Annotated in this window: 48 protein-coding genes; 21 read left to right on the top strand and 27 right to left on the bottom strand. The window is 38.8% G+C overall.

Annotation, left to right across the window (positions count from 1 at the left end; genetic code table 11):
* Positions 1–88: 88 nt before the first annotated feature.
* The 3 genes from ACQ96U_RS16650 to ACQ96U_RS16660 all read right to left on the bottom strand — a co-directional run bounded on the left by ACQ96U_RS16650 (position 89) and on the right by ACQ96U_RS16660 (position 3,815).
* Positions 89–778: a hypothetical protein gene (locus ACQ96U_RS16650; RefSeq protein ID WP_431722387.1), complete on the bottom strand. Its 690-nt coding sequence runs from the start codon at positions 776–778 to the stop codon at positions 89–91.
* A 139-nt stretch (positions 779–917) separates the two neighbouring features.
* Complete coding sequence (locus ACQ96U_RS16655; RefSeq protein ID WP_431722388.1) at positions 918–1,532, bottom strand: TetR/AcrR family transcriptional regulator; 615 nt, start codon at positions 1,530–1,532, stop codon at positions 918–920.
* Positions 1,533–1,787: 255 nt separating this feature from the next.
* The gene (locus ACQ96U_RS16660) at positions 1,788–3,815 is read right to left on the bottom strand and encodes a methyl-accepting chemotaxis protein (RefSeq protein WP_431722389.1); all 2,028 of its coding nucleotides are present in this window, start codon (positions 3,813–3,815) and stop codon (positions 1,788–1,790) included.
* A 393-nt stretch (positions 3,816–4,208) separates the two neighbouring features.
* On the opposite strand from ACQ96U_RS16660, the gene ACQ96U_RS16665 reads away from it, so the two are divergent.
* A complete protein-coding gene (locus ACQ96U_RS16665) occupies positions 4,209–5,378 on the top strand; it encodes an AAA family ATPase (protein WP_431722390.1) in 1,170 nt (389 codons plus the stop codon).
* A 16-nt stretch (positions 5,379–5,394) separates the two neighbouring features.
* On the opposite strand, the gene ACQ96U_RS16670 is transcribed toward ACQ96U_RS16665, so the two are convergent.
* Complete coding sequence (locus tag ACQ96U_RS16670; RefSeq protein WP_431722391.1) at positions 5,395–6,240, bottom strand: substrate-binding periplasmic protein; 846 nt, start codon at positions 6,238–6,240, stop codon at positions 5,395–5,397.
* Positions 6,241–6,562: 322 nt separating this feature from the next.
* Between ACQ96U_RS16670 and ACQ96U_RS16675 the strand changes: the two genes are divergently transcribed.
* The 3 genes from ACQ96U_RS16675 (at position 6,563) to ACQ96U_RS16685 (ending at position 10,405) form a co-directional block, all read left to right on the top strand.
* Entirely contained in the window at positions 6,563–8,047 is a 1,485-nt protein-coding gene (locus ACQ96U_RS16675; RefSeq protein WP_431722392.1) for a SulP family inorganic anion transporter, read from the top strand.
* A gap of 4 nt (positions 8,048–8,051) precedes the next feature.
* Entirely contained in the window at positions 8,052–8,918 is an 867-nt protein-coding gene (locus tag ACQ96U_RS16680) for a universal stress protein (protein ID WP_431722393.1), read from the top strand.
* 254 nt (positions 8,919–9,172) lie between these two features.
* Positions 9,173–10,405, top strand: a complete 1,233-nt coding sequence (locus ACQ96U_RS16685; RefSeq protein ID WP_431722394.1) for an ABC transporter substrate-binding protein — start codon at positions 9,173–9,175, stop codon at positions 10,403–10,405.
* 95 nt (positions 10,406–10,500) lie between these two features.
* On the opposite strand, the gene ACQ96U_RS16690 is transcribed toward ACQ96U_RS16685, so the two are convergent.
* Positions 10,501–11,706 (bottom strand): aminotransferase class I/II-fold pyridoxal phosphate-dependent enzyme, encoded by a 1,206-nt coding sequence (locus tag ACQ96U_RS16690; protein ID WP_431722395.1) that lies wholly within the window; start codon positions 11,704–11,706, stop codon positions 10,501–10,503.
* 707 nt (positions 11,707–12,413) lie between these two features.
* Here ACQ96U_RS16690 and ACQ96U_RS16695 point away from each other — a divergent pair.
* Complete coding sequence (locus ACQ96U_RS16695; RefSeq protein WP_431722396.1) at positions 12,414–13,250, top strand: SDR family NAD(P)-dependent oxidoreductase; 837 nt, start codon at positions 12,414–12,416, stop codon at positions 13,248–13,250.
* 67 nt (positions 13,251–13,317) lie between these two features.
* Here ACQ96U_RS16695 and ACQ96U_RS16700 read toward each other — a convergent pair whose 3' ends face one another.
* Together ACQ96U_RS16700 and ACQ96U_RS16705 are read right to left on the bottom strand one after the other, a co-directional pair.
* Positions 13,318–14,598 carry an aminotransferase class I/II-fold pyridoxal phosphate-dependent enzyme gene (locus ACQ96U_RS16700; protein ID WP_431722397.1) on the bottom strand — a complete coding sequence of 427 codons (1,281 nt, stop codon included), beginning with the start codon at positions 14,596–14,598 and terminating at the stop codon, positions 13,318–13,320.
* A 283-nt stretch (positions 14,599–14,881) separates the two neighbouring features.
* Positions 14,882–15,031, bottom strand: a complete 150-nt coding sequence (locus tag ACQ96U_RS16705) for a hypothetical protein (protein WP_431722398.1) — start codon at positions 15,029–15,031, stop codon at positions 14,882–14,884.
* A gap of 211 nt (positions 15,032–15,242) precedes the next feature.
* Here ACQ96U_RS16705 and ACQ96U_RS16710 point away from each other — a divergent pair, with 211 nt between their 5' ends.
* Positions 15,243–15,467, top strand: a complete 225-nt coding sequence (locus tag ACQ96U_RS16710; protein ID WP_431722399.1) for a hypothetical protein — start codon at positions 15,243–15,245, stop codon at positions 15,465–15,467.
* A 4-nt stretch (positions 15,468–15,471) separates the two neighbouring features.
* On the top strand, positions 15,472–15,741 hold the full coding sequence (locus ACQ96U_RS16715; protein ID WP_431722400.1) for a hypothetical protein: 270 nt from the start codon (positions 15,472–15,474) through the stop codon (positions 15,739–15,741).
* A 52-nt stretch (positions 15,742–15,793) separates the two neighbouring features.
* Here the strand turns inward: ACQ96U_RS16715 and ACQ96U_RS16720 are convergent, their stop codons facing one another.
* Positions 15,794–16,276 carry a DUF2846 domain-containing protein gene (locus ACQ96U_RS16720; protein ID WP_431722401.1) on the bottom strand — a complete coding sequence of 161 codons (483 nt, stop codon included), beginning with the start codon at positions 16,274–16,276 and terminating at the stop codon, positions 15,794–15,796.
* Positions 16,277–16,621: 345 nt separating this feature from the next.
* Here ACQ96U_RS16720 and creD point away from each other — a divergent pair, with 345 nt between their 5' ends.
* The 7 genes from creD to ACQ96U_RS16755 all read left to right on the top strand — a co-directional run bounded on the left by creD (position 16,622) and on the right by ACQ96U_RS16755 (position 25,288).
* Entirely contained in the window at positions 16,622–17,950 is a 1,329-nt protein-coding gene (gene creD, locus ACQ96U_RS16725) for a cell envelope integrity protein CreD (protein WP_431722402.1), read from the top strand.
* Between the two features lie 395 nt (positions 17,951–18,345).
* The gene (gene tssI, locus ACQ96U_RS16730; protein WP_431722403.1) at positions 18,346–21,138 is read left to right on the top strand and encodes a type VI secretion system tip protein TssI/VgrG; all 2,793 of its coding nucleotides are present in this window, start codon (positions 18,346–18,348) and stop codon (positions 21,136–21,138) included.
* Positions 21,138–22,121: a hypothetical protein gene (locus tag ACQ96U_RS16735; RefSeq protein ID WP_431722404.1), complete on the top strand. Its 984-nt coding sequence runs from the start codon at positions 21,138–21,140 to the stop codon at positions 22,119–22,121. The genes tssI and ACQ96U_RS16735 overlap by 1 nt, the downstream gene beginning before the upstream one ends.
* A gap of 27 nt (positions 22,122–22,148) precedes the next feature.
* On the top strand, positions 22,149–23,165 hold the full coding sequence (locus tag ACQ96U_RS16740) for a hypothetical protein (RefSeq protein WP_431722405.1): 1,017 nt from the start codon (positions 22,149–22,151) through the stop codon (positions 23,163–23,165).
* Between the two features lie 82 nt (positions 23,166–23,247).
* The gene (locus ACQ96U_RS16745; protein ID WP_431722406.1) at positions 23,248–23,994 is read left to right on the top strand and encodes a hypothetical protein; all 747 of its coding nucleotides are present in this window, start codon (positions 23,248–23,250) and stop codon (positions 23,992–23,994) included.
* A 104-nt stretch (positions 23,995–24,098) separates the two neighbouring features.
* A complete protein-coding gene (locus ACQ96U_RS16750; protein WP_431722407.1) occupies positions 24,099–24,857 on the top strand; it encodes a tetratricopeptide repeat protein in 759 nt (252 codons plus the stop codon).
* A 197-nt stretch (positions 24,858–25,054) separates the two neighbouring features.
* A complete protein-coding gene (locus tag ACQ96U_RS16755; RefSeq protein ID WP_431722408.1) occupies positions 25,055–25,288 on the top strand; it encodes a hypothetical protein in 234 nt (77 codons plus the stop codon).
* 87 nt (positions 25,289–25,375) lie between these two features.
* Here ACQ96U_RS16755 and ACQ96U_RS16760 read toward each other — a convergent pair whose 3' ends face one another.
* The 9 genes from ACQ96U_RS16760 to ACQ96U_RS16800 all read right to left on the bottom strand — a co-directional run bounded on the left by ACQ96U_RS16760 (position 25,376) and on the right by ACQ96U_RS16800 (position 37,101).
* On the bottom strand, positions 25,376–25,687 hold the full coding sequence (locus ACQ96U_RS16760) for a hypothetical protein (RefSeq protein WP_431722409.1): 312 nt from the start codon (positions 25,685–25,687) through the stop codon (positions 25,376–25,378).
* 408 nt (positions 25,688–26,095) lie between these two features.
* Positions 26,096–27,454, bottom strand: a complete 1,359-nt coding sequence (locus ACQ96U_RS16765; RefSeq protein ID WP_431722410.1) for a leucine-rich repeat domain-containing protein — start codon at positions 27,452–27,454, stop codon at positions 26,096–26,098.
* Between the two features lie 4 nt (positions 27,455–27,458).
* Positions 27,459–27,938 carry a hypothetical protein gene (locus tag ACQ96U_RS16770; RefSeq protein WP_431722411.1) on the bottom strand — a complete coding sequence of 160 codons (480 nt, stop codon included), beginning with the start codon at positions 27,936–27,938 and terminating at the stop codon, positions 27,459–27,461.
* A 494-nt stretch (positions 27,939–28,432) separates the two neighbouring features.
* A complete protein-coding gene (locus ACQ96U_RS16775) occupies positions 28,433–29,785 on the bottom strand; it encodes a leucine-rich repeat domain-containing protein (RefSeq protein WP_431722412.1) in 1,353 nt (450 codons plus the stop codon).
* Positions 29,786–29,789: 4 nt separating this feature from the next.
* Complete coding sequence (locus ACQ96U_RS16780; protein WP_431722413.1) at positions 29,790–30,269, bottom strand: hypothetical protein; 480 nt, start codon at positions 30,267–30,269, stop codon at positions 29,790–29,792.
* A gap of 111 nt (positions 30,270–30,380) precedes the next feature.
* Positions 30,381–33,629, bottom strand: coding sequence for a hypothetical protein (locus ACQ96U_RS16785; protein ID WP_431722414.1), 3,249 nt, complete (start codon positions 33,627–33,629; stop codon positions 30,381–30,383).
* A gap of 22 nt (positions 33,630–33,651) precedes the next feature.
* Complete coding sequence (locus ACQ96U_RS16790; RefSeq protein ID WP_431722415.1) at positions 33,652–34,356, bottom strand: hypothetical protein; 705 nt, start codon at positions 34,354–34,356, stop codon at positions 33,652–33,654.
* Between the two features lie 45 nt (positions 34,357–34,401).
* A complete protein-coding gene (locus ACQ96U_RS16795) occupies positions 34,402–35,790 on the bottom strand; it encodes a hypothetical protein (protein ID WP_431722416.1) in 1,389 nt (462 codons plus the stop codon).
* Positions 35,791–36,252: 462 nt separating this feature from the next.
* Complete coding sequence (locus ACQ96U_RS16800; protein ID WP_431722417.1) at positions 36,253–37,101, bottom strand: hypothetical protein; 849 nt, start codon at positions 37,099–37,101, stop codon at positions 36,253–36,255.
* Positions 37,102–37,948: 847 nt separating this feature from the next.
* Here ACQ96U_RS16800 and ACQ96U_RS16805 point away from each other — a divergent pair.
* Positions 37,949–38,707, top strand: a complete 759-nt coding sequence (locus ACQ96U_RS16805) for a substrate-binding periplasmic protein (protein WP_431722418.1) — start codon at positions 37,949–37,951, stop codon at positions 38,705–38,707.
* 53 nt (positions 38,708–38,760) lie between these two features.
* On the opposite strand, the gene ACQ96U_RS16810 is transcribed toward ACQ96U_RS16805, so the two are convergent.
* Together ACQ96U_RS16810 and ACQ96U_RS16815 are read right to left on the bottom strand one after the other, a co-directional pair.
* Positions 38,761–39,747: a homoserine kinase gene (locus ACQ96U_RS16810; protein WP_431722419.1), complete on the bottom strand. Its 987-nt coding sequence runs from the start codon at positions 39,745–39,747 to the stop codon at positions 38,761–38,763.
* A 23-nt stretch (positions 39,748–39,770) separates the two neighbouring features.
* Complete coding sequence (locus ACQ96U_RS16815; RefSeq protein WP_431722420.1) at positions 39,771–40,061, bottom strand: DUF2782 domain-containing protein; 291 nt, start codon at positions 40,059–40,061, stop codon at positions 39,771–39,773.
* A gap of 634 nt (positions 40,062–40,695) precedes the next feature.
* On the opposite strand from ACQ96U_RS16815, the gene polA reads away from it, so the two are divergent.
* On the top strand, positions 40,696–43,422 hold the full coding sequence (gene polA / locus ACQ96U_RS16820; protein ID WP_431722421.1) for a DNA polymerase I: 2,727 nt from the start codon (positions 40,696–40,698) through the stop codon (positions 43,420–43,422).
* Between the two features lie 259 nt (positions 43,423–43,681).
* Here the strand turns inward: polA and yihA are convergent, their stop codons facing one another.
* On the bottom strand, positions 43,682–44,311 hold the full coding sequence (yihA, locus tag ACQ96U_RS16825) for a ribosome biogenesis GTP-binding protein YihA/YsxC (protein ID WP_431722422.1): 630 nt from the start codon (positions 44,309–44,311) through the stop codon (positions 43,682–43,684).
* Between the two features lie 449 nt (positions 44,312–44,760).
* Between yihA and ACQ96U_RS16830 the strand changes: the two genes are divergently transcribed.
* Positions 44,761–45,372 carry a c-type cytochrome gene (locus ACQ96U_RS16830; RefSeq protein WP_431722423.1) on the top strand — a complete coding sequence of 204 codons (612 nt, stop codon included), beginning with the start codon at positions 44,761–44,763 and terminating at the stop codon, positions 45,370–45,372.
* A gap of 93 nt (positions 45,373–45,465) precedes the next feature.
* Here the strand turns inward: ACQ96U_RS16830 and aguB are convergent, their stop codons facing one another.
* The 4 genes from aguB to speD form a co-directional block, all read right to left on the bottom strand.
* Entirely contained in the window at positions 45,466–46,335 is an 870-nt protein-coding gene (aguB, locus tag ACQ96U_RS16835) for an N-carbamoylputrescine amidase (RefSeq protein ID WP_431722424.1), read from the bottom strand.
* A gap of 7 nt (positions 46,336–46,342) precedes the next feature.
* Positions 46,343–48,247: a biosynthetic arginine decarboxylase gene (gene speA, locus ACQ96U_RS16840; RefSeq protein ID WP_431722425.1), complete on the bottom strand. Its 1,905-nt coding sequence runs from the start codon at positions 48,245–48,247 to the stop codon at positions 46,343–46,345.
* A gap of 106 nt (positions 48,248–48,353) precedes the next feature.
* Positions 48,354–49,235: a polyamine aminopropyltransferase gene (speE, locus tag ACQ96U_RS16845; RefSeq protein ID WP_431722426.1), complete on the bottom strand. Its 882-nt coding sequence runs from the start codon at positions 49,233–49,235 to the stop codon at positions 48,354–48,356.
* A gap of 22 nt (positions 49,236–49,257) precedes the next feature.
* Positions 49,258–49,725, bottom strand: a complete 468-nt coding sequence (gene speD / locus ACQ96U_RS16850; RefSeq protein WP_431722427.1) for an adenosylmethionine decarboxylase — start codon at positions 49,723–49,725, stop codon at positions 49,258–49,260.
* A gap of 877 nt (positions 49,726–50,602) precedes the next feature.
* On the opposite strand from speD, the gene ACQ96U_RS16855 reads away from it, so the two are divergent.
* The 3 genes from ACQ96U_RS16855 to ACQ96U_RS16865 all read left to right on the top strand — a co-directional run bounded on the left by ACQ96U_RS16855 (position 50,603) and on the right by ACQ96U_RS16865 (position 54,305).
* A complete protein-coding gene (locus tag ACQ96U_RS16855) occupies positions 50,603–51,319 on the top strand; it encodes a thiol:disulfide interchange protein DsbA/DsbL (RefSeq protein WP_431722428.1) in 717 nt (238 codons plus the stop codon).
* Between the two features lie 80 nt (positions 51,320–51,399).
* A complete protein-coding gene (locus tag ACQ96U_RS16860) occupies positions 51,400–52,275 on the top strand; it encodes an endonuclease/exonuclease/phosphatase family protein (protein ID WP_431722429.1) in 876 nt (291 codons plus the stop codon).
* Between the two features lie 170 nt (positions 52,276–52,445).
* Positions 52,446–54,305, top strand: a complete 1,860-nt coding sequence (locus tag ACQ96U_RS16865; RefSeq protein ID WP_431722430.1) for a GGDEF domain-containing protein — start codon at positions 52,446–52,448, stop codon at positions 54,303–54,305.
* A 1-nt stretch (position 54,306) separates the two neighbouring features.
* On the opposite strand, the gene ACQ96U_RS16870 is transcribed toward ACQ96U_RS16865, so the two are convergent.
* The 3 genes from ACQ96U_RS16870 to ACQ96U_RS16880 form a co-directional block, all read right to left on the bottom strand.
* Complete coding sequence (locus tag ACQ96U_RS16870; protein ID WP_431722431.1) at positions 54,307–54,861, bottom strand: hypothetical protein; 555 nt, start codon at positions 54,859–54,861, stop codon at positions 54,307–54,309.
* A 45-nt stretch (positions 54,862–54,906) separates the two neighbouring features.
* Positions 54,907–55,521 carry an NUDIX domain-containing protein gene (locus tag ACQ96U_RS16875; protein WP_431722432.1) on the bottom strand — a complete coding sequence of 205 codons (615 nt, stop codon included), beginning with the start codon at positions 55,519–55,521 and terminating at the stop codon, positions 54,907–54,909.
* 136 nt (positions 55,522–55,657) lie between these two features.
* Positions 55,658–56,242 (bottom strand): adenylyltransferase/cytidyltransferase family protein, encoded by a 585-nt coding sequence (locus ACQ96U_RS16880; RefSeq protein ID WP_431722433.1) that lies wholly within the window; start codon positions 56,240–56,242, stop codon positions 55,658–55,660.
* Between the two features lie 451 nt (positions 56,243–56,693).
* Here ACQ96U_RS16880 and ACQ96U_RS16885 point away from each other — a divergent pair, with 451 nt between their 5' ends.
* Positions 56,694–57,470: an EAL domain-containing protein gene (locus ACQ96U_RS16885; RefSeq protein ID WP_431722434.1), complete on the top strand. Its 777-nt coding sequence runs from the start codon at positions 56,694–56,696 to the stop codon at positions 57,468–57,470.
* Positions 57,471–57,671 lie beyond the last annotated feature (201 nt).

Below are 57,671 nucleotides of genomic sequence, written 5' to 3' on the forward strand. Positions count from 1 at the left end.
ATCAACATTTAATGAGAAAACTTTTTGACAAGTTAGGGTTAAGCTTAAGCATTCAAAAAGTCGCTCAAGTGTATGAACAGCTGAGCGACTATGGGGCTATGGCTGGGTAAAAGTGTCTACAGTATTGTAAAAGAAAGCGAGCACGATTTTCGATAGAACCACCGTATTCATCTGCACGTTGATTACTATTTTTTGCTAAAAACTGATCAGGTAAATAACCATTAGCAGCATGAACTTCAATCATATCAAATCCAGCTTCCAACGCATTTTTTGCTGCATTGACATAATCAGACTGGATTACTTTTATTTCCTCAACAGTTAAGGCTTTAGGTAGATCAGCACTTATGCGCGTCAATTGACCATTTATGAGATTGTAGCTTCGCGCACCTTCTGCTTTAATTGCGGACGGTGCGACTGGCGCCTGCTTTCCAGGTTGTAATTCACGGTTAGAAATACGACCGACATGCCAAAGCTGTAAAGCTATTCTTCCTCCCGCCTGATGCACAGCTTCCGTCACAGTTTTCCAGCCTTGCACTTGTTCATCATTATAAATTCCTGGTGTACACGCGTACCCCTTGCCTTGTGGGGATATTTGACTCGCCTCAGTAATAATTAAGCCAGATGATGCCCGCTGACGATAGTACTCAACCATCAACGAATTCGGAACATCACCTGGTTGTGAGGCTCTCGAACGCGTTAAAGGTGCCATTATGACTCGGTTAGGTAAAGTAATATCAGATAACTGAAACGGTGTTAGTAAGCTACTTTTTGTCATCATGCACTTCCTTTGAAAACCATTTAGTAGACCAGTCGTCTATAATGCATTTAAAAAAATGAGACCATTAAGAGTTAATTAACAGCCTCATTGAGGTCACACATTCAATTAAATTCTATTTAATCCTAACAATAACTTTGGATTAGGTTTCTTTTTTAAGCACCCAATCTGAAGTCAGCAATAACTCCGTCATCATCATTGCCGTTTTTATTGCTGAGTCATCATGTCGTACTTTAGTCATCAGACTTGCACCCATCCACTGTTGATATAGTACAACTGATGTAAGTCTTGCATCTAAGTTTGCTGGCAAAGAACCATCACTTATTCCAAGAAGTACACATTCTTCTATTCGACTAATGATCGCATCAATACCAGACTTCAGCATTAATCGCATATCATCAGATAAGTCAGATACTTCTGCAGAAAGCTTTACAGCCAAACATTGCTTATCGCAACATTCATCCGTTTGTTTTTCAAACCAGTGCTGCCAATACGACATCAATTTATCCTTGCCACTTTTTGCAGGTAAATTGAACAGTTCATCGAGAACTTGCTCATAATGGCTGAAATAACGTCGGAGTAACTCAACACCAAATAACTCTTTGGATTTAAAATAATGGTAAAAAGACCCCTTTGGCACCTTTGCCTGTGCTAATATCTGGGCTAACCCCACAGCTGAAAACCCTTTACTGAGAATCAACTGCTCACCTGCACTCAGGATGGTTTCTCGGGTATCTTGATGCTCACTACGATTCATGATGATAATACTAGCAGCTAATTAGACCGGTCGTCTAGTGAATTGTTTGTGGGTTATTATAACAATATCAAGCATGTTTATTGAATTTAGCTATATCATCGCGGCAGCACAGCCTGAATCGTTGAATTTAACTACTCCCACAGCGCAGGGTATAAGGGTATAAGGGTATAAGGGTATATAAGGCTAAAATACCATCATAAGCGCTCACAATCGGAGAGTTAGACGATAGCCGTCGTAAAGATGTTAGAAACACTATCAGTCAAACTTAAAGCCAGAAACAATATTTTCTATGCTTGTACTCCTTGTATGCACCGAATTGGCATTTTCAGCAACACGTTCAGCACTGGAAACTAAATCAGACGCAGAGTTATCCACAGAATCTATACGAGAATTAATATCCCCAGCCGTTGACGCTTGAACATTGGCGGCTTCAGATACTTTTTGAAATGCCTCAGCCACTTGGTTTGTCGCTTCAGTGACTTTTTGTAGTGCTTCTCCAGTACTGCGTGTTCTTTCTTCGCTATTTGCCGCCTCGCGTGACGACTCTTCCATCACCTTAACAGCCTCTTCAGCCACTTGCTGTAAGTTCAATATTGAATTACTGATTTCATTGGTAGCCTCTTGCGTACGTGTGGCTAGTGTACGTACTTCATCCGCAACAACAGCAAACCCCCTTCCCTGCTCACCCGCTCTTGCCGCTTCGATTGCGGCATTTAATGCCAGTAAATTAGTCTGCTCAGCGACCGCTTTAATGACATCAATGACATTACTTATATTATTTGCACTCTCAGCTAATTTTGTAATTTGCTGTGCCGCATCATTAATTTGCTCTGCTAATTGATGACTGGAATCAGCAGTTTTTATCGACTGTTGCGAACTCTCTTGGGCTGAGTTGTACACCTCCTGAATATGTAAAGAGGCCTCTTCAGAAAGCTCAAGCATGGATTGAGCAGAGTCAGTACTATTTCGAACAAGCTCAACAATATGACTGATCTGTTGTTTTTGATCATTACCAGATTGCTGATTCGTTTTTGATTCACTATCAAGTTCCTGAGCAGTCTGATTAAGTGCACTTGCTTCTTGTGCCAGCACTTTTACTTTTTGTCGAAGTAAATTCATAGCACGACCCGTCGCATTTATGGCTTCGGATAACTCATCTTGCCCTTTTGTCTCAAGGTGAATATTTAAGTGGCCTGACTCAAGTGACTGTGCCGCATAAAGTAAACTATTTATCGCCAAGCGAGTATTAATTTGATAACAAACCAATAAATATAATGCTGATAACATCGTCAGCGAAAAAACAGCAACAACAAGATTCCGTTTATGTATAGTTTCACTTAAGTGTTTTTTTGCCCCTTCAATAAATAGATTTTCAATAAAGTGATAAAAATCCATTTGGGCACTTATCGTTGTACTCCCTTTTTCAAAAAATTGTTCAGCGGATACTGATAACGTTTGTGAACCCAGTAAATCACGCTTACTTGTTGAAACCAGGTCATTAACTGTTTGAGTAAGCTTCTTGGCATAAGGTGCTACTCGACTACGATAATCTGCAGAATAATCATTTAATGCTGTAATTTGAGTTTCAACTTTAGCCTGCACTTCTTCAACTATTTCGGTTAATCTAGTCACTTCAATAAATAATTCAGGGGTAAATTGCCCCTGTGCTGCAACCAAGCTGCCTTTACCACGAAGTTTTCCCGTTGTTTCTGACAATAAAGGTAACTGATAAACAAACATATCCATTGTTAAGAACGTATTCAGTTTGGGATCTAGAATTAGCCCACTGTTAGTCGCAATAGTGTCAACAATAATTGATATACGATTGATCCATTCTGTATGCAATGAAAATGCAGTATTGACTGGAACACCTGTTGATAACTTATCAGTCAATGACTGCCAATCATCTGCCAAAGCATGAATTGACTTTACTACATCTGTAAAACCCATTTGTTTTGCAGTGTTAGTTGCTTTGCTTAATGCTTGTTCTAGTTTTGACCGAATTTCTGGGAGATCGTTATAAGCAGACTGACTTCCACCTAACCACGCGGCTGTTTTACCTCGATGTTGAGCTGCTAGAATTCGAAGCGGATGCACGACAGCTATCAGCTGCTGACCAGCTAGCTCATTTTCCCAAACATGAATATCCTGATTATGCGTTGTCACAATTTGCCATAACGCATACACAATAGGCAAAAGCAGTAAGCTTAAAATGAGAATAAATTTTTGTGTCAAACGCAAGTTACCAACTAGCTTCCGTCCAAAATACCAAAAATTAATCATGGGAGGCATCCTTGTCAGTCTGGTATTTAGGCTTTTATCACTACTCATGTCCACTTACCGTGCACATTTGAAGCACACCCCTCTCTAGAGCTACATAACCAGAACATTAACAATCAATTTATCATGCACTTTAACTTGTTGTACTTTCGTTTCATAATAGCATAGCGTTACAACTCTTTTGCTAATCATTTCCATGCATACAGATGTTTAAAATTTATATCCATAGTAATGTATATTAAGCTCAGCGCATGAAGCTATTTATTAGTCTTAAGCATACGGAACAATTGAATTAATATGACAATAAAATGTCTTATCAGGACACCTTGTTTGTTAATTGCTGTAATAACCCTTAATACATTATTTCTCAATTAATTTTCTCTTACCTGTTAGTCCATGATTACAACATTAGCCATTAATAATTACCGCTCTATTCTACAAATCACGACTCCACTTGGCGCTTTAAATGTAATTACAGGGCCTAATGGCAGTGGAAAGTCAAACCTGTACAGGGCATTACGTTTATTAGCAGAAACAGCGCAAGGAGGGGTCATTAATTCTCTGGCCGCAGAAGGTGGTCTTGATTCCACTTTTTGGGCTGGGCCTGCCAATATCACCCCTCAAATGCGTAAAGGAGAAGTACCTATCCAAGGTACTGTTCGTAAGGAAGCTGTCCGTCTGCGCTTGGGGTTTTCCACCGATATTTTAAGTTACTCTATATCACTAGGGCTTCCCAAACCTTCCAATTCATTTTTCTCTCTCGACCCTGAAATTAAGCGTGAGTGTATCTGGGCTGGCCCCACCTATCGCCCTGCTAGTTTACTGGTTGATAGACAAGGAGCCGTTGTTAAAGTACGTCCACGTAACAAGTGGGAAATTGCTACTCAAACACTCAGTCTCTTCAACAGCATGTTTGATGAAATTATCGACCCCAGCTCAATGCCAGAACTTTATTCCATGCGAGAGTCTATAAGAAGCTGGCGATTTTATGACCATTTTCGGACTGATAAAAACTCACCCATACGCCAGCCTCAGCTTGGTACACGAACCCCTGTGCTACACCATGATGGCCGAGACTTGGCTGCAGCACTGCAGACTATTCGTGAAATTGGAGATCATATTGCTTTAGATGAAGCTGTCAGTGATGCTTTTCCTGGAGCACGACTCAGTATAATTCAACATCATGATGGCCGTTTCTCATTGCAGTTCTCTCAAGAAGGCCTACTCCGACCTTTGTCTGGCGCAGAACTATCTGATGGCACATTACGGTACATTCTTTGGATTGCCGCTCTACTTACCCCTCGCCCCCCCTTACTGATGGTATTAAATGAACCTGAAACCAGTTTACATCCTGATTTACTACCCGCATTGGCTCGATTAATTCTTAAAGCCTCCAGTAAAACACAGGTTTGGGTAGTTACACATTCTAATCGATTAATTGCGGCATTAAGTGAACATCCTGACTGTAACCAAATTGCTTTGGAAAAACAGCTTGGTCAAACTGAAATAGTAGGTCAACATTGGTTGTCAGTACCCACTTGGCATTGGCCTGATAAGCGAGGGTAATATGCTTCATGCCAAACTATTGCTTTTCTATTTTTTCAGGAAAATCAAAAAAATTATGCTTTTTTCTTAATTCTTTTATTTTATTTTCTTTTTTTAAAAGACTATATCCCTCCTCAAATTCGTTATACATAGTCATACAGGACTTTAGTTTTTTAGGGAAGCCTAAATGCATCGTTAAGGTTGCAATATCGACATTTCGCTTCAAGTCACTCCAAACCACTTCGGGATGATTACGGTGTAAAAAATATTTTAACACACGCTCATCAGCCGCGATTAAATCAACTCTTCCCCCTAAAAATATTGTTAGATTTTTTTCGGTATTGACTTCTTCATGTTTCGCAATAAAAGGAGCATTGTTAAACTCACTCGAATAATAATAACCTCTGACAACACTCACTTTATAATTCAGTAAATCTTTAATTGTATTTCCATTAATACTTTTTGATTTTATACTAAACAATGCTTGCTTGGAAAATGTAATGGGCGAGGAAAACTTAAAGTATGCTTCTCGTTCAGACACGTAATAAATACCAACGACACCATCATATAGCCCCATCTTAGCTCGCTCAAACGCACGATTCCATGATGTATAAAGGATATGCACTTTCTTACCCACTCGTGCATATGACTCATAAATAACTTCTGCCATAAAACCTTCATCAACCATGGCATGTCCATAGTAGGGTGGCCATGATTCTGTAGCAAAAATATAGTCAAACTTAGATTTATCAACAGTGCCTAATTCAGGCTTATCAACAGCACATAATATAGGTGCATAAATACTTATAACAGTCATCATCAATAACTGTATAAATACTCTAAATCCTTTTTTTAGCCTTTGCTTAAAAATGTGCGCTGTCATAAAGCACTATTCACTCATTATTAAATATCTCTTTTCTAGTGAAAGAATAGACTATGCAAGAATGGTTAAAAGAATCCTGCTACAAACACATTTTTTTAACATTTATCGTCCATTTTACAGGTAGCAAAGCCCATAAAAAACTCTTATAATCCGCTCCTTTTTTGCCTGATCTCACCAGTTACCTGCCAGAGATGGTCAAGTCTCCTTTGGGATAAGTTGCAAGTGGTGTTAGAGGCAAGTCGTCTTTTTAAAGGTTAACTATATTCACAGCAAAGGGTATATAGTTGCCTTTAAAGGTTTATTTATCACTATCAGGGTTATTATGCTGTTTTACTCAAAAAAACATGACTGGCTTGGCAATATTAGAGCAGATGTGCTTGCGGGATTAGTGGTTGCGCTAGCACTTATTCCAGAAGCGATTGCTTTTTCGATCATTGCGGGTGTTGACCCTAAAGTGGGTCTTTACGCCTCATTCAGCATCGCGGTTGTCACCGCCTTTGTCGGTGGACGCCCAGGTATGATTTCTGCGGCAACCGGGGCAATGGCATTATTGATGGTCACCTTGGTAAAAGAGCATGGTCTACAGTACCTACTCGCCGCTACGTTATTAACCGGAGCACTACAAATTATTGCTGGATACTTAAAGCTTGGTGAACTGATGCGCTTTGTATCTCAGTCTGTTGTCACAGGGTTTGTTAATGCTTTAGCCATTTTAATTTTTATGGCACAACTTCCCGAACTGACCAATGTCACTTGGCACGTTTATGCAGTGACTGCAGGTGGCCTGGCCATTATTTACTTATTTCCATTACTGAATAAAACGATTCCTTCGCCTCTGGTATGCATACTGACCTTAACAGCACTTTCCCTATGGTTAGGACTCGATATTCGAACTGTAGGTGATATGGGTGAACTACCAGATACCCTACCTCTGTTCTTATGGCCTGATGTCCCCTTCAATCTTGAAACCCTTTCAATTATCTTTCCTTATTCTGCAGCCTTAGCTGTTGTTGGCTTACTTGAATCACTCATGACAGCTACGATTGTCGATGATTTAACGGACACCCCTAGTGACAAAAATCGCGAATGTAAAGGCCAGGGTCTTGCGAACATTGTAACAGGCTGTATTGGTGGCATGGCAGGCTGTGCCATGATTGGTCAATCCGTTATAAACGTAAAATCAGGAGGTAGAGGCCGCTTATCAACCTTGGTGGCGGGTGTAATGCTGCTTATCTTAGTTGTTTTCTTTAGTCAGTGGGTTGCCCAAATACCCATGGCCGCATTGGTTGCTGTTATGATCATGGTATCTATTGGTACCTTTAGTTGGCGTTCCATTCGCAATCTCAAACATTACCCTCTCTCAACCAATATCGTTATGTTAGCCACTGTTATTGTGGTGGTATGGACGCATAATTTAGCTTATGGCGTGTTAGCCGGTGTATTATTGGCCTCGCTTTTCTTTGCCAACAAAGTAAGCCACTTTATGTATATTGAATCCGAGCTGAATGAAGCCTCAGAAACAAGAACCTATCACGTAATAGGACAAGTCTTTTTTAGCTCAGCAGATAAATTTGTGGCCGCTTTTGACTTTAAAGAAGCACTTGATAAGGTAGTCATTGATTTACATCGAGCACACTTTTGGGACATCACCGCAGTCAATGCTTTGGATAAAATTGTTATTAAGTTTCGTCGTGAAGGTGCTGAAGTAGAACTAGTCGGCCTGAATGAAGCAAGTGCTACGATTGTAGACAGATTTGGGGTACACGATAAACCTGAAGAGATCGAAAAAGTACTTGGAGGCCACTAAAAAAATGAATACAACAATATCCAAGGTGCTTGCTTGTATTGATGGCTCTCGCTACAGCACAGCTGTGTGTGATTACTCTGTATGGGCCAGCCAACGCATTAATGCTCCTTTGAAACTTCTCCATAATATTGAGCACCACCAGATACCAGGCATGGTTGATTTGTCAGGTAGTATCGGCCTGGGGAGCCAAGAAAAGCTACTTGATGAACTTACAACGTTGGAGCAACAACGCAGTAAGTTGCTAGTTCAGCAAGGCAAAATTATGCTTGATGCAGCTAAATCAAGGGCTGAGCAAGCGGGTATTGAAGATATTATCGCTAAACAACGCCACGGCAGCCTGACAGAGTCTTTAATTGAGCTAGAAGATGAGATTCGAGTTTTAGTACTAGGCATTAGAGGAGAAGGCCATAAAGATGATGGAAAACACATTGGTGCTCACTTAGAAACAATCATTCGTTCATTACATAAACCAATACTTGTCGTAAATAAAGAGTTTACCGAACCCAAGCGCATCATGTTGGCTTATGATGGGAGCGAAGCCGCACAAAAAGCGCTGGATATGATCGCCAACAGGCCTTTATTTAAAGGGCTACCATGCCATGTCGTTTATGCCAATCCCAATCCAGAAAAGCACACCAGTGACTGTTTACCCAATGCAGCCCGTAAATTAGAAGAAGCGGGTATTGAAGTCATTACTACGTCACTAGAAGGAAAACCTGAAGACGTTATCTGCGCCTATCAAACAGAGCACCAAATAGACCTGACCGTTATGGGAGCCTTTGGTCATACGCGTATTAGAGAGCTATTACTGGGTAGCTTTACCGCCAAAATGTTAGCCGCCACTCAAAAACCTCTACTTTTACTTCGTTAAACCATCATGGTAAGCAAGGGGGCAAGATGCTGATTAACAGCGAATTATCCCTCTTGCTTACCATATTCTCACCTTCCTCCTTATAATCTTATCCTCAAAATCATCTACTCTTAGTCAAACAGCTTTTTTTGCTCTTAAATATGGATGTATGTCTCTCGCAAAATACATTAATCATACGCAAAAACGATACATAAATAGTTCACCAGTCCAAAGGATAAACATAGTTGGAAATGTTCTTGCTTACGATGATTAAAATGCTAACAAGACAACTAACTGTCTTTTTATTCGTCATACAAAGTTTTCAACTTTATGGAGCACAACAGCATTTTCTAGATGTTACAATCCTCACTGTTGGTACAGAACAAGGTAAAGCATATCGATATTTAGCCAGAGAATTTGAGCAACGTTATCCCTCTGTAAAAGTGCGCATTTTGCCTGAAAATGATGCAGCTTATAAAGCAAAGCTGATGACCTGGCTGACAGCGAAAGAAGGTCCTGATGTTATGTTCTGGCAAGGGGGGGAGCGACTTTTTAATCTAGTACGGCAAGATTTTATTTTGTCTATAGACGATGTATGGCAACAACAACAGTGGGAAAAAAACTTTTCTCAGGGTATCAAAAACCTGGTTAACGTCAATGGTAGCTATTATGCAGTCCCCATCAGTTACTATCATTGGGGAATTTACTATAACGAAGACGTTTTTAAAGACTATCAGTTATCCCCACCCAATAATTGGCAAGCACTCATAAAAGTATGCAACATATTATCTAAAGCAGGTAAAAAACCCATTATATTAGGCAACAAAGGTTTATGGCCAGCAATGGCCTGGTTTGATTACTTAAACCTAAGAATTAACGGAATAAATTTCCATAAGAGATTATTACAAGGAAAAGAATCTTTTTTACAACCAAAGGTAAAATCAGTTTTTACTTACTGGAAAGAGTTATTAGACCGTAATTGTCTCACCACAGATTACATTGCCGAGGAATGGTTTGATATTTTACCCGAAATAACACGAAAAAAAGCGGCCATGATACTCATTGGCCACTTTATTGTTTCCAGAGCAGACACACTAACCCAAAAACTAAAACTCTTTCGTTTCCCCATTATTAATCCTAAAATTCCTGTTTATGAAGAAGCACCAACTGACCTGTTTTTTATCCCCAAAAATACTAGAAACCTGGTTTACGCAAAACACTTTCTTGAAATGCTGGGTTCACCCAATGTTCAGCGTAATTTCAATCGTATCATGAAGAATATTCCACCTCATCTGGAATCACCTATCGAGCCAATGAGCCTCACTCAGCAAGGGAAAAAACAGCTTGATAATGCAGAAGGAATTACCCAATATTTTGATCGAGATTCTAAAAAAGAGTTTGTAGACCTGGTCTTACCAGCAATTAATAACTTCCTTGAGCATAGAGATATTAATCAAATTACTTCTGAGCTAGAAGATTTCAGGGTGAAAATCTTTTCAGCAAACTAGGGCCTGTTAACACTATTTGAATATCACTGTTATGAGTAAAAAAAGAAAACTACTTTTGAAGAATATTACGCCAGTCCTTGGCGTATACAATGCTATTAACTGTCTGACTCAGAATTCAAAACTTCATTTAATATACTGACAAACTCACTAATTTGAGCATGGGTATGACGTGCTGTGAGGGTAAACCGTAACCCTGTATGTCGTTTTGGTACGACAGGAAACATGGCAACATTACAGTAAAAACCCCGTTCCATTATTTTTCTTGAAAGTCTCACTCCATTATCAGGATCTCCGACCCCCACAAAAAATATAGGTGTTAACGGATCAGAATAAACGGGTAATCCATGTTGTTCTAACAACGCCTGACAATGTTGTATATTTGAGTTTAATCTATCTTGGAAAACGGCTAATTCATTCGACAAGTGCATATCTGCACATATAATACCGGCGCCCAATCCTGCATTGGAGATGGGTCCACCAAATACAATAGGTCCCCCCATCAGTCGAATTAACTTGCATGTTTTTTCATCTTGGCAAGTAAATACTGCACCTTCTGCTCCAAAGCCTTTTCTTAAGGAAGTTGCAACATATACCCTGGGATGGTTTTTCAGGCAACCAGATAAACTCCATCCTTCCCCTTTATCGCCAAAGCACGACATACCATGGGCATCATCAAAGTAAATATGTAGTTGTTCGTAGTTATTTAATAACTCCAGCAACTGATGGTTTGGTGCTCTATCACCAAACATACTATAAATACCATCTGCAAAATACCAAATCTTAGCGTAACTGTTTTTATGTTTATCCAACAAACTTGTTAGTTGATCCAACCGACTATGTAAAATATGTTTATTCTTTATTCCTTGTCCTGTAAGATACTCAATAACAAACTGCACACTTCGATGAACCTGCTGATCTGTAATTAATAAATCTTTTCTATTTATTAACAAAGGTAGTACAGCTATGTGTATTAAATGTGTACTTTGAGCCAGAACAACAGGTCGATTGAATATCTTAGTAAGCTTCTCTTCTAGTGACTGATATAATTCTGATGAAATATAGGCTCGTGAGCTTGATAAATGTAAGCCATGTCTATTAATAGCATTAATAGATGCTGCTTTCACTTTCGCTTCATGCTCTAACCCTAAATAGCCACAGTTTCCCATATTAACTAACGGTTTATTATCTTTATAAATGATTACACCTTCACCTTCTCCGTCATCTACTGTTAAGTAGCATATATCGGCACTGATTACTTTATCAGTATAGTTAAGTAAGCTATCTCGTAAGTTCTCGTTCATGACGCTATACCTTAGTCTGAATTGTCCGTTAATGGGCCCCTTATCCTTAAAATCATTTAACCAGTGAAAACCACATTATCCTTAGTCAAGGCTTTAATTACTTTAGCTAATACTTATTTAGCTTCAAATCGACTCTTAATATGATTAAAGTGTTAATACAAGGTATAAGCTTTCAATATTCTTTACACTTTAACTCTCAGCTTTTTATCTATGTCCTCAGTTACCTACAATTTTCCTTTAAAAATCAACACTGAATAACATACAAAAAAATATTTCTATTAAGACAAAAGCAACATATACACCATTTTTAATGACTGTCAGGTATTAATCCATAAATTGTAATAAATATGTCTTTTTTTAACAAAAATAAAAAGCGTTACTCGATGAACTCACTTATTTTTCACCAAAATAATGTGTTTACCTTTCACTGTAAGTATAAAAACACCTCTCTTAAGATCTCACCATATTCGATATATGAATATATTTATTGCCTTGCAATTATCCAGCAAATGTCATTATTACCGTAGTAATAGCTTATTTTTAGATAAACATATCGTGACAAGGATTCACATTTCCTGTATAAAATTACTTTGCATACAGTTAAATCATCCTAATGATAGTACTTACCATTAATACAGCCTTTACTGTGGGTATATATCAGATAACATAATTCATCTTTTATCCGCTCAGATATATAAGGATATATAATGAAACTAAATCAGGAGTGTTCTGCAGTTGTTACGGGAGCGTCACGCGGTATCGGTCGTCATATCGCTCATCAACTCGCAAGTCGCCAAGTAAAATTAGTTTTAGCCGCCAGAAATGAACAAGATTTAAATGATATAAAACGAGAGCTTTCCGTTTATAACAACAAGGTCTCAGTTGTTAAAACCGATGTGCTTAATAAAAGCGACTTACACAACTTATACGATAAAAGCATTGCCGCTTACGGCTCAATTGACATACTCGTTAATAATGCAGGCATTGAAGCTATACAAAACTATGATAGTTTATCTGGAAAACTCATTGAACAAATAATTTCCGTTAACTTAACAGCGCCTATGCTGTTAAGTCAGTTATTTTTAAACCATATGCAACAACAAAATTCTGGACACATTGTGAATATTGCTTCAGCAGCTGGAATGTTCCCTCCACCATTTTCAGAACCTTATGCCGCAAGTAAGGCAGGACTCATTGCATTCACACACTCACTACGAATGAGTTTAAAACAACAAAATTCTCGCGTCAGTTCATCGGCCATTACACCAGGTTTTGTTGATGGCGAAGGGATGTATGAAAATGGTAAATCGTTAGGTGGAGAAGCACCCTGGTATGTTGGCAGTATACCAATTCATAAAGTTGCTACGGCTGTCATTAATGCGATTGAAAAAGATATACCCGAACAGGTATTAGTGCCAGGTATGCCTAAAGTAGCTAAAACACTGCAACTTTTCTTTCCCAGAGGTTTTGAGACTATGAGTAAAAAACTTAACTTATTTAAAACATTAGTGGAAGTTGCTAAAACGCGTGAACAGGTCTCATAGCTCACATTAGAAATAGACTCCATAAACAAACGTGGCCAGCTTTAAAGCTGGCCACGTGTAAAGCCTGCTACTGCATTACCGTCTTTCTTTTATAAAAAGCAACTCGTTCAAATGCTGAGTCAACATCATGTATGGTCTTCTTGCTTAATGCTAATATATTAATTAGTTCATCTTTCAATGTTTCTACGAAATTTTCAATTTGTGTTGTTGTATGACGTGCTGTTAGTGTAAAACGTAATCCCGTATGCTTTTTAGATACGGCAGGAAATATAGCAATATTACAATAAAATCCACACACCATCATTCTTTGAACCAGTTTCACACCATCATCAGGATCGCCAACACCAATGAAAAATATAGGTGTTTCCGGGTCAGAGTATACTGGCAAATTATTTAGCTCTAATAGACTTTGACAGTATTTAATGTTTTCATTCAGCTTACTTTGAAAATACGCTAGCTGACCCGATAAGTGAATATCGGCAGATACATTGGCAGCACCCAATCCTCCATTTGAAATAGGTCCACCAAAAATAACAGGGCCGCCCATATGTCTAACAAGCTTACAAACGGCTTCATCCTGACAAGTAAACACCGCACCTTCTGCACCAAAACCCTTACGTAATGATGTCGCTACATATACTCGCGGGTGACCTTTCAAGCAACCAGATAGACTCCATCCTTCGCCTTTTTCTCCAAAACATGACATTCCATGTGCATCATCAAAATATATATGTAATTGTTCATTATCCTTCAGCAACTGTAATAATTGTTCATTAGGTGAACGATCACCAAACATGCTATAAATACCATCAGCAAGATACCATACCTTCTGATATTTATGTTTATGCTCATCAAGTAAAGCTGATAATTGGCCTAAATGGCTGTGTAAAATATATTCAGTTGTAACACCTCGACCACTTAAATACTCACCGATAACTTGCACACTTCTGTGCACTTGCTGATCAACAATTAATAAATCCTTTGTGTTTATAATAAGGGGAAGTACAGCTAAATGAATTAAGTGGGTTGACTGCGCTAAAACAACAGGACGACCAAAGATCTGTGTTAATTTTTCTTCTAGTGATTGGTATAGGTTTGAAGAGATGTACGCTCTTGAACTACTTAAATGTAAACCATGAGTATTAATTGCATTGATAGAACCTTCTTTAACAATCTGTTCATGCTCAAGCCCAAGATATCCACAGTTCCCCATGTTAATAAGCTGTCGCTCGTCTTTACGAATAATTGTTCCATCTCCACCACTGTCATCGACAGATAAATAACATATTTGTGCACTGATTACTTTATCTGCATAATCCAGTAAACTTTCTTTTAAAAGTTCATTCATAATATTTGCCTGCCATATAATAATTAAGCGTATGAATTAGTTTGATAAAGATTAAACCGTCAAAATGACAGTTTTGTTTTTATTTTTTTATATGCACAGTAATTTTTAATAGACATATGTATTATTGACTTTTAAAAAAAATTATGTGCACAGGTTGTCGGACAGGTAAACAATTACATAAAAATACGTATTTTATTATTGAGTGGATTATCAAGATAAAGGGAGAAGTATGTATGTATAAAAGAGAATACTTTTGCACTACTTAGTTATCAGTTGACGACATTTAAGTGATAGCACGTTGGCTTAATAATAAAATGATCACCCACGCAACAAGCAATGGAACGGCTATCACGAGAATAACATCACTCACTACTTTAAACAGCCAACGCATAAAACCGTGATATTTAATATAACGTCGTCGATAAGAATACATAACTTTTACCAATTCAATATCATATATATATTCTGCAATATATAAGCCAGATCAATATATAATCAGCAATTCTATCAATCAAAAACACTCAAACACTCTTTTTTGTAAGACAATTGCATCTTTCTTTAAGTAAATAAATCATGTAGCTTGACAAAAAAACAGTCAATCCACATAAATATAAATATCGGGAACAAGGCGATGAGGCATACACATGAGTCAGAGTATTCGTAAAGTCACTATGGGACTGTCAGAGTTTGATATACGTAATGTAGAAGAAATTCAACGCTTCACACATGCACGCACTAAAGCAAGTGCGGTATCATACTCATTAGCGCTATCAGCTCAACTAGCTGACATGATAGAGAAAGGCTCTGAGATTCTTATTAAAGATGCTCATGGAGAAACACACAAACTGGTTTTATCTAATGTAAGCTAACAGGATGGATGAGAACAAGGATTTTGAAGACTGGGGAGAAACGGAGTCAGGAGATGAAAGGAACCTACCACTCAGGCCACTGCCAGAACCACTTGAAAACGATAGGCATGTATACAGAACAGCAGTATATGCACTCACTGGTGGAATTTTAATCAGTTTACTTGGAGGAATCTGGCTAGCCTCAAATGATAAAGATATTCCACAAATGCTTGTTGCCGTCGCTTCAGCGTGTGCAGGTGCATTAGGTGCTTTAATAGCCCCCAACCGAGGATAATAACAAACATCACTTATCGCTGTTTAAAACATTGATGTAAAAAAAGCTAACACTACATTTTCTGTGGGGATACATATTGTGAAGCGACCTGATATCGGCAGTTTGCCATAGCAGGTTTAGCTTCCTTAGCAGCTTGACGATTAATTTCCGTTTGTAAAGTAAGCCAGCTCCCATCTAAGAATGTACTATTGTCCATACGGATATAATTCACTTGGTTTGCTTCAACACTCACAGTCATTGACAACTCATCCTGCATATCTGGACTATCCATAAACCAATGAGGCCAACGATGACTGACCGTATGCTGCCCAGGTTTCGTAGTGAACACCGTGTAATGCCCTGCAGCAAGCTCTGCTACTGGCTTATCGTCCCACATAAATATGGCTGAACGTTCTGGCATGGCATCCGTCATTGGACGATATAATACCACCATCGCAGGCTCATCATGACGATGGGCAGAATCATGAAAAACAGTTGTACATCCAGATAAGAATAAGACACTACAAAGCAAACCTTTAATCACGCACTTCATCATATATTCCGCTTGAATCAGCCAGATTGGATTTAATGAATCAAAGCCACAAGCGGATATATGACACAACTCACAGAAATATTCAACATATTTCACATTATTAATGTGTGATGACTTACAACTACAATCGTTCTAATTATCTTATTGCATACATAGCAACATATTTCATTAATTAACAATTTCTACCTGCCACAAAAATGACACTTTTTATCTTCATTTTTGCATTTTTTTAACGTAAATTTTCACTTTTACCAAATACAATTATCAAGTATTAAGTGCTCTATTAATATATCTACTACATGTACATTTAGGGCCTGTTAACACATGTTTTAATGGAATAATTATCTTATGCCAACAACCTTTCAACAGTGGTTAAAACAGTCACAGCTTTTAAGGATCTTTATCCTTAGTATTTTAGTACTGCTTTTACAGATTCCGTTATTTCAAATCAGTGATTTAGTTTATGAACGCGAAACTAGAAAAGCACAAACAGCAGCAGAAATTGCAAGCAAATGGGGCAATAGCCAGATTTTATTTGGTCCAAGCATTTATGTTCCTTATACCACACACCATGTTAATAATGAGAATGGCAAGGTAATTAGTGAACATCATTGGTACGTTATATTGCCCCAATCTATGTCTACAATAGCTAATTTATCGATAGAAAAGCGATATAGAAGTTTATATGAAATTCCTGTTTATCAAGCCGATGTTTCTATCAAGGGGCACTTTCAACTTCCTGAAACGACACCTGATGGCTTACAGTGGGATAAAGCAATTGTTGCTATTAAACTCAATGACAGTAAAGCACTTATTTCAGGTAAACTACAGTGGAATAACCACCCAATAGATTTACAACCTGGTAGTCCACATCTTCCTGGGGATATTCAGTACTTACACAGCTCGCTGCAACTTGATAACGCGGCTACAAACTATACGTATAATATTCAACTCAAATTCAACGGAACCAATGAGCTTTATATTGCGCCTGTAGGGAATGAATCAACCATATCGATAGGTGGTAACTGGGCTGATCCAAGTTTTCAAGGAAACTGGCTACCCCGACAACGCAATATCATTGATACTGAATTCCAGTCACAATGGCAGGTACCGTTCTTAAGTAGAAACATTCCTCAATATTGGAATGATGCCAATGATTTCACTGAAGCACTTTCCAATAGTATTGTGGGTGTAAAACTAACAACCCCAACAGACGTGTATCGTCAAATTCATCGAGCCATCAAATATGACTTACTTTTCATTGCACTCACCTTCATCGTTATTTGGTTATGGGAAGCAATGGGTCGATTAACCGTCCATTATATTCAGTACTTACTCATTGGTGCTGGTTTGTGTATGTTTTATCTGTTAACACTCGCCCTTGCCGAACATATTGGCTTTATCGCTGCTTACATACTCGCCAGTAGTAGTGTTATATTGATGATTACCAGCTATGCCTGGTCTGTATTAAAAACCCCATTCCGAGCGCTCTTATTGGGTGTTATTCTTGTTTGCCTCTACGGCTTCTTATATACACTGCTTCAAGAACGTGATTATTCTCTATTACTCGGATCAGTCGGCTTATTTCTCGCATTATCAACAGTCATGTACTGTACTAGAAAAATAGACTGGAATAACAAAGGCAACCAATTACTTAACAGTAAAATACAGAAATAGCGCTTAAACCAAATAACGGCAAACATCTAAATTTTTCTTTACATGTTTGCCATTTCCTTTTTATTTCACTGAATTTACATTGATATCACTTAGAGGTACTTCTCAACATAAAATAGCAGTCCAACACTGAGTAAGTGATACTTTTATGGTCCAGTATCATGTTATTAACAGCTTTTAACCTATTATTAATAATTCCCTTCTTCAGTTTTTATTGCAGCCTGCCCTCATGAGTTCACCACCATTGCCGTTCAAATTTCCCATTCCAACATGAAGGTTTTCTCATAATTACATAAAAATAACTTGCGATTGCATATCTACCACAGTTGCCGCTTTGGTATTGATCATTCTATTCGCATAATAGCGTTCCTGTCGGTTTTTTACAGTAAGGGAGTAGCATGGGTCTTGGAAACTCAAGTTTGTTTATGTTTTCAGTCGAAGGCTGTAATGATGAGTTTCGCGTCGTTGAGTTTAAAGGAAGAGAGCAAATTTCATCTCCGTTTTATTTTACGGTGGCGGTAGCCTGTCCGAATTTTGAACTATCGATGAGTTCCCTGGTAAACAAGCCTGCCTGCCTCACCTTTAGCGCAGAAGAAGCTCCTCGGTATGTACACGGTTTAATTGTCAATATTGAACTTATTAATACTGGACGTCGCTTTGCCAGCTATAGCATAACGCTGGCGCCTAAACTCTGGTGGCTGGAACAACGTTCTCAAATGAAGATATTTCAACAACAGGATGCTTCACAGATCATAAAAACGTTGTTAACCGATGCAGGGTTACAAGAAGGCAATGATTTTAAAATAGAAATTTCTGGCTCGCTACCACAGCGTACGTACACAACACAGTACCTTGAAACTGATCTTGAGTTTTTCAACCGAATTTTGGCTGAAGACGGACTTCATTATCACTTTACATTCGAGCAAGACCGACATCTATTAATCATCAGTGATACACAGTATATTTTTAAACGCCTCCCTATTACACCTGAAATACCTTATATTCGGCATACAGGATTAATTAAACGCGATTACACAATTTATGATTTCAGCCTTAGCAGCAAAGTTCAACCCAATAAAATTACTGTTCGTGATTATAATTTTACGAAACCGAGCCTTAAACTTGAAATCAGTGAACAAACAAATGAAGGTGATTTCGAGGTTTATCACCATGGTGGTTTATTCCAAAAACCCGATTTAGGACAAAAACAAGCACAAACGCAACTTAAAGCTTTTCAAGCACTAAAGGAAACTGGGGAAGGACAAAGCAACTGTGTTTATTTAACTGCAGGTAAGCTTTTTAAACTCACTGAGCACAATAACCCCGTATTCAATCAAGAATACTTAATCTATGCCGTCAACCATTCTGGTGCTCAACCCCAATCGTTAGAAGAAGGCGCAAATGGTGGCCCAAGTGGTTACTCATCAAACTTTATATGTATTCCTAACAATGTTGAGTTCAAAGCACGTACCCCCAAGCCAACCATCAACAAGCGTAATCGTTTTCATGGCATACAAACCGCCACTGTAACGGGACCCGCAGGCGAAGAAATTTACACTGACCAATATAGCCGTATTAAAGTACAGTTTAATTGGGATAAAGATGGTAAATCTAACGAGAAATCCTCCTGTTGGATACGCGTAGCACAACCATGGACTGGCACCTCTTGGGGAGCCATTCAGATTCCACGAATTGGTCAGGAAATTCTAATAAGCTTCGTCAATGGAGACCCAGACCGTCCTTTAATTAAAGGTGTACTGTACAACGGTCGTAACAAACCACCCTATAAACTACCTGATCAAAAAACTAAAACCGTAGTGAAAACATGCAGTACGCCAGGTGGTCAGGGCTTTAATGAGTTACGTTTTGAAGATAAAAAATCAAAAGAACAAATTTTTATTCATGGTGAACGCGACCAGGATATAAAAATTGAAAACGATAAAGATCTCAGAGTGTTGCGAGATAGACACCTGGTTGTGGATAAACAAAACCATATTCATATAAAACAACTTCTCAGCGAGAGTATAAATGGAACCTGGAAAGAAGACTTGTGGAATGATCAATACATTACCGTAAAACAGAATTATACAGAAAAATCAGCAAATAATTATAACCGAGAAGCCGGAAAAGAAATTCATATAAAATCAGCAGGTAAAATTGTATTTGATGCTGGTATGCGAATATCAGTATCTGGTTCAACTAGCTACTTCACACTCGATCCCTCTGGCGTGAAAATTAACGGACCAACAGTGCGTATGAATACAGGAGGTAGTGCCACTAAAACAACAAGTTCTAAAGAAAAAGCGCCAGAACAAGCTGATGAAGCAAATGACAAAGTTGTTATTGCTCCTGCTGGTCAAGGTAAAAAGAAAGGGAAAAATAAACCAAATCAACAGCCTAAAGGTTCAGGAAAAAGTCCAAATACACAAACAGATCAAAATAATACTGACTCTACTACATCGAATACATCAAAGACCACAAGTACATCTTCTCAAACACCTGCTTCAGTAAACACACAACCAGGTGAATTGTCTGATACTGATCATGCAAGTAATAATGAAAAAAATTGGTTTATAGTTCCAAAAGGACAACTTACTTTCGATGCTGAGGGTACTGAAGGTGGAAGATATCATAGTCGAATACCACACTGGCCTGGTTATAACTCTGGTGTAACAATAGGTAGAGGTTTCGATCTTGCCCAAAATAGCAATACATATAATACACTTATTCATGTTGGAGTTAGTCCTGAAGTAGCAGCCTCTCTCTCTCAAGCAGAAGGGTCACGCCGTAAAAGAGCACAATCTAAGGCTTCAGAATTGAAAAATAGAGGTATCGAAATTACACCAGAACAACAATACAAATTGTTCACACAAGTTTCTTATCCAAATGAAGAAAAAGAGGTGATTAGAATAATTAATAAACCTGATTTTCGAAGAGCTTACTCACCTTTGAAAAACCTTCAATGGAATACAATAAAAAAAGTAGTTCAAGAAATTTTAGTCGATTTAAAGTATAGAGGTGACTTTTCACCTTCAACACGACAGCTTTTGCTAAAATCAGCATTATCTTCAGAAACCATCAATGACATCAGCGTTTGGCAAGAAGTAATTTCTGATGAAAGATGGAAAACAGTCTTCAATGTTCCTTCCGCTAGGTTTAATGCAAGAGTTAATCATTTGAGGAATTATTAATGAGAGCTATTTTATTACTTATAATTGCACCATTTTTCTCCTATGCAAGTTCATTTAATATAGAAACTATACCTAATAAGTACTTCCAACTTGATTCAGAAGGAATGGGGATCATAGAACAAAAGCAACTAGCAAATAAACTAGAAACAGACTCATGGAAACTCGTTAAATTTAGTGATCGCTTATACAAAATAAATAACAAGTACTCTGGTGACTCTTATAACATTCTGAGCAAACATGGAGTTATTTGTATTAACTCGATAACAGGCGCTAATAGTCGACTTTACTGCATCAATGAATCGACAAACAAACCTATTAGCAAACCTAGTATTCATATTAATGATTTTATAAAGCCAGGTTTAGAATATACAAAGTTTTATCAACATCCGATTGGGTATTCAATAAACGACGAAGAAAAAATAATAGCATTTTTTCTTCGCAATGGATATGAAAAAATACTTTCTGGTAGAGTTCAAACAAAAAATATTGAAGTTAAAATAACTCCTCAACAAACGTTGTCCAAATCAGTTGTTGATATACCACATGAATCCTGGGAGACGTTCGATACTTCTTGTTTAAAAATAACAAATTTCAAACCAAATGACACGTTGAGTTTAAAAATAGTTAAATCCATAGCAAACAACATTATTTTTTGTCAGGATGATTCGACTATTAGTGACATTACCAAACTAGAACAAAACCAAATAAAAACTGACAAATTATCAACTTTAAAAATAAACAACGACACAATAAAATATGCCACATATAAACTTAAAAACAATAATTTAGTAATAACTGAAGATTTATTCAGTTTAAACGCATTTATAATAGACAAAAAAATGCCTATATTACTCAGAATAAATCTTGAAGCGATAGGTCTGTCTGGAAATAGCGAATACGAAATTGATAGTAATGGAAATATAATAAATCTCAACAACCACGACAAATACAAGTGGAGCAACGATATGTTTATTAAGCTATAAATAAAATTTAGATATTTATCTTACACGATGAAAATATTTATATTATTAATCTTTGTTTCGATTAGCATAGTTAGTCATGCTGCATGTACTAACTATGCACATGACCTTCCAATACAACTATATAGAAACAACCAAACTTCATTAGTAACACTTCTACCTTGCAATGCAAAAATAATAAATATTCATAAAAATGTTTCATTAGGAGAAGCCAAAGGGACATTAGTCTTCTTTGAATTTAATGAGAAAAACTATGCATGGTTTGAATTCAAAGCGAGTAAAGATGGGAAGTACTATGTTTCAAATTTAGATGATACTTTTTTTAATAAATTCACTTTCACAAACACAGAAGTTGACCATATTGATAATATATTATTAATTCGATTAACGTTACACTTACCAAGCAATAATACATACCCTAAAAAACGAGTTATTGCATTAAGAGGATCACCCTTATCTACAAGATGTTATTGGCATGAGGTTAATAAAAAATTAAGAAATATCGAAGACTTTCAAGAAGCAAAGAAAATAGTTAAACGTTATATGGTTAATTTACCTAGTTTTAAATATAACTCTCTTTACGAAATGATTCTAGATTTACCAGAGAACTATCTAGAAGCAGTTAGATTTGATAAACATCAGTTATGGGAATTAATCTCCCCACATAGCGAATATACTAACATCTTCGACCCTAAAAATGGTTATCTAGAAATTAACGGTGGTTGGGATGCAACTTTGTGTTATATTAAATTTGTAAAATTCAATCGTAGTAATTCATCTCCAATTCTTGCGATTGAACAAGAATTTACAATGGGTATTACTGATGTTATGTTCCTGACAAGAATTAATGGCAAATGGAAAGATATAAGTCAAGATTTAATTAATGGTTTTGATAAAAACAAATATTATTACGAATTACCTAGATATGGAACAACACTTAACGTTTATGCTTATAAAGTTAATGAATATGATGAATACGATATAGAAGTTGATAAAACTACAATTATCAAAAAACTATATTGGAATAAACATCATTTTATCGAATAAATTTAAAACAGATGATAACAATTCATAGAATCAACCCCTGATTAAATTTTAAACACAGCAAGACTTAAGTGGATTTCAAAATATGCGTTTTCAATATAAACTAGTTATTATTTTTTGGGTTACTTTATCCACATATGCTTTTGGTTACAATCCTGATGTTGCTATGTATAACAATTATGAAGGTCTTATTGATAATAAATATAAAATCACTTTATCTATATTACCTATGAAGAATGGAACCCTTACAGGAGATTATGTTTATGATAAAATCGGCAAAAAAATAAAGCTAAGTGGTAACTGGAATGATCAGCATATCCAAATAAATGAACTCAATAAAAACTCCATCAGTGCAACGTTTATTTCTTCAGATTTTAACGACAATTCTGGAGTAATAGTTGGTTATTGGCATAATTTGAAAAGTAACAGCAAGTTAGCGTTCAAGTTACGTCATATTAGTTCAACAAGCGCCATTAACAAAAAAAGATATTCGTCCACTTTATCTGACGAACAAATTGAGTCGTTTGCCAATGACATCAAGAGCGCAGTTATTCATCGAGACTATAACTGGCTTTCCAATAATTTAAGATATCCAATTCAAATAAAGAGTTTGGATATACACATTAAAAACAAGGTTGAGTTTATCAACAATGCTAAACTAATCATAACAAACGAGTTGATTTCCAATTTAAAATCAGCAAGAACTTTTTTCTTATTTTGTAATAGTGATGGAATATCGCTAAGTAACGGAGAAATATGGTTTAGCGAAATAGAAGGAAACGAACAAAAACTAAAAATACTTAAAATAGGTTCAGCTACTCCTGTATGGTAATCCATTTAATATATCGATATGGATACTAATTTTTAATTACTAATTTACCTCTGACAATATAACCTAAATTTATGTTTAAGTATAAAATCCTAGCGTTGCTATTTATGGCTGTCAGTACTCAAGGCTTAACAAATGATTTATCCATAACACAATGTAACGCGTTAGCAAGTGAAAATAAATTTCTAAATGATACTTATAAAACTTCTAAAGCATTGAATACCCGAGGTTTGAGGGAGTATAAAAAAGGTCATTTAAAAAAAGCTAGAAATTATTTCTACTGCGCGCAACTACTTTCACCCAACTATGCTCTTGCTCATTACAACTACGCAGCCACTCTTGCCTTACTCGACCAAAAGACTGTTTCTGACCCTTGTTATAATCCTACTTTAGAAGACATGGAAAAGCACCTAGTTCGATCAATTCAACTTGATTCTGGTCGAAGGCAACGTCTGAAAAATGATAGTGATTTTGATAACATAAGGGATGGCTATTTTTATAAATATGTTACTTTTGATATTAAGCAAGAAAAAATATCTGATTTATTTTACAAAGTTGGCACATGGCATGCACAAACTATAGGTGTTCTTCCTGTGGCAAAACTTATTTTTGAAAATGAAAGCAATGTATTATTAAAGACTTATAAATTTAAAGCTTCACGTCAAACTTCTGGTTGGTCAATAGGAATACCAGCTATATACTCTATTGATGGTAATACATTAAGCATAGAATTTAAAAATAATAAGCTGGACTCACTGAATGGAGAAATTAGATTCATCATCAAAAAAAATGTTTTACTTGATATAGAAATCTCTACTGATAAATTTGGTATTTTTAAAGGATATCAAGATGATTGTAACGCATAGGTATATCATTTAGTAAACAATTGATATGCATATTTAACAGCTCTGGCAATCATCGTGGTAATCACGCCAAGATATTGGAAATGCAGGAACAATCAGCTTTTACTCAATCAGCATCTATTTATAGGCTAATGCGACTCTTTGTTTGATAAATTTCCCTAATAAATATTTCAACCTGATTCAAAAAATAGGTGTCACTTGTGAATATCCAAGATTTATTTAATATGTTTTATTCTGTAATAATTACTCTTGCTGTTCATATGATAATTAAACTTCATAGCTATCTATTCACAAAACACTCATATGAGTGGCTTATCGAATATTATGAAATTGATGAAGATGCACTAAGTGAGAAGTCAGTAAAAGCATTACACTTAATAAAATCTCAAGGGAAAGTTACAAGGTTTCAATTTGAAAAATCAGTTGGTGTTTAAACTATGCTTCAAGGTAATCATCTACTACTTTTATGCCAGCCTTAGCTAATAAGGCTAGCTCTACTAAAACTGGTTTATTATTATGTGCTACCGTTTCAAACCTGCTTGACTAACAATATTTAATTTTCCATCTATAAAGTGAGCTGTTAAGCAATAAAAAGCTGGAGATCCCCAGGCATAGCTCACAAAGTTTGCACTTCTAGCAATTTCAAAACCATCTAATCCACCAACGGTAGCCACAACTTCATCATATGTCATACCCTGTTTAATTTTCAAATATTGGTCATAGGTAATGGGTGGGCAATTTATTTCACGAGCAAAAGGAGGTTTCCCATCGATAGTTTCAGCTTGTAATACTGTTGAAAAAACTAACAATAGTAAAAGAAAAAATTTCTTCATTGTAAAATCCAGACTTGAGCAACAGATAGTATTTTATACTACAAATCAATACTTATTTCTTCAGATAATCTCGTAATGTAAAAAGTTTTTAAATAATTTTCATCCCATATTGCTATTCTGCAAAGTCTGCCAAATCACTTTCGAACACGCTGTGAATCCTTCCCTGGATGCTCAACTACCGCTTCCCTGCGGTAGATGGTTCTTCAGCGATTTACCATCCTTTGCCGTTTGTAACAAATATCGTTAATACTACAAATCAGTAAAAACTGCGTTGAACCATTACCTTTCAGCAGCGAAGTGAGTGATTGTTTGTGAAACACGTGCCAGGAGCACGGTAAGTAGTAGAGGCCAAGGATAGCCTTCTGCTACGGGTGAACAAATGACGGCTGACTTCGTATGGCACTGAATCTATAATTTCTTTCTATCATATACCCAGGCATCAATCTTCCTTAACTCCTCATGGGTATAGTGATCAGGAGGATAAAACTCTTTTATGTTTGGCCATATGGTAGGGTCTTCAGGTACATCAGCATTTTCTGCATCTTCTAAATTGATTATGCGTATATTTTTTAGGTGGTACAAAGGTGAAATATCCTTAAGGGCAATACTTTCACTCAAATCCACTTCTTCCAACTGCTTTAGGTGCTTAATAGCAGAAATATCTATTAATAGCTTACAATCTCTAAGTTGAAGCTTTTTTAAGTTCGGGAAGTGCTCAATACCATCCAATGAAGATATCCGAGTATTAGAAAGTGATAACTCTTCAACTGTAGGGTAAATGTTTGGTGGGTCGATAACCTTGATAGGGTTGATCTCTAGGTCTACTTTTTTAAGCTGAGTGTTCTTTGGAAAAGCAATGTTTTCCATTCGACAGCGAGTGGCAGAAAGCTCTTGTAATGAATCAGGAATATTTAATCCTATCTCTTTACATTTAGATGATCCACCAACACTTAAAATTTTCAGTTTTTTACTTTTTCTAAGATCTAAAGTATGTGTCATATTTGTACTACCCATGCCTAAATGCATGAGATTCTCAGGTAGTTTCGCAGGCAGGCTTTTAAGGTTAGCTCCTGGTCTAAGTTCTTCAATAGAGTCAGGCAATAAACCTTCAGGTATCCTTTCTACTCCATCTGGGCCAATCTTAAGTACCTTTAGCTTTTTCATATTTTTTACCGCATCAATATTTTTTATTTTATTACCAGTAAAACGCAGAAACTCAATTTCATGGTGTCCTTTTAATACATCTAAACTTTCAATATGGCCATCGTCAAAGGCAACATACTTTAAATTAGGAATATCATTAAAAAATCTTGTATCTTCAATTTTTATGAATGCTGACATATCTAATGAAATTAAGCTATTCGGTAACTTTAAATTTGAAATACTTCCGCTTCTGGTTCGTGATTTAATTTCTAGTCTTCTTAGATGCTTTAAGCTTTTTAAGTTTAGATTGTCAATTACTTTATTTATGTAGATTGAAAGAAACACTACATTCTCATCATTTAATACAGCACAATTAGTACACTTTACACGAACTACATCATCGAGAAGGGTCACTAGTTTTTTTTCTCTAATTTTATATTCATCCAAAGTATAAAACTCAAATAAGTTATATTCATAGGGCTTTCTCTTATCAAGCTCAAATACATACCCTAGTTTCTCTAGCTGCTCAGAAATAATTTCCTTATCTGTTTGAACAGCGCCTATGCTATTGGCTGATGCCATAAAGCTCGTTAGCAATGTAAAAATAGTCAGTACTGTTTTCATTGTCCTAATCTCGCTCCAATGCTTGTTCTTGCTGAAGAACGTTGGAAGACAGACCAGTAATTTCTGCAAAGTATGTGCTCATTTTGATTTGACATTCAGATGTCCAGTGTATTTCTTTACCTAGCCAAGGAACGGTATTCTCGCCAAACTCAGCAGGGGTAAATGAGCCGTACTCCAACTGCCTACGTGCATCAAAATAACGTCGGCCTGAGGTCATACGGCGATCTTTATTATCAGGATCATTATCCAGCTCAACAATGCACTTGTAGTACTGAATGAGGTCTCCTACGGTAAATGCATCCACAGCTGTACACGGCATACCATGAGGGCCAACGCCTAAAAACTTCATTACTTTTGGCATTTCTACAAACTGGTTAATTAACCCGTTAGTAAATTTGGCATTGTGCAAAGGCACCACTGCTCGCCAGTTCAACCCCGGCCATTCCAAACCATCCAGCGCTACGCTTGACCAACCTGTAATCAATACCTCTGCGTTATGTTGTAATTGCCTGAACTCTAACTGACCACCGTAGGCTCCGTGCTCAAAATACTGTTGGTGCTGTGTCTTTTTTAAAGTATGCTTATCTATTACGTAATCCTTTTTAATATTTTAACGAAATCGTTATGCCTTAAAAAATAGCTTCAATAACAGTGCTATATAGTTGCACTTCTGCAAAGTCTGTCAAACCACTTCCGAACACGCTGTGAATCCTTCCCTGGATGCTCAACTACCGCTTCCCTGCGGTAGATGGTTCTTCAGCGATTTACCATCCTTTGCCGTTTGTAACAAATATCGTTAATACTACAAACCAGTAATAACTGCGTTGAACCATTACCTTTCAGCCAAACATTGAAGGTTGCAGCGAAGTGAGTGATTGTTTGTGAAACACGTGCCAGGAGCACGGTAAGTAGTAGAGGCCAAGGATGGCCTTCTGCTACGGGTGAACAAATGATTGCTGACTTCGTATGACACTGAATCTATAATTTCTTTCTATCATATACCCAGGCATCAATCTTCCTTAACTCCTCATGGGTATAGTGATCAGGCGGATAAAACTCTTTTATGTTTGGCCATACGGTGGGGTCTTCAGGTAGATCAGCATTTTCTGCATCTTCTAAATTGATTATGCGTATATTTTTTAGGTGGTACAAAGGTGAGATATCCTTAAGGGCAATATTTTCACTCAAATCCACTTCTTCCAACTGCTTTAGGTGCTTAATAGCAGAAATATCTATTAATAGCTTACAATCTCTAAGTTGAAGCTTTTTTAAGTTTGGGAAGTGCTCAATACCATCTAATGAGGTTATTCTTGTGTTGGAAAGCGACAGTTCTTCAATCGTAGGATGGGTCTGTGGTGGATCGATAACTTTTATAGGGTTGTTTTCCAAATCAACTTTTTTAAGCTGAGTGTTCTTTGGAAAAGCAATTTTTTCCATTCTACAACGGGTAGCAGAAATATCTTGTAATGAATCTGGAATATTTAACCCTATCTCTTTACATTTAGATGATCCGCCTGTACTTAATACTTTCAGTTTATTATTCTGTTTTAAGTTTAATGTGTGATTTAGATGACGCACACCTAAACTAAGATGAACCAGATTATTTGGTAATTTTTCAGGTAATGATGTTACTTCACTTCCAAGCAAGAGATACTCAATAGAGTCAGGTAATACATCACCTGGCACACTCTTAACCTTATTACGCATAAGGTCAAGGTATTTGAGTTTTGGCATGTTTTTTACTGAACGAACATCTTTGATTCTGTTTCCACTTAATTTTAAATATTCTAATTTATCAAGATGTTCTATAGCTTCCAAGTTCATTAAACTTCGGTCATGATAACTTAGGTATTTTAAATCATCTACATCACTTAAAAATCTTAAATCGCTAACTTCCTTACCAAAAGTAAATATACTTAAATAAATAATACTTGATGGTAATCGCAAATTAGAAATACTACCATGTCTTGATCGAGATGTTAATTCAAGCATTTTAAGCCGTTTAACTTCAGTGAGATTTAAGCTATTAATAGCATCATTTAAATAAATAGAAATCATAACAATATTATTCTTATTAAAGACTGCACAATTTTCACAGCTTACTTCCGGTCTAACCATGTTATTATTTTGCTTAAACCTATCCCGATACTCTCTTTCTGAGTAAAAATAAAATTCATTATAATCATCATTGTTATTTTTTTTATCAATCATATACCCTAGCTTTTTTAGTTGTTCTGACAATACTTTTTTTTCTAACTCAACATTTCCTGCACTATTAGCCGATGTCAAAAAGCTCGTTAACAAAGTAAAAATAGCCAATGCCTTTTTCATAGTCTTAATCTCGTTCTAGCGCACGCTCTTGTTTTTGTACTTTGGAGGACAGATCAATAATTTCCGCAAAGTATTCGCTCATTTTTATTTGACACTCAGGTATCCAGTGTATTTCTTTACCTAACCAAGGAACGGTATTCTCGCCAAACTCAGCTGGAGTAAATGAGCCGTGCTCCAATTGCCTGCGTGCATCAAAATAACGTCGGCCTGAGGTCATACGGCGATCTTTATTATCAGGATCATTATCCAGCTCAACAATGCACTTGTAGTACTGAATGAGGTCTTCCACGGTAAATGCATCCACAGCTGTACGCGACATACCATGAGGGCCATCGCCCAAAAACTTCATTACTTTTGGCATTTCTACAAACTGGTTAATTAACCCGTTAGTAAATTTGGCATTGTGCAAAGGCACCACTGCTCGCCAGTTCAACCCAATCCATTCCAAACCATCCAGCGCTACGCTTGACCAACCTGTAATCAATACCTCTGCGTTATGTTGTAACTGCCTGAACTCTAACTGACCACCGTAGGCTCCATGACTAAAATACTTTTTATGTTTCGTGTTTTTAAAGTGTTCCCACTCACTCCGCAGTCATTTAAACAGTTCAGGCTGATGTGCTCGGATCACGTCTTTAATTAAAGAAAAGACTGCCCATAATGAGCCTAGCACTAGTAAAAACCAGCCTATAGGGTTCGTGGCACTACCGAATATAAACCCTACCGCCCGACTGACTAAACCGGCAATGCCTGCAACTCCTTGGGTGCCTGGAGCGGTAATTAACCAACCCGTTAATAACGATAAATTACCTACCGTATCGACCAAGTCACCTACCCATTGACTTATGGGTTGATCATCAACAGCGCCCTCAACCATGCTAGATGCTGCTGTTACGGTAGAAACCACTAAAAAATATACGGCAATTCGATTTAATGTTGCGTTAACCAAGGCCCGTTCAGAGACTAGTCCCAACTGTACACCTGCGCTATACAGCTTTAAACTGCTATCCGTTAATGTCACCACATCATTAATTACTTGAAAGATAAACGGTATAAGCTCTTGTTCCTGTTGATTTCCCACATCATCCGTAAATACAGCACAGATATTTTGTAGGGCAAGGGTAAAGTTAAATATGGCAATGGTTGTGCGATACACCTTTACATAGGTCTTTTGCCGGGCAGCCCCCCATATCTGGTCATTAATATCCTTATCATTGTGTAGTGCTGCAGCAATATCTTTATCTGTTACAACCTTATGCCCCATATTAAAAAAAGCTGCGCCCGCTTTTTTAATCAGGAATTTCTTACTATTGTCATTTTCATATCCTTGCACACCAAAAAAACGAAATAATCCCACAAATAAGCGTAAATGATGAATATTTCTCCCTGCCCCTTGAATATTGACTTTTCTGGCAACATACGCGGAGTACACATTAAGGAAGACCATAGCAACATTAGGTGGACCAGGGATATTATGAAATAATGTGTTTGCTGTATCTTTGTAACTATCCTTGTACCATTGAAAAACCGTATCAACTGCAAAGGTTATTCTTTGTTGTTCATTTCTTTTTAAATATAACTCTTTCCCCTTTTTTAAGAACGCTCCTAATTCATCAGGCCAAATATCATACTGTTTGTCTTTTATTGAAATTACTGGATGAATTTTGGATGCATCTCCATTATTTAACTCACTACTAACCATGTTCTCCCACTCATCCAGCACTTCCCCAATACTGTCATGGTTAATAAGATACGTCAGGAAGCTATCACACTCGGTTGTTTCGATATCACCCTGTACACAGGAATCAGCCAAAATCGCATAACCTTTCGCGATGGTGTAGTAAATATGATGCCAAAAGGGTTCACTCAGTGTATAAGGTCCATGCAGGGGGCCATGTTCTTGGCAGTAATCCTGATAAAACTTTATTTCCTGAGCAAACGCTGGGTCTCGTAATTCTTTTAACAACGCTTTTGCGGCTGCATTCATTTTATCCTGAAAATACTGCAAACACGGTAAATCATCTCTTGGATTACCCTGATGATCTAAGACAGGTAATGCCCTTCCTGTTTCATAACTAAAATAAATTTGGTTTTTTACAATTTCAGCCATTTTTTTCAAACTGAAATGCAACGTGTACAAGCTGCCTAGATATTTTGGGTTATCATGTGGTTTTTTAGGAAACAGCACCTGATACTCAGCCAAACTCGACATCATATTTAAGCGCGTTGCTGATTCTATAAATGGCTTACTGTGCAAACGAAATAACTCGGCAGCATCAAAGTAATCAGCAATCTTTTGACAAATACGACGATCCCACTCAGGCAAGGTGGTATGTAATGAAATATCCGCAATTGGGCTTAGGGTATCGGCATGCACTAAATGGTCAAGAGGCTTGCCTTTCCAGGCCACTGTGTGTGGGTCACTCCCTTCTAACTGGGGCGCCTGTAATGTCGTTAAACGAGTTAAATCTCCTGTAACTAATGGTCCACGATCAATCGGATACAGCAACATGCCATAGGTTTTTTCAAGTAAAAAGTGACGTACAATAATATCGTCATTTATAGCGCGATCAGTACCACCAGCCGCTTGATTGGCTTTTTGATATTCTGCCATCATGGCGTCAATTGATGTCTCAGTAAAACCCTGTTCCATCAGGTTGGCGATGATTTGCTCTTCTGTTGATTGAATACCACATGATTGCAAATCAACATCAGAGACACAGTGTGTGGCAAGCCATTCGGAATTCTCAAACTGTTTACTAACATCTTCCAAAGAAGACATTTGCGGTTTGGCTTTAACCGTAAACTGGGGTTCGACTGACAAACTTTGCCGTTGTGCATTGATCAAACAGAAGCGCTTTTGATTATCCAACAATAGACTACTACTGATGTAACCCTCACCATCAATAATTCCAATACCAATAGGCAACATGACCTGCTGTTCTGCAAATGTATTGTCTGGATCAGGCGTTAACGCTTCTGGGTTATCATCGTCATATTGCCAGTAAATAACATAACCATGCTGGACCAGTTTATTATTATCACGATAACGTAGCCGAACACGAACCCCAGGCTCTTCGATATACACAACATCCGCTTTATTTAAGCGTTTAGGTCCATTTTTGACGTCATTTTGGCGAGCCGCAGACCAACTAATCAACGCATGCTGTTCATTAAATTCTGCAGGAATTTCACAATGAGGGTAAAGGTCGGGGGCTTTATGACAATCATTGGAGACTAACGTAAATATCCGTTCAATCTCCTGATAGGTTTCTGCTTCTTCCGTCTTGAGTCTTTCCAGATCATTATTAAAGCGCTCGATATGGCTTAAAAACACCGAAGCAACCATTGCAAAACCACGCTTATCACCTATATTCTCGGTGTTTTGTTCCTTTTGTTTCGATTCGCTGAATTGTTTGGCAGCCCACTGTATCGTACTGATTTTATCCTGATAACATTTCCACAAACGGTTATAGGCTTTCAGGGCACGATGTACCTTCTCTTCCTGACCAGGTACATGAATTTTATTTAAGCCTGCCGCACTGATAATACCTTTATTAGCAAAGTAATCCTGAATATTTTGCCAAGCTTGCCTGACTTCCTCATCATCCAGCTTCACTTTTTGGTCCAACTGATCAGCCCGTTCAGCAAAGACATTGGCATGTGCATCCAGCCGACCTTTAGCACGACGCATGGCGAGATGAGCCTGATATTTTTCCTGCTCAGTTGAATTGGGATCCTTATAAACCAGTTCATGTTGACGATACTCATGAGCAAGATCAATGATCATGCGCTCATAGTCATTCAAATGAACAGGTTTAGTGTATTGCTGAGGTGATGACATAACATACTTACCGTATCGACTGCTAGGCTGATTGAACTAACTCAGACTGCCAATTTTGAGCAGCCATCAGCTTTTGATCCCGCTTAAAGGCTTTGACAGCACTTATTTGCTGATCTGACTGTTGATAGTCAGATTTGTGAACAGGGTAACCACGGTTTTTTAACATAGCCATGTGTCCTTGCGGGGTATCATGCGGAGGCATAAAGCCAAACTTAACCACTTGGGTTAGCTGGTAACGGGGTAATGACGTATAAGGAGAAAAATAGAGTACCCCAAAGGTAGCTTGTACGGGTATTTGCTGCTCAGCAATGCCTTCATCATCAGTTTGCCCTTGCAAGATAATGGGGCGTTCAAGCTGGTTATTTTCCAGTGTCAGCTCATGCTCACCCTCTGCTAATTTCCCTGGCTTTATTTCTAAGGTATATGGCATGTTCGGTAAGACTTCCCCGTTTTGCCGCTTTAACTGAACAGACATGAATACATTGGCCCGTTTCACCACAAATGTATTCCGTTGCTCCATGACAGCCTGTTGCTTTTTATCTTGCACAGGAATAAACAGCTCATCCCCAGTCAATAATCGATTAGGGTCAGGTCGATTAGCACGCAAAGTTGCATTTTTTTCATGCTGATAAATCGGTTGCCAATGTCCCAACTTGTAGCACTTGGCTAACATAATTAAGCATTCGCCGGGTTTAACGGTATGTTTAGTTAGCGTGATCTTTGTCATAAGATTGCTTAATTTGAAATATACCTTTTACTATGCATATAAGCGTTAAGCTGGTGTTGTGTTTTTGTCAGGAGACGCGGCAGCTTGTGGTAACCACTCTTCTTCAAGCTGAGGGAAGTCAACAGATACAACATCCAGCGCTGGAATACCTTCAAGCTTGGCATACCCTTGACTATTTAATTGCCCAGAAAGCTTACGACCATCTTTTAACAACACGTCATACGTTTCGTTTGGCACTGGTGTGCCTTCCTCGTCCAGCAGCTCTAACTCAAGCCAAGTGGCGGCTTTTAAATACACGACGGGTATTTTATCGGCCCGTTTTCGGTCTAAATATTTCGCAGGAATAATCCGGGAGTCTATATAAGGAATGATGGCATCCGTGTTTTGATCCAATAATGCGGGTGCAATAGGACCAACGGGCCCTTCTGTTAAATCAAACCCTTTGCTGTTTTCATAAACCGTGACACTATCAATCGATGTCGCCTGTTTATCCAGCTCTGCTGGACTGCTTTCAAACTTATCAATAGCCTCCCAGCTCAGCTGATTATTTCTAAAAAGAATTTTTATCCCATTATTACCTTGCTGCACTTCACCATTAAGTTTATAAGGTATCCATATAGTGTCGTAAGCTGTACCAAGAGCCTGGCGTTTAGCCGTTTGGTTATCAACCACTTTGCTATTACGAGTTTGACGGTAGTACTGCAGGTGTGTATCGCGGTAAGTTTGGTTTTTACTGACTTCTAACTCCCGCCATAGTTTATTTTTCCAAAACACATAAACCCACCCTCCTTCTTGAAGGATATCCGACTCTGGACGGATTTTTTTCTCAGTAATGTAGCCCAAAGGTTTAACGGGAATAATAATTGTGTCCCAAGGTGTTTTTTCAGTCTCTTTGGGTACTGGGTGAAGTTGCTGAATAAGTGGTAGATAAAGAGGCGGTTCACCACGACTATGCATTGCAATGCGAATACCCAGCTCTCGGGGAACATTCTGGATATGTTGAAATTCAACCAGACTGCGGTACCGTTCACCATCTTTAAAATGTGTAGCAGCCGCTTTTAACTCAAGTCCTTGCTCACTGTCTTTATCAACCCCTAAATACAACCGTTGCGTACTATTATGCTGAACACCTGCTACTTCAACCACAACCTTATAATTCAAGTCAGGAGTGGTATCTGGAGGAAGAACTGGGGGCACCACACGATCAAGAATGGGTGGCACTTTCTCACGAATAACATATGGCAGCAGGGGATTACCCATATCCACTTGCTCCATACTCCGCACATCATCCCATACTGAGGTACCTAATTCAGGGTCACCATAAACCGACATCGTTTGATCAGGTTCCCAGTAGCGGTCTTGTGTAATGTCGTAGGAAGGATCTTCCTTCATTCGCTCGCTGAAAGGCCGTACATCAATTGGCTTAAAACGCATTACCCATAATCCTGCAACTGTATTCCTTCTTGTTACCCAATGATATTGCTAAGCATTGCTTAACACTGCTTCGTATTACTTAGTCAGGTAACCATTCATTTTACATGGGTATTTTAAATGTATTTGTAAATAGTCTTATATAAGTGCTTCACAAAATTAAGCCAGATAAACAGGTATCTACATTTATACCAAAAATGTTGCCGAATTTACGTATACATTATAATGTTTTTCTCATAATTACATAAAAGCAACTTGCTTTTGCACAAATACTACAGTTCCCTCTTTAGTATCACTAAAGCTATTCGAATAATACTAATCTGGTTGTTTTAATACTGAATATTTTTTATTTAGTGCACCTCTAAAAGTTTTTTATACACTGCATTCCTCTGTGCAGTGTTTTCTTGCTCTCACAAAAAATGACTATTTTTAGAGGTGCTCTTTTATTTATTCTCAATTAAACTTTTAGGGCCTGTTAATACTATTACTCCTACGTTTACCGGCCATAAACACACCAAACCACCCTAATAAAATAAGTAAAAATGAACTTGGAGTAGGCACGGTTGGATCTAAGCAATCACTACACTCTGCAGTTGTTACATTAAACCAGTCCTGATTAGGTGCGTTCCCATACTTTTGAGTGAGTGCCGTATTCCAATCATCTGAAGGATCTGGCATTTTCCATGTAAAACTTGTTTTTGTGACAGTAAAGTCTATTAATTCATCAACACCTATCATGCCTATATCATCATAAACAATCTCATATCCCCATAACCATCCAAGCAATGGCGCAACTTGGTATGTGTCATCCTTTGCAGTCGTTGCATTATCCCCCAAATTTTCACTAATCAAGCATATTAACCACGTTTCAAACTCTAACTCTAGTTTTTTATCCGCTTCAGTCTTTGCATCAAGCATGAAGGTAGAGGGTTTGTCATAAAAAGTGGGATATGCCGATTCATAAAATGGACGGTAATCAAAGGGATCATCTTGATAACCGCCTGGTGGAGCATCAACAAGGGGAACAGGAAGGTCTGCTCCATCATGGTACTTTTTTGGGGTTGGGTCATCATACACATTAAGTGATTGAATATAATTGTATTCTCTATTTTTTTTCGTTGCTACAAACTGACCATCAATTTCAACACCACTTAACCACATCGTTTTATAAGGATCATATTTATCTATTTCCATTGTTCCACATTTTACGCCATCACAAAATACATCTTTCGATTCGATGGGAACGGCATTAACAATTAAAGGAAAGCTTACAAATGCAATAACAGCTGAGATATTCAATAATATTTTTTTCATAACTAAAACCCAATTTCATGATTTTTATCATAACCCTTATATGCAATGATTTAGCTTCCTGTTTAAATTTAACGACTATCATACTCACCAAATTGTGAGCTGCATAATTATTTACTAAAACATAACCCATCTTACTAAAACATAACCCATCGAAATTAACAGCTTATTTTCTTACACAACCACCGAAATAGAGCATGCAATCAATACTTTAAAAAATACACAGGAAAGTAATCATATTTCAAAATATAGGAAGGCATACTTTATGCCAGAGAGATAAACAACCAAATTGATAGCTATCTATAATAAATTAATAACTATGTTGACAAGATAATTGACAGAATACCCTTTACGTTATTTGGTTTAATCACACCTCATTTTAACCGTTACCAAGCGCTGTTTTTTAAGCATTAATACTTACAAAAAATACGCCATAACAAAACCAACATATTTTTATATTTTTCCACATATTTTATAGTAGTATTTTTTTCACTATAGTTATCAGTATAAAAGCTCATACCGGATAAACTATCGATCGTACATGTGGTTGGTAGGGGTCAAGGATGAAGTCAAAGTACAAATGGTTACACCTTTTATTAATAATACGCAATGGTGTCATCTATGGTTTAAAATTTAGAAGTAACGCGGTTTCAATGAAAAATATAATTTTATGGAATGACTAATCATTTAAGAAAAGCAATATAATATTACACTCATTAATACCGTTACTAGCATACTACATTATGGGTACCTATAGTTGTTTTGCATCTTAAGATAAGGCGTTTTGGAGGTAGTTCTCAAAAAGATGATTTTCTTAAGAACACTATTTTTAATTGCCTCAGCAGCCTCTATGAGTGTAATCGCTCAAGAAACGCATTTAACAGGTAAAACAATTCACTTCTGTGGAGACGGTGCAGAATGGCCTCCTTATACTTTCTGGAAACGAGTAAATGGGGAAAAGACCAAGGAAGTGACAGGTTATGATGTTGACATCATTACTGAAATTTTATCAAAGCATAAAATTAAAGCTGTATTTTTTCTTCCTCCCTGGAAACGTTGCCTACTTGAAGCGGAAAAAAACACTAACTATCAAGTGGCTTTAAGCTCTTCTTATAGTGATGAAAGGAAGACCCGTTTTCTATTCACTCAATCTTACTATTCCATAACACCAAAATTTTTCTATTCAACAAAAAAGTATCCGAACGGTCCACCAGAAATAAGCTCAGTGAAGGAACTTTTGAGCTACAAAGTATGCGGATTACATTCTTATAACTATACCGGTTTCGCGGAAGGCATTCGTAATGAAGATATTAATATGATTGCTAAAAAATTTGATCAAGTCATCTCTTTAACCTTAAAAAATCGCTGCGATCTCTTTTTGGCTCGCTATGAAATTTTGTCTGGCTTTGCCAGTATAGGTGAGGACTTTCTAAGCAAAGGTGATATTAAAGCCATGCCTATTCCTCATGGGAATGAAGATCCCTTTTACTTATTGATATCCCGAAAATTCAAATATGCTTATGAGTTAAAGGGCATTTTAGATGAGGGCTTCACTGATTTACGCCGATCTGGAAGGATGAAAACGATTCTAGAGCGGTATGTGAAGTGATATTCACTATTCAATAACTGTGAGCAATGTTTGCCCACAGTTATTGAAGTCACTTAGTTCGGTAAAACGAGCAAATGAGCATTATCATAGTGGCTCAACATTAGATCTCGCATTTCATCCGGGTTTTTACTGTTGACCACAGGGTTGTCTGCCATACCATGAGAAGAATCTTCCTCAGGATGAGCAAAAGTAATTAACCGTGATACCCAAAATCGAAATGCTGCAAACTGCAAAATCACAGGCCAGGCTAATCGTTCTTCATCAGTAAATGGTCGAACATCATGGTAAGCTTTTAACAGTGTACTCGTTCTAACTTCATCAAGTACTAAACTATCTTGTCGACACCAGTCGTTAACCGTTACAGCAATATCGTACAACCAGTAGTCATAACACGCATTATAAAAGTCGATGATGCCAGTAATACAATCTCCAGTGAATAACGCATTATCATGGAATAAGTCACCATGAATAATTCCTTGTGGAATATTCACTGTATCAAAAAACTGTTGGAAGCGTTTTAACTGCTTATTCAGTAACTCAGCATCATTAGACGAAACCAATGGTGTCAAACGCTCAACTTGAGTGACGATCCATGCCATTCCTCGTTGATTTTCTTGCTTAAGTGAACTGCCAGCCACCGCCTGATGAATCTTACCTAGCATTTCCCCAATGGCATGGCACTGCTCATTAGTCGGAATAGGGCTATGTTTTCCGGCAAGACACACCTGTAATAACGAAGGCTTACCATGCAAATCATGCAATGCTTGATCTGAAGCGTCTCGCAATGACTTTGGAATAGGCAGATTTTTGTCAGCCAACAGATCTGTCAGGCTGACAAAAAACGGCATTACGTTATGTGGTAAATACTCAAAAATAGTTAAAACATAACGCGTTATATTTTCATTGCTCTTTAAGTCAACAAAATAGTTGGTATTTTCAACCCCAGCAGCTATGCCCTCATAATGCACTAATTCCCCTAATGAATATTTACTAATAAAGTGTTCAACTTCAGCTTGGCTCAGGTGTGTATAGACCGACATAACTACTGCTCAAATTTTTTTGCTTACCACTCTAAGATTTTCCATGAAGGAATAAGCATCTCAGGGCGATCAGTTCGAATAAAATTACCTTCACCATCAGCGGCTACTAGAAAATAAGGCTTGCCCACCTTAGGTACAACTTTGATTGCGTACACGAAGCCATTGTGACGGTATTCATGAATAATTTTATCCTTACTTTCACGAATAACAACATCATTATCAGGTCTTATCGGTTCATCTTCAGCAATGACCGAAGTATTCACTGCCCCAGTAAAACAAAGTGCAAGTAAAGCTTTAATGAGTAAACGTTTCATAGGTTACCCCAGAAGTTGCATTGATGTTCCTGTAGGGTGACATGAATGTCATCCACAAACCACTCGCTTCCTTTCCTACCTCATTTTTCAACGAATAAACAAGGACAAGCTGTGAGTATAAGCACATCACTTTATAAACGTCACCTACTGTAGACTAAGTCTCTGACGATTCAACGCTGTACTGTTAACAAGCTCTTAAATAATACGACTACCATTGATTGCATCAACGTTTGAATACAAACATTATCAACTCATAATTAAAGTACGTAAGTACTTATCACATACTGCACTCAATGATTTATATCCACATGGATATATACCCAAAACGAAAGGTATAGTTGATTATCACAAATAATATACCTATAGCGAAGGGTATATCTCAGAAATGAAAAATACTTCAGCAAAGCAAAGTGTAATTTATGCCAATGATATTATTTTTGATATTACACATGTGGTGAGAAAGATATAATCCCATGTTAATTAAAAGCAACATGGGTTATACCCTTAACGTAGGGTTCTTTTGCAGATCATTCAGTGTATGCCACAATATATCCCTATTGCGAAGAGTATACATATCATCAATGCACTTTATTGTACTCTCCTCATCCATTTTTAGAGATAGCTAATTGAATCAATGACCACGCAAACACCCCAAAAACCACTTGTTCTCGTTGATGGCTCTTCTTATTTATTTAGGGCTTATCATGCTATGCCTGCATTAACCAACTCATCAGGAGAGCCTACAGGTACTGTTCGTGGTGTAATCAGTATGATTCGCCGCTTACAAAAGGATTATCCAAGTAGCTCAGTAGTGGTCATTTTTGACGCAAAAGGCCCTACATTTCGTAACGAAATATATGCAGACTATAAAGCTCATCGTCCACCGATGCCAGATGAACTTAGGGTACAAATTGAGCCTATTCACCGTATTATTAAGGCAATGGGACTGCCCTTATTGGTTATTGATGATGTCGAAGCTGATGATGTTATTGGCACACTTGCCAACGAAGCTACCACAAAAGGTATAGAGGTCATTGTTTCAACAGGGGATAAAGACCTAGCCCAGTTAGTCAGCAAACACGTTACATTGATTAACACCATGAATGATCGTGCAACAACGATTGACACCCTTCAAGAAAAGTATGGTTTTGGCCCTGAACTGTTTGTAGATTACCTTGCATTGATGGGAGATAAAGTCGATAACATACCTGGTGTTCCTGGTGTTGGTGAAAAGACAGCACTCGCTTTATTACAGGGATTGGGCAACCTTGATAGCATTTATCAACAGTTAGAGCGTATTGCTGAATTAACTTTTCGTGGCTCCAAAAGCATGGCAAAGAAACTTGAAGAGCATAAAGAGCAAGCCTATTTATCACGAACCTTAGCAACGATTAAAACGGATGTTGACCTTCCCTTCTCCCTGGAAAAACTTAAAGTAGACGAGATTAATCATGAGGAGCTGGTAACGCTCTTTACACAACTGGAGTTTAAAGGTTGGCTGGAAGAACTGCTTAGTAATCAACAAGAGACTCTGCCAGATAACAATCAGGCTCCTGCTGACTACCACACTATTTTTACTAAAAAAGAGTTTCAAAACTGGTTAGATCGGTTGAAAAAAGCACCGATCATTGCATTTGATACTGAAACCACCAGCTTAAACTACATGGATGCAGAAATTGTTGGTGTATCCTTTGCGGTGCATGCTGGTGAAGCCGCCTATGTCCCTGTTGCTCATACCTATCCAGGCAGTCCTGACCAATTGGATCGTGACTGGGTACTAACCCAATTGAAACCATTGCTGGAAGCTGAAAAACCAGGAAAAATCGGGCAAAACCTTAAATACGATATGAGTGTCTTGGCACGTTATGATATCGAGTTAAAAGGTATTGCGGCTGATACCATGCTGGAATCTTATGTATTGAATTCCACAGCCACACGACATGATATGGATAGCCTGGCATTAAAATATCTAGGTTACAAAACTACTCATTATGAAGACGTTGCTGGTAAAGGTGCTAAACAAATTACCTTTGACCAGGTTGGTATTGAGCAAGCTGCACCTTATGCAGCAGAAGATGCCGATATTACACTGCAACTGCATCATACACTGTGGCCCAAACTAGAAGCTGAGCCCAAACTGGCGTCACTATGTGACTCTGTAGAAAAGCCGCTGGTATCCGTGCTTTCACGAATGGAGCGTAATGGTGCTCTCATTGATAGTGCGCTGCTAAATAAACAATCAAAAGAGCTTGCTATACGACTTAGTGAGTTAGAACAACAAGCTTATGATGCAGCAGGGCAAACATTCAACCTGGGCTCTCCTAAACAGTTACAAGAAATATTCTTTGAAAAGCTCAAACTACCTGTGATTAAAAAGACCCCCAAAGGTCAACCTTCAACAGCAGAACCTGTATTACAGGAGCTAGCACTGGATTATCCTCTGCCCAAGCTTATCTTGGAGTATCGTGGTCTTAGCAAATTAAAATCCACCTATACTGACCGGCTACCAGAACAGGTTAATCCTCATACTGGTCGTGTTCACACTTCATTCCATCAGGCCGTCACCGCTACTGGACGCCTTTCGTCTTCTGATCCTAACTTACAAAATATTCCCATTCGTTCAGCTGAAGGCCGAAGGATTCGCCAAGCATTTATTGCCCCTAAAGGCTACAAAATTGTTTCAGCGGATTACTCACAGATTGAGTTACGCATCATGGCGCATCTTTCTGCTGACAGCGGTTTAAAAAATGCGTTTGCGCATGGCATGGATGTACATAAAGCGACGGCAGCAGAAGTATTTGGTGTACCTCACGAACAAGTCACGGACAACCAGCGGCGAAATGCTAAAGCCATTAACTTTGGCCTGATCTATGGTATGTCAGCTTTTGGGCTGGCAAAGCAGTTGGGTATTTCTCGGCAATCTGCTCAAGAATATATTGATTTGTATTTTGAGCGCTATCCTGGCGTACTGAATTATATGGAGTCAATCCGCGAGCAGGCTGCAGAGCAAGGTTATGTTGAAACGTTACTGGGCCGCCGTTTGTATCTGCCTGAAATACGCTCACGCAATGCTTTGCAACGTAAAGCCGCAGAACGCACCGCGATTAATGCCCCCATGCAAGGCACTGCGGCAGATATCATCAAGCAAGCCATGATTGCCGTTGACCAGTGGCTGTCTGAACAAAAAGTTAATGCCAAAATGATTATGCAAGTTCACGATGAACTTGTTTTTGAAGTACACGAAGAGCAAGTAACATTTCTCACCGAGAACATAAAGTCACTCATGGAGAAAACCACACGATTGGACGTCCCATTACTGGTGGATGTTGGTGTTGGTGATAACTGGGATGAAGCGCACTAAGGGGTGCTTCTTGGTAAAGACGTGTGGATTTGGTGCTTTTTTATACCGTTTATCGGGGCAAATATTTTTTTACAAAAACCAGGAACTTCTACCAACACACTCAGTCTGAACAATTAAGCGGTCGTGATGACTGACTTAACTACTCCTTATGTGTTTAGTGTTGGCACTTCCTCCGTTAAGCCCCCAAGTTAGCGGAGTCTATGAAAGCTCCAGTTGCTGATCTCCCCCAAGTAACTGGAGCATTTTTTATTGTTCTACATTAATTATTTTTTTCATCTAATAGCCAACCAGACAGCTGCTGTTTAAGCTCATCAACACCCATCTTATTTAAAGACGAAAACAACTGCAGTGAAACAAGATCACCAAAAGGCTTTAACTCACGCTTAATCTTCAACGCAGCTTGTTTTGCAGCGCCAAATTTTAGCTTATCACTTTTCGTTAAGAGGATATGGACTGGTTTTTGGTAGAATTCAGCCCACTCCAGCATTATTTGATCAAATTCTTTTAATGGATGACGAATATCCATCAACAGTATTATGCCAATCAGTGAGTCACGATTTTGTAAATAATCCTCAAGATGCTTCTGCCATTCAGCTTTAACTGCCTCAGGTACTTTAGCGTAGCCATACCCAGGTAAATCCACTAAACGATAGGTTTCTGAAAGCGCAAAAAAATTGATTAACTGAGTACGTCCGGGTGTTTTACTGGTACGCGCCAACTTTTTTGAGCCAGTGAGTGCATTCAATGCACTGGACTTCCCAGCGTTGGAACGTCCGGCAAACGCAACCTCACGACCATTATCTTCAGGGCACTGTGACAACTTGGCGGCACTTTTAATAAAAGTGGCTTGCTCAAAATTCAGGGTTTGTTGCGGTTGTTCTGAACTCATACGTTTCTCAGTTAATTACAAAATTCAAAGCTTATATCGCACATTCGATTGATCTTATCCTAACACTCCATAGCTGAATAATATCCAGAAATATGATGTTCATTAGTAGACCGTTGTTGTATGTACGTTCCCGTTAGGTTGCAGATTAGTGTATAATCCACTCGCCAAGGCGTAAGCCACTATAAAATAATGTAATTTACGCGTATTATTCGACTTCCTGCAAGCTATGCCCTCAGCAATAGGGTCGTTTAGTAAGATTGTCAAATACAGACAACTCCGATTAACACCTAACTGCAAAGGGTAAGTTCAGCTGTTGTGTGAGATTTTTTAACACGCCATACAGCCATAGTCATACAGAGCAGGTGAGATCAATAAAACAAGGCGGCCTGTAATGTAATTGCATTATAGGGATAAATAAACACTACGACTTGCTGGTACTGGATTAGCTGATGAAAAGAGTACTTTTTTTTAGCTGCATGTTGACGATGGGGGTAACGGGTCTAGTTCACGCAGCTGAAGGTGATGACACGGCAGGAAAAGCAAAATCAGCGGTATGTTCTGCTTGCCATGGTGCCACAGGCATCAGTGCTGCCCCAAACTTTCCTCACCTTGCTGGACAAGGACAACGCTACCTGCTTAAACAGCTTATGGATGTTAAGTCAGGTGCACGCAGTATTCCTGAAATGACTGGCTTTGTAGCCAATTTATCTGAACAGGATATGGCGGACATTGCAGCTTACTACGCTTCACAAAAACCCCCTGCTGGAGCTACGAAGGCAGACCAAGTTGCCTTGGGTGAACGTATTTATCGTGCAGGCCATAAAGATAAAGGCATTCCTGCCTGTACAGCGTGCCACTCACCCACGGGTAAAGGTAACGAACTGGCTGGCTTCCCACATTTATCGGGTCAATTTGCAGACTATACAGCCAAACAACTTAGAGCTTTTCGTGAAGGTGAGCGCACCAATGATGGTGACTCTAAAATTATGCGCACGATTGCAGAAAAGCTTAGTAACAAAGAGGTTGATGCTGTCGCTAGCTATGTACAGGGTTTGAGATAGTTTCATTAACATTTCAGATCGTATATCAACCTGAAAGCATAAACCCGGCATTAGCCGGGTTTATTTTTAGGTGGTCAATGCAACCATTGTTTTTTAGTGTCCATCAAAGCTATTAATTGCACCATAAAGCTCTGGACGGCGGTCACGAAATAATCCCCAGCTCTGCCTTGCTAAAGCTGCTTCGTCTAAATCTACAGTTGTGATAACTGTATGCTCCTGCACTCGATCTGCCTGGGCTAACACTTCTCCTGTATAGCCAGTGATAAAAGAGCTGCCATAATAGGTAGAATTAAATGATGTGGCAGGTTCTTGACCTATCCGGTTAGCCGCAATAACAGGCACCATATTCGCCGCACTATGCCCTTGCATGGTACGTTGCCAATGTGCTTGTGAGTCCAGTGTCGGATCTTGTGGCTCATCACCAATGGCGGTTGGGTACAGTAGTACCTCAGCACCTTGTAATACCATGACACGAGCAGCTTCAGGAAACCATTGGTCCCAACAAATACCCACCCCCAAACACCCATATTGTGTCGTCCAAACTTTAAACCCTGTATCCCCAGGTGAAAAGTAGAACTTCTCCTGATAGCCAGGGCCATCCGGTATATGGCTTTTACGATAGATCCCCATGATCTCACCTGAAGCATCAATCATGGCTAACGAATTAAAATAACTTTGCCCTGCACGCTCAAAAAAGCTTATAGGTAAAACAACCTTAAGCTGCTTAGCCAGCTTAGACATGTGTTTTAACAAGTCACTATCCTGAGCAGGCTGAGCTTGCTTAAAAAACTCAGGCTTTTGTTCTTTACAAAAATAATGACCCGCAAAAAGTTCTGGTAGCAGAATAACTTGCGCATCCTGCTGTGCAGCCGCTTTCACTAATACTGAAGCATGTTCAACATTTTTAGCATAATCATCACTGCATGCCATCTGAATGGCAGCAAATGTCACCAAACGACTCATGGCTTTATCACTCTTCTAAATAAGTGTAACCAGTTATTCCCTGACACAGTTCAGTTAATAATCGCGCTTGCTCTTCAGCATCTAGGTTAGATTGCTCCAGTTGCCTTTGATATGAAGTCATGAGCGCATCAGGCAGTTGATCTACATACTTCAACATGTTTTCAACCGTATCACCGTGCTTCACCTGATCAACATAATAATTGCCCTGTGCATCAATATGTACAGAGACCGAGTCAGTATCACCAAACAGGTTATGCATATCACCCAGAATTTCTTGATACGCTCCCACCAGAAAAAAGCCAAGTAAATAGGGCTTATCTGCCTGGTAATCAGGTAATGGTAGTGTTGACTCTAAACCTTGGCCATCCACATATTGTTTTATTACACCATCAGAATCGCACGTAATATCCTGAATGACAGCGCGCACAGAAGGTGCTTGATCAAGCCCTGAAAGCGGTAAAATAGGGAATATTTGTCCTATACCCCAAGCATCTGGCAAAGACTGAAAAAGTGAAAAATTAACGAAAAACTTATGCATCAATTTTTCATTGAGTTCATCAATAATGGCTCGATGCGCACGATTGCGATGGTTTAAATACCTTAATAACTGGGCACAGGTTGCTAAGTGTATTTCCTCCGCCAAGGCACGCTCTTGCAATGTAGTAACGCCATGAGTAAAAAGCGAGTTAACCTCAGCTATGTCATCTTGCGTATCGTGGTAAATTTCAACCAAGGCACGATCATTTCGTCGCTGACTGAGTGTTGAAAAGTCATGCCACATATTATGCAGGAGTTGATGGGCATCGGATTCAGGCTCTGTCGGCTGGGTAATTTTAGGTGCTTCAACACCAATCACATTAGTGATTAATAACGCATGATGAGCAGTCAGTGCCCGTCCAGATTCAGAAATTAAACGCGGATGTGGTAAGTCATGTTCACGACAAATTGTGCTGAACGCATAGACCACATTATTCGCATACTCCTGCATATTATAATTACTGGAGCAGTTACTTTGTGAGCGTGTTCCCTCGTAATCAATGCTTAATCCACCCCCAACATCCACTATTTGAATCGCCGCTCCCAACTGATGAAGGGCCATAAAAAAGCGTGAACATTCCCGTAGTCCAGACTGGATATCACGAATATGCGCTATTTGACTGCCCATATGGAAGTGCAATAACTGAAGATAATGAAGGGCATCATGAGTTTTAAGTCGTTCTACGACATCAAGCACCTGAGCTGCCGATAAACCAAACTTTGACTTTTCACCACAGGAGGTTTCCCATTTACCTTTACCCTGTGATGCTAATTTTGCCCGAACACCAATACGTGGTGTGACATTTAGCTCAGCGGCTTCTGATAAAATAAGGTCTAACTCTGAGATCTTTTCAATGACAATATAAACTTGATGACCAATACGTTCACCAATCAGCGCCAATCGGATATATTCCCGATCTTTATAGCCATTACAAATAATGACGGAGTTGCTTTCTTCCGCAAAACCCAGAACGGTTAATAACTCAGCTTTACTTCCTGCCTCTAAGCCCAATTGTTTGATACTTGTTTCTGCCTGACTGGCCAGCAATCCTTCAACTACCTGTCGGTGTTGATTAACCTTAATAGGATAAACAGCAACATAATCACCTTCGTACTCATACTGTGTTATTGCATTATTAAATGCATTACACAACTTATGGACTTGGTTTTGTAAAATATCAGGAAAGCGCACAAGCACTGGGAGGCGGGTATTTTGCTGCTGAAGGTTAGTGGTAAGTTCAGCTAAATTAACGGAACTTTCCTTCGTCGGGTGAACAACAACGTCTCCTTGTTCACTTACCGAAAAATAACCATTACCCCAAAATTGTACATTATACGTGTCTAGTGCATCAGACACAGTCCAATCATTATTCACTGCAAGCCCCTTAATAAAAAAAGGCGGATGGGGTTGAGTACGCAGAACGCACAATCGTTTTTGAAGCGCACTCACTCTTGGTTCTTGGGTAAAGACCCTAGCTCTTTTACTTTACAGCGATTGCATCCAACGCCTGATGGATATACTGCGGCAATGCAAACGACCCACAGTGTATTTCAGGGTTGTAATAACGGGTTTGTATACCACTCGCGTTAAAATATTTTGCAATATCTGTCGATGACTGTTCACGTAGCTGAGTATTATTTGTAGCCCACGCAAAGGTCATGATCCCACCAATGTAAGTAGGTACGGCTGCACTATAGAAGCTCACATCTTTGAAATAAGGTGTTAAACGTTGATAGGTAGTGGTTACTTCACTTAACTGCATATAAGCCACACCATTTTGCGTGACTAAAATACCACCATCCTTTAAGCATCGCTTACAACCATCATAAAAACGCGAGCTGAATAAAACCTCACCGGGTCCAACGGGGTCAGTTGAGTCGGAGATAATGACATCAAACTGCTCTTGTGTAGTATTTACAAAATCAACACCATCGGCAATCACTAACTGGGTACGTGAATCATCAAACGCACCTTTTGAGTGATTAGGTAAATACTCACGACACATATCAACTACTTGCTGATCTATTTCAACCATGGTGACATGTTCAATCTGAGGATGCTTTAATACCTCGCGCAACATCCCGCCATCGCCACCACCAATAATCAATACACGCTTTGCCTCACCATGAGCCAAAATAGGTACGTGCGCCAGCATTTCATGATAGATAAACTCATCCGCTTCCGTGGTTTGAATGATTCCATCTAATGCCATAACGCGGCCAAACACCTTGTTTTCAAAAATAATAAGGTGTTGATGTTCTGTTTTGTTCTCAAATAAAACCTTATCTACAACAAATCCCTGCAAATAATAGCTGTGCAGAGTCTCCAGATAAGTCTCTCTCTGGTCAATTTTTATCAACATTTCGAATTCCTAGCGTATCGCGTTACTTAGAGACTTTGCCACGCATCAGATCACTGATATCTGTTCGTGAAGGACTAAACGCCTGCTCTAGTATGGGAATTGCTTTATGAGGCTCAGCATCACCACACATAAAAACATCAAACGCAGCAAAATTGCGCTCAGGCCATGTATGAACACTGATATGAGACTCTGCCAGGACAGCAACACCAGAGATACCCCCATTAGGAGTAAAGTGATGAAGATGTATATGAAGCAGTGTTGCACCAGCAACTTCCACAGCATCACGTAGTGTTTTCTCCATGAGCTGAAGATCGTCAAGCTTGGTAGCCTGCCATAAGTCGATGATTAGATGAGAACCCGCAAATGTAACACCATCTCGCGTAATAAAATGGTCTTGAGAGAGAATGGATTCTGGGTGAAGATTTTCGTGGGTGGGCCAGCTATCAGTTGTAACAGGTACAACTTGAGCATGAGTAAGCGTGTTTGGCATTTAAACAAACTCCAGTCAGTAATGTGCACAGAGCATCAAGGCTGCGAACTGTGCACCATTAAACCTTTAGAACCATGGGTACCTTCTTATGTGAATTTCAGTTTTCAGTTAAAGCAATCTTGGGTATCTACCCTATCAGCCATCTTGCCGAGTATGACTCGATTGCAGGCTACTTTATAAAGATAGATTAATACTTAACGAAAACACTTATATTCAAATAAAATCTTTTTTCAAACCCAAGTAAAATTACCTGTTAGTTTATGTTAACGATAATTAGGGAGGTAGTTAAAATCAGGATCAGTGTAATACTGCCAAGTCACGCAGTATGTACGTTGGAGCCATCCCTAAAGCGTATATGTTAAAAGATTTTTCGCGGATTCTAAGCATAATCATTATAAAATGCGAGTAATTTTTTCAGGGGAAACTTGCTTAATCGCGACACCCTGTTAAAACGACAGGTGTTTTATAGTGAGCTTAAAAATATACATGCTTCTACAGCGGACACTAACAGCGTATTTAGGCGATAAGTGACACAATAAGGGAGAAAAATGGACCTGCTCCTTTAGCGCGTCCCTGCTACTATGTCTGACTTTGTTATTATGTCAGACTTTATGATGTGAGACGCATTTAAGTGAAACTTAGCACAATCAAATAACTCACGCCTCAAGGCGTTAATTTAGCTTTTTTGCTGCAGCCAGGTTAAATCTTCGCCAATAAAACAACCTCAGGATTAAGAGCGTTTTAACTCACAAGACCATAGTAACAATGAAATACCCTTCGTAGAGGGTATAGTCAGTGAGCTTTTGCAAAGATTTGTGGTCCAACTCAACACTCAACCTTAGGCAAATAAAACTCAACCACCAGGAGTGAACTAAGAATGATTAAAAACTTGTCCCGTTTATTGCTTCCTTTAGTAGTCATGCCCGTTATGGCAATTGCGGCAGAAACATTTCAAGAAGGAAAAGACTATATCGTCCTGTCCCAGCCCGTAAAAACAGCTGATGCTAACAAAGTTAACGTGACTGAAGTTTTTTCCTATAGCTGTCCTCACTGCTACAACCTGGAGTCATACATTAATAAATGGTCTGAAACACTGCCTGAAGACGTTAAGTTTGAAAAAATCCCTGCTGTTACTAAGGGCTTATGGGGTGAGCACGCACGTCTCTTTTTTACCGTTAATGCTCTAAAATTAGATAAGAAAGTGCACTCAGATATTTTTAACGCTTTTCATAAAGAGCATAATAAGCTAGCTGCACCAGAGGCTATGGCTAAGTTCTTAGCTAAATATGATGTGAAAAAGGAGTCATTCGAACAAACATTTAACTCTTTTGGCGTGAGCAGCCAAATGAACTTAGCTGCTGCTAAATTCCGTGGCTATCGTCTGACGGGAGTGCCTGCTGTCATTGTAAATGGCAAATATCGAGTCAATGCACCTAAGGACAAAGTGACGGCTGTTGCTGATTTCTTGATTGAGAAAGAAAGGGCATTGCTTAAAGAAAAAGCCGCTCCAACCACAACAGCCAAAGTAGAAACAAAAAAAGAAGACGATAACAATGAAGCAAACGTGAAGTCTTCAGCAGCCAAAGAAGACTAACCAATGGCACAATAGACCTGCTCCTCTATGACTAAAGCTATTTAATATGCGCAGTAGGTAGCGCCTGGAATGAGGTTTTTATGCTCCAGACATCCGTTAAAACGTTAAAGCAACTGGTCACTTCTCGAGAACAAGCCCAGCCTGCACTAGCGAATGTGATGTCTGAAAATACCTTGCGACCACCTACTGCGATATTAAGCAATCGACTTAGAATGCTTAGTTTTAATATCCAGGTCGGCATTAACACTCAACATTATCGACATTACGTGACACGTAGCTGGCAGCATGTCTTGCCCTCTCAACGCCGTAACGAAAACCTGGATCAAATAGCACATTTACTAAGAGAGTTTGACCTTGTGGCACTGCAAGAGGTTGATGGCGGTAGTATCCGCAGTGGCTACATAAATCAAACTGAGTACTTGGCTCGAAAAGGACACTTTCCTTACTGGTACCACCAGCTAAACCGAGACTTAGGTCGATTTGCGCAACACAGCAATGGTTTCCTTTGTCGTGCTAACCCATTACAAGTCGAAGACCACAAACTGCCTGGCCGGCTACCAGGTCGAGGTGCCATTGTGGTTCGCCTGGGGAATGAAAATGACCATATTATTATTGTCATGATGCACCTCTCTTTAAGCCAGCGCAGCCGAAATCGACAACTTTCTTATATTTGTGATCTGATTGCAGAACACAAACATATCGTCTTAATGGGTGATATGAATACACATGCAGAACAGTTATTAGAGAAAACACCACTACGCTATGGCCACCTGCGCCCTGTCCATAACGGTGAATTTACTTTCCCAAGCTGGCGCCCTTCCCGCTCCATAGACCACATACTCGTCAGTGACGAAATAAAAATTAATGAAGTGAGTGTCCTCAATAAGCGGTTATCGGATCACTTACCCGTTGCAGTCGATATCGAGCTTCCTTTTCAACTGGCTTTTCCTAACTAACGCATTAACGACATTATCTCATTCACTTACCTTGGCATACATTACCACTGTAGGCTTTTAATCTATTTTATAAATAGATTTTTAAGCGAGGCAGACTAAATGTGCCATGCTTGTAAGGGTATTTCGTTTTGTCTCTATAAAGTAAAACTAAGAAGCCTCAGAGCTATGGCATGAAACCTCGCAATAAGTCTGACCATTCTAATGACAGCTCTCCAGGTGATGATGAACGCCTACGCGCTAAGTACTTAGATGCGCTGGAGCAACTTGATAGCCTAGAGCAACAAGCTACGGGTAGCATTGATCAGTTACGTAAAACCTTATTAGTCACTATTGTGCTGTGTGAAGGCATGGCCCAGCCTTTGGATGAGCAGCTACAAACACTCAAGCAAAGCCTTAGAGGAGAAACCCTGCAACTTAATATCAGCCAGCATGTGGATAGTTTTCAACAACAAGCTGACCGTATTATTCAACAGCAGCCTCTGGCTAAATCATCTGAGGGACTGGAATCCATCTTCAGGCTTCTTCGGGATCACCCCGCTTTAGCCAGTGAAAATAAAGCAATCAAACAAAATATTAAACAACTCCAAAAGCAGTCTCTCTTTCTTGCAGAGTTTCCTGGGTATATTCAATCGCTAAAAACACTGGTCAGACAATTAAATGAGTCTGAGGTAAAACAACCTGGCTCAAAATACCAGAATACCCTCTTGGAAGAAGAAAAAGAGGATAAGGCGTCGCTAGCAAGAACGCTTCTAGAGTCAGAACCAGAACCCTCACAAACTAGTGAGCACCTTGATACAGAAGAACATTTTGTCAGTGAACCTGAACAAGCAACCTCAGAAAAACCTTCTTTTTGGAAGAAGCTGTTTAAATCTTCCAGTAAAACCAGCTTATCAAGTGACACGGCTCCTCAGTCTCTGGCAGAAGAGTTACCAACTGAACCAAGCAAAAGTGTTCTACCAGTAGAAGCCGCAGATAATTCTGATAAACAAGCGCAGATGGTCTTTAAAAGAATAGAGTCTTTGCTTAAAGAGTTTATTAACAGGCTACCCTCTGTTGACGCTCTTTCAGAGGATATTGACCTGCTAAAAACACTGCTAAATCAGCCCCTGACGTGGTACGAGCTTCTACCAACACTTGAAAGCCTGACGGCTGTCGTTGTAGCAGTCATTAATCAAAATAGGGAAGACTTCCAACACTTTTTGCAAGAGCTCAACAACCGGCTCAGTGATTTTCAGCAACGTTTAATGCAGGCTCAAGCCGGTATGAATGCCACATTGGGTGATATCAGCGCTTTACAGAGTTCAGTTCAAGACAATGTAGGCAGTATTCGTGAGTCGATTTCTTCAGCAGCCGACTTACAAAGCCTAAAACATACAGTAGAAAACCGTTTAGATAACATTCTCTCGTCAATGGAGTTTTACCATAAACAAGCTAAAGACCGTACCCAAGTTGCAGATCAACTTAATGTACTGGTAGAGCGAATTGCTAGTATGGAGCAGCATACAAAAGAGCTGCAAGCAGATTTAGTCAAAGAGCGCGACAGAGCAACCCGAGATCCTCTCACTAAACTTGCTAACAGAGGCGCCTATGAGGAGAGAGTCCAACTTGAGTTTGCACGCTGGAAACGCTATCAGGCCCCTTTAGTTATTTGTATTGCTGATATTGATTTTTTTAAGCGTATTAATGATCAGTACGGCCATCTTGCAGGGGATAAACTACTTAAAATCTTTACACAATTATTAATCAAACGATTACGTGAAGTAGATTTTGTGGCCAGGTATGGGGGTGAGGAGTTTGTGATTTTAATGTCAAATACTCCTATTGAAGATGCACAGCAAGTCATCGAAGAAGTACGTAAGCTTATTGAAACAACTCCTTTTCATTTTCAGCAAGAAGAGGTAGCGGTCACGGCATCATTTGGTTTAACTGCACTCAAGAAAGGTGATGACCCACATAGTGCATTTGCACGTGCTGATGAAGCCCTTTATAAAGCCAAACAAAGTGGGCGAAACCAATGTTGTATTGGATGATTTAGTCTTCCACGTTAGGCATACTATTCATCAGTGTACTGAGTAAGCTTCTCGCCGTATCATAAACGGTATCACCGGGTTTACCTGTTCCTGTGCCGGATACCGTCCAGATCACCTCATCTTCATCATCCTCTAAAGACGTTATTGTCAGTGATAAAGTAACAACAGGTTGAGCATTATCCTCCCCATGTTGCCACTCGGTAATTTCACCACTTAAATAAAAATCAAAGGCTTTTTTACGTGCCCATGCTTTAGCACTTTGTAAACGTGCAGCCTCATTAACAAACGTCAATTCTTTATTAGCAGCAGGCTTTGCATAATGCCCCACCTGCCTTATACCGTGGGAAGGCAACAAGACGGTGACCATTCGCTCCACTTGTTCATCAGCATCGCCCTGGTTGGTATAATTAACAAAAGGCAACAACGCCCACTGAGAGTCAGCTGTTGGTTCACTAGGTCCAAATAAGCTTGGCAATGAAAATTTTGATAGTGTGCATCCAGAAAGCATGCCTATCAAAACGGTACACACCATAAAGCGTAAAGTAGAATAAGCCATCACTCACTCTCATACTGACAGTTGACTTCAGGGTATAGCAAGTCTTCAGAGTTTGTGGCGTAAATTTGGTAAATTGATCTGTAACCATTGCAGCGCAATAATTGCAGCTGCGTTGTTAATGACTCCTTTACCTAGCAGGGTAAACGCCTCCTCTATTTTAACCACCTGAACGCGAATATCTTCCCCTTCTTCTTCGAGACCGTGAATTCCTCCCAGGTTAGAACTGTCAACTAAGCCACAAAATAATGTGAGCTTTTCTGAAGTCCCCCCTGGACTTGATAAGTACTCACAAATTGGAATGAGCTGTTGTATATCACAGTTTGCCTCTTCTTTTGATTCACGACGTGCAACCTCTTCTAATGACTCGCCAGGAGCAACAAGTCCAGCAACAACCTCCATTAACCAGGGCTGTTTATCCGCTACCAATGCCCCCACACGAAACTGTTCAACCAATACAACGGTTTCCTTCTGAAGATCCAGTAAAAGCACGCCGACAGCTTCAGGTCTTACAAAAAGTTCGCGTTGTATAACCTGACTCCAACCACCTGCAAACAACTGATGACGAAGCTGATAACAATCAACTTTAAAAAAGCCTGAAAAAACACGTTCTTGTTTAACTACTTCAACACTAGACTGATCAAATTTAGGTTGTTCAATCATAACTAAATCCACTGTTTAAACGATGGCTACATCAGAGGTAGGGACATATTCCTTAAACGACGGTAGCTTTACGAGGATCTGTAAAGGGAGGTAGTCCGCATAACCTCTGTTTATAAGTAATTTTATTAATACTTAATTAAGACCGGTATAACTGGTGTTGTTGAATGTACATTAACACGCTGGGGGTCAGCATTTTAGAAAGCTGTTGATGTAAGTTGGCTCGCACCTCACCTTCACTTTTATAGAAATTTTGAAGCTGTTCACGAACTAAAGTACTTCGCACTGCCTCCTGCTCTTTTACCACAAATGTACCCCACTGCTGTTTTATTTCATCGGCCTTATAAAATTTCTTCCACACCTCTGGTTTCGCATTATCTGGACCAAGAATAAAACGAATTTTGGTTGCAGGTGAGTACTGCTCTGACAGCAATTTTAGTACATCATAGGTATAGACTGGCTGTTGTGGCTGCTTATTCAAAATACCTTGTTCAATGGCGCATACTTCCACTTTACAGCTCAGTTTGGGTAAATCACTTATAAAGCACTGCAACAGTTCTAAGCGGGTTTGAAAATCCAGCATCTGTTTATTGAAGGCATGTGCCGCTGCTGGCAGTAACAAGATCATTGTAAAGTGAGGAGCAGCTTGCCTGATTGCATCTAAGTGACCACACGTTGGTGGGTTAAATGCCGAACCAAATACTCCAATACTGTCCTGAGTCATTCCTACAACCTTCTCGATTTAAGTAACGTTGTTATCACTTACACATATCAGATTATTTATGCCCACATCCTGCCAAACTCGCTGTATGCCTATCTATGCTCGCTTGTGTTGAGTAAGAAACGGTTACTAAACACTAAGCTTATTTTAGTATTATATAAAGGAATCAAGTTCATTTTGCTAGGTGTATACCGAATAAACTTGGGTATAACTACTAATATGTGGTGACTAGTATTTTGGTAGGATTTGCGCTGTTAAGACACTCCTTAACTTTATGGAATTTCTTCAAACGCCCTAACACCCCCAATAGTTAGGGCTTTTTTTTATGCGCAAAAAATATATGGCATTTTTTTTACAATGCCTTTGCCTTTATCTAACTTAAGATTAGGCGCCTCTCTTTTAGCTGAGCACCTTACTGACACCAGCCCTATTTGACAGATTATGATGAGTTGTCATGTCATCATTGATATACCAAGGCTTTACACTGAGTAGCTGCTTCCAGCCAATTATTAATATTCGTCATCAGCAAGTGATTGGGTATGAAGCATTTATCCGCAGCAAACCCCCACTTAATCTCCAGCAAAGTAAAACAAGCCCTGCAGCGCTGTTCAGCCTAGCGACAAGACAGAATCAACTCGTATTACTTGATCAACTTTGTCGCATAACACACTGTCAGTCGTTCTCCGCTCAGGATATTTCTGGAAACTGGCTGTTTTTCAAACAAACTGAAGCGTTAGCTAGACAAGATATCAGTCATTCGTACTTGCTCGATCATCTCTTGAAGCAAAGCCTACTCTCACCCTGTCAGTTGATTGTTGAGTTGAGCGAAAAGGCATTCAAAGATAAAGGGTTGCTTAAAGAAATTGCAAGCATCTATAAAGCAATTGGGCTACTTGTTGCTCTTGATGATATTGAGATTAGTAAGGCTACTGCTTATCACATTGAATGTATAAAACCTGATATCATCAAGTGTGATCTGCGAGATTTAAACAAAACAGAAAACCAGCATCATACCAGTCGCCTATTCACGAAACTCGTTGCCATTGCTAATGAGGCAGGTTGTCTCAGTGTAATCAGGGCAGTAGAAACTGAAAAACAGGCAGTATTAGCGTTGAGCAGTGGCATCGACTTGCTACAGGGCAACTTATTTTCATTACCATCGCCCAGCTTATATGCTGGAAGCACTACACTTCACCAACATGTACAACAGTTACAGCAATACATCTTATAGTGGATAAATGCTTATGGTAGCCCACATCTGTCTCTTAAGTGTAGGTAAATAGCACAGCGTGTTGCGTAAATCTACGGATTTTGGTAAATGCCTAGCTAAGCTAGTCTAGTTACACGTATTGAAGTTTACCCCTTTTTGTCTAAGGCAAAGTTAAGTAATATACCCTGACACTTCCCCAACTAAGGTCAGGGTTTTTTTTTA

The organism is Zooshikella sp. RANM57 (assembly GCF_050749885.1).
Lineage (GTDB): Bacteria > Pseudomonadota > Gammaproteobacteria > Pseudomonadales > Zooshikellaceae > Zooshikella.

Coding starts and splice junctions, on each gene's coding strand:
- polA (WP_431722421.1), top strand. CDS start 40,696: ATGACCACGCAAACACCCCAAAAACCACTTGTTCTCGTTGATGGCTCT.
- ACQ96U_RS16810 (WP_431722419.1), bottom strand. CDS start 39,747: ATGTCGGTCTATACACACCTGAGCCAAGCTGAAGTTGAACACTTTATT.
- ACQ96U_RS16690 (WP_431722395.1), bottom strand. CDS start 11,706: ATGAACGAGAACTTACGAGATAGCTTACTTAACTATACTGATAAAGTA.
- ACQ96U_RS16675 (WP_431722392.1), top strand. CDS start 6,563: ATGCTGTTTTACTCAAAAAAACATGACTGGCTTGGCAATATTAGAGCA.
- ACQ96U_RS16795 (WP_431722416.1), bottom strand. CDS start 35,790: ATGCGTTTTAAGCCAATTGATGTACGGCCTTTCAGCGAGCGAATGAAG.
- ACQ96U_RS16875 (WP_431722432.1), bottom strand. CDS start 55,521: ATGATTGAACAACCTAAATTTGATCAGTCTAGTGTTGAAGTAGTTAAA.
- ACQ96U_RS16680 (WP_431722393.1), top strand. CDS start 8,052: ATGAATACAACAATATCCAAGGTGCTTGCTTGTATTGATGGCTCTCGC.
- speD (WP_431722427.1), bottom strand. CDS start 49,725: ATGCCAAACACGCTTACTCATGCTCAAGTTGTACCTGTTACAACTGAT.
- ACQ96U_RS16830 (WP_431722423.1), top strand. CDS start 44,761: ATGAAAAGAGTACTTTTTTTTAGCTGCATGTTGACGATGGGGGTAACG.
- creD (WP_431722402.1), top strand. CDS start 16,622: ATGCCAACAACCTTTCAACAGTGGTTAAAACAGTCACAGCTTTTAAGG.
- ACQ96U_RS16660 (WP_431722389.1), bottom strand. CDS start 3,815: ATGATTAATTTTTGGTATTTTGGACGGAAGCTAGTTGGTAACTTGCGT.
- ACQ96U_RS16885 (WP_431722434.1), top strand. CDS start 56,694: ATGTCATCATTGATATACCAAGGCTTTACACTGAGTAGCTGCTTCCAG.
- ACQ96U_RS16670 (WP_431722391.1), bottom strand. CDS start 6,240: ATGACAGCGCACATTTTTAAGCAAAGGCTAAAAAAAGGATTTAGAGTA.
- ACQ96U_RS16705 (WP_431722398.1), bottom strand. CDS start 15,031: ATGTATTCTTATCGACGACGTTATATTAAATATCACGGTTTTATGCGT.
- ACQ96U_RS16685 (WP_431722394.1), top strand. CDS start 9,173: ATGCTAACAAGACAACTAACTGTCTTTTTATTCGTCATACAAAGTTTT.
- ACQ96U_RS16855 (WP_431722428.1), top strand. CDS start 50,603: ATGATTAAAAACTTGTCCCGTTTATTGCTTCCTTTAGTAGTCATGCCC.
- ACQ96U_RS16655 (WP_431722388.1), bottom strand. CDS start 1,532: ATGAATCGTAGTGAGCATCAAGATACCCGAGAAACCATCCTGAGTGCA.
- ACQ96U_RS16860 (WP_431722429.1), top strand. CDS start 51,400: ATGCTCCAGACATCCGTTAAAACGTTAAAGCAACTGGTCACTTCTCGA.
- ACQ96U_RS16765 (WP_431722410.1), bottom strand. CDS start 27,454: ATGAAAACAGTACTGACTATTTTTACATTGCTAACGAGCTTTATGGCA.
- ACQ96U_RS16790 (WP_431722415.1), bottom strand. CDS start 34,356: ATGACAAAGATCACGCTAACTAAACATACCGTTAAACCCGGCGAATGC.
- ACQ96U_RS16760 (WP_431722409.1), bottom strand. CDS start 25,687: ATGAAGAAATTTTTTCTTTTACTATTGTTAGTTTTTTCAACAGTATTA.
- ACQ96U_RS16745 (WP_431722406.1), top strand. CDS start 23,248: ATGCGTTTTCAATATAAACTAGTTATTATTTTTTGGGTTACTTTATCC.
- speE (WP_431722426.1), bottom strand. CDS start 49,235: ATGTTGATAAAAATTGACCAGAGAGAGACTTATCTGGAGACTCTGCAC.
- ACQ96U_RS16870 (WP_431722431.1), bottom strand. CDS start 54,861: ATGGCTTATTCTACTTTACGCTTTATGGTGTGTACCGTTTTGATAGGC.
- ACQ96U_RS16735 (WP_431722404.1), top strand. CDS start 21,138: ATGAGAGCTATTTTATTACTTATAATTGCACCATTTTTCTCCTATGCA.
- yihA (WP_431722422.1), bottom strand. CDS start 44,311: ATGAGTTCAGAACAACCGCAACAAACCCTGAATTTTGAGCAAGCCACT.
- ACQ96U_RS16695 (WP_431722396.1), top strand. CDS start 12,414: ATGAAACTAAATCAGGAGTGTTCTGCAGTTGTTACGGGAGCGTCACGC.
- ACQ96U_RS16800 (WP_431722417.1), bottom strand. CDS start 37,101: ATGAAAAAAATATTATTGAATATCTCAGCTGTTATTGCATTTGTAAGC.
- tssI (WP_431722403.1), top strand. CDS start 18,346: ATGGGTCTTGGAAACTCAAGTTTGTTTATGTTTTCAGTCGAAGGCTGT.
- ACQ96U_RS16805 (WP_431722418.1), top strand. CDS start 37,949: ATGAGTGTAATCGCTCAAGAAACGCATTTAACAGGTAAAACAATTCAC.
- ACQ96U_RS16815 (WP_431722420.1), bottom strand. CDS start 40,061: ATGAAACGTTTACTCATTAAAGCTTTACTTGCACTTTGTTTTACTGGG.
- ACQ96U_RS16880 (WP_431722433.1), bottom strand. CDS start 56,242: ATGACTCAGGACAGTATTGGAGTATTTGGTTCGGCATTTAACCCACCA.
- ACQ96U_RS16650 (WP_431722387.1), bottom strand. CDS start 778: ATGATGACAAAAAGTAGCTTACTAACACCGTTTCAGTTATCTGATATT.
- ACQ96U_RS16750 (WP_431722407.1), top strand. CDS start 24,099: ATGGCTGTCAGTACTCAAGGCTTAACAAATGATTTATCCATAACACAA.
- ACQ96U_RS16710 (WP_431722399.1), top strand. CDS start 15,243: ATGAGTCAGAGTATTCGTAAAGTCACTATGGGACTGTCAGAGTTTGAT.
- ACQ96U_RS16665 (WP_431722390.1), top strand. CDS start 4,209: ATGATTACAACATTAGCCATTAATAATTACCGCTCTATTCTACAAATC.
- ACQ96U_RS16865 (WP_431722430.1), top strand. CDS start 52,446: ATGAAACCTCGCAATAAGTCTGACCATTCTAATGACAGCTCTCCAGGT.
- ACQ96U_RS16775 (WP_431722412.1), bottom strand. CDS start 29,785: ATGAAAAAGGCATTGGCTATTTTTACTTTGTTAACGAGCTTTTTGACA.
- ACQ96U_RS16720 (WP_431722401.1), bottom strand. CDS start 16,276: ATGATGAAGTGCGTGATTAAAGGTTTGCTTTGTAGTGTCTTATTCTTA.
- aguB (WP_431722424.1), bottom strand. CDS start 46,335: ATGAGTCGTTTGGTGACATTTGCTGCCATTCAGATGGCATGCAGTGAT.
- ACQ96U_RS16740 (WP_431722405.1), top strand. CDS start 22,149: ATGAAAATATTTATATTATTAATCTTTGTTTCGATTAGCATAGTTAGT.
- ACQ96U_RS16785 (WP_431722414.1), bottom strand. CDS start 33,629: ATGTCATCACCTCAGCAATACACTAAACCTGTTCATTTGAATGACTAT.
- ACQ96U_RS16715 (WP_431722400.1), top strand. CDS start 15,472: ATGGATGAGAACAAGGATTTTGAAGACTGGGGAGAAACGGAGTCAGGA.
- ACQ96U_RS16700 (WP_431722397.1), bottom strand. CDS start 14,598: ATGAATGAACTTTTAAAAGAAAGTTTACTGGATTATGCAGATAAAGTA.